This is a genomic window from Rhodococcus sp. I2R (assembly GCF_020889545.1).
Lineage (GTDB): Bacteria > Actinomycetota > Actinomycetes > Mycobacteriales > Mycobacteriaceae > Rhodococcoides.
Map to the genome: position 1 here is coordinate 1 of NZ_JAHUTG010000011.1, position 55,765 is coordinate 55,765.

Consider the following 55,765-nt stretch of genomic DNA (forward strand, 5'->3'; position numbering starts at 1 on the left):
GCCGGCGGAGGTAGATCTGCTGATCGGTGATGCCGCCAAGGCCCGCGACGTACTCGGATGGAAGCCCAAGGTCGAATTCCCGGAGCTGGTACAGATGATGGTCCGCAACGACGTCGACGAACAGTCCAAGCTAGCAGCGGGAAATGGAGCCGGTGACGTGGCCCATCGAGCCGGCGTATGACTGCGCGGGTGCTGATCACCGGCGTCGGCGGCCAAGACGGCACGTACCTCGCCCGTCGACTCGTCGACGATGGTTACCAGGTCACCGGAACAATACAACCGGGCTCACATCACAATGCGGCTATCGCGGCCATCGACGGGCTCGAGCTCCGCACCGTCGAATTGTCCGATGCATCTGCATGCAAAGACACCGTTCTTGCGCTCGAACCGGACTACGTGTACCACTTTGCGGGCATCTCCTCGGTGGGATACTCGTGGCAAGAGCCACTCGAAACTGCTGCCGTCAACGGCATTTCCGTGGTGGCGATCTTGGGCGCTCTGCACGAGCTGCAAGAAAAGACAGGAACGAAGCGGGTGTTGGTGAACGCATCCAGCGCCGAGATCTTCGCCGGGTCCGGCATGTCACCGCAGAACGAGCAGACCCCGGTGAGCCCACTGTCTCCATACGGAGCCACAAAGGCATTCAGTCACCATATGGTGCAGGTCTACCGCTCACGCGGTATGCACGCGAGCAACGCCATCTTCTACAACCACGAGTCTCCGCTCCGCCCGGAGCGATTCGTCACCCGAAAGATCACCGCCGGTGTCGCCGCCATCGCCACCGGACGTCAGCGAAGTCTGGAGCTTGGCAATATGGATGCCCGCCGCGATTGGGGCTGGGCACCTGATTACGTCGACGCCGCATATCGCATGGCTGAGCACCCTGTCGCTGACGACTACGTTGTCGCCACCGGGGAGGCGCACTCGGTCCGCGACTTCGTCGATGCGGCGTTCCGCGCGGCGGGCATCGAAGACTGGGACGAGCTCGTCACCAGTGCCGAATCCTTGCACCGTCCTGCGGATTCCGCGGAAATGATCGGCGACGCGTCCAAGGCGAACCGCGAGCTCGGATGGTCACCGACCAAACGCTTCCATGACGTCGTGGCCGCCATGGTCGAGCACGACGTCAAGCTGATGGAGAGGAAGATTCTTCGATGATCGACGGGTACACCACCAACCGCCGACTGCAGTTCGGCGAGCGACTGTTCAACTGGGCCATCACCCACGTTCCGTCACACTGGGTCCGCCAGCGATTCCTGCGCGCCTTCGGGGCTACCATCGGAACCGACAGCTCGATCATGATGGGCACCACGGTGCTGGGTCTGAATAGACTGGTCATCGGCAACAACTGTTCCATCGGCTTCGATTGTGTACTCGACAGCCGCGGCGGCCTGACCATCGACGACGACGTCGTACTCGCCAGCGATGTACAGATCATCTCCGGCCACCACCTTGTACACAGCGATGATTTCGCCATCAAGCTCGCCCCCATTCACATCGGTCACCATGCGTGGGTCGCGAGTCGGTCGACAGTGTTGCAGGGGTTGACCATCGGTGCCGGAGCCGTCGTCGGGGCGTGCTCCTTGGTGAGGGATTCAGTGGACGACATGGGCATCGTCGCCGGCATTCCTGCGAAAGTTGTGGGACAACGAGTTTCGACGCTCGACTATCACCCCATCTTCCGGCCGATGCTGTACTGAACGGTAGAAACCACCATGGATCTTTCCGGAACACATCTCATCTACATTGCGCCTGCAGCGGGCAGGAGCGGCGTGGGCGACTACGCCGACGACTTCGTGGCAGCAGTGTCGCCTCAGTTCGAATCAGTGACCGACTACCGCATTACCGCCGACGGGAACGAATCGGTGGCGGAGGTAGTCGCAGCCGTCCGTGAGATCCGCCGCGTCGTTCTCGAACTCGAAAAGAAGGGGCCGATTCTCGTCCACTTCGAGCAGAGCGCCGGCTCGCAAGCGACGTTCTGGGGATCATGGCTGCCCGCCCGAATCCCCGTGACCTCCACTATCCACGACGCTCCGTACCCGGTGTGGTGGCCGTTCAAGACCAAGCTTCTCTACCGGTACCGACTCCTGCACCACGCTGTGCACTATCCCACCCGGCCGTTGACGACGTGGTTGCAGCGCCGAGTCACCAAGGGTCGCACCCTCTTTGCCCTCACCACCGTCGGCGCCGACAACGTGCAGATCAAGATGAAAGACTCCACGGCCATCGCCTCGCGCATCTTCGTGCCGCCGAGGGACGAGTTGCCCGCGCTGATCGATCGTCCACGTGCGGTCGGCATGTTCGGTCACGTCTACAAGGGCAAGGGCTTCGACCTGATCGGTCGGCTGCGCGAGCAACTCGACGACGATATCGGCATCGTCGTCGCTGGGCGAGGCACCGAGTCACTCGACCCAATCGACGGCGTGACAGTTCTCGGCGAGGTCAACGACGAGGAGGAGGACGCCTTCTTCGGCTCCATTCGGTTCCTCGTAGTCCCTTACTCGAAAGACAACCCGTACGGCAAGGCGTTCGCGGCATCGAGTGCGGTCAGCCGATCCTTCGCCTACAACACACCGATCATCTGCATTCTCGACGGCTCGCTCGCGGAGATGGCGACCGAGGGCGGCGCCATCGGCGTCGACGGAGGTATCGACGCCATCGCCACCGAGGCCAACACCGTGCTACGAGACGAGTTCGCCCAGAACAAGATCGAGGACGAGGTCCGCGAGTTGCGCAGCGCACGGACCATCGACAAGTGTGTGCTGCCGTTCGTATCGGCATGGGCGAAGCTGTAGAGCCATGAAGTATCTGCCCGAGAACAACTTCGTGCGAGCCGGACTGGCATCCTTCTGGAGCTACGGCGGCCGCGTGTTCGGGCTCGTGTGGACCGCCGCGATGATTCACTCCCTCGGCATCGATCAGTACGGCATCTACGCAATGGGATTCGCCGGTGCTGCACTGCTCAACGCTCCGCTGGACAATGCGTTCTACATCCGGTCGATGCGCATTTCCGAGGAGGACTACCAGCGCGAGCGTTGCGCCCGAGTGCTGTTCGGGACACTCGTCGGCGCCGTCGGTGTAGTCGTCTACCTACACTGGTACATAGCCGGTTTCGCCCTGATCGTCGCGGCGGGCGAACTGCTGTTCAACACCTTCAAATCTCAGTACCTGCGTGCGAGCCGACCGGACATCACCATGCGTTTCGACGCCATCCGCCAGCTCGTCGCGATCGGGCTGGGCGGCTCCTACCTGTACATCGCCGAGTCTCCCAGCCTGTTCGTCTCGAGCAGCCTGTATCTGCTCCCGTACCTCGCCATCTGGGCTAGCACCCTGCGGTACGTTCCCGGACGCACTCCCCAGTTCCCCGGTCCGCGACGCGAATTCCTGCTGCTGTCCGCCGAGGCCTTCGCCGCAGCGGCCTATGCGTCGGGTGACGTCTTGATCATCGGCGCTGTCGCCGGAAACGATGTGGCCGGGTACTATTCGGTCGCCAGCGTCACCGCGCTCGCCATCGCCTCGATCGGCCAGAACTACGCCAATACCTTCGTCAACACGCTGCGCGTCGCGGACGGGCACCTCGATTCCGCACCTCCCGCCAAGCACATACTTCGGGTGGCATCGACGACGGCGGCGGTGATGGCACTGGTCGGCGTCGGCATCCTCGTGTGGGGCGGCGCCGACGACGTCGGCTACGTTGCTCTGATTCTCGCGTTGTTCGTCTTTGCCCGCTCGATCACGTACGTCTACACCGTCATTCTTTCGCTTCAACACCGCGACGCTCTGCGGGTAAAGGCCACCGCGGCAATCGCAGTGGTCAAAGTGATCTCGGTGATTCTACTGGCATACAAGTTCGGTGGGTACGGAGCCGCCATTGCCTGTGTCTATTGCGAATTCGCAATGGTTCTCTTCTACCGACACGCGATCTACGGCCCGGTCCGTCGCCCTCGCAAGTCCGCTCGAAAGGAGGCACTACAGTGAAGAAAGCAACGTTTCTCCTGGCGAAGGACCCAAGCCACGAATCTACCGGTGACCTGACCATGGCAAAGCTTGTGATGGACATGGCCCGCTCGTCGTTCGATGTTCGTGTCATCTGCCTGTCCGCCACACCGGAATCGACCAAGGACGGTCACCGACGCGTAGCCAAGCGCGAGGTCGACCTCGCCGGACTCGCACTCCGTAGTGTCAAGGCTCGCCGGTCCCTGGTGCACACCCGATTCGATCTCGACGGACTCGTCGACGCGATCAACGAATCCGAGTCCGATGTCTTCGTCGCAGATCACACGTACCTCGGCGAACCGTTCCTGCGCTCCGACAAGGCCGGTACGGTTCCACTCGCCGTCAACACCGTCGTGTCCGAGACACTGGTGTGGGGAGCCACCCGCGGAATCGTCGGCAAGCTCGATTCGAGGCGGATCCTGCGGGACGAACTGCGGGTGGCGCGTGGCGCATACACCGTCGGGACCTACGACGAGGAGGAGGCCGAGTTCTACCGCAACGCAGGAATTTCCCGCGCACACTGGCTCGACCTCACGCTCCCGCCGAAGAAGCAGGTGGACGTAGCTGGATCCTCGCGCCGACTGGTCTTCCTCGGAGATCGCCAATGGCCGCCCAATCAGGAGGCTTTCGAGATACTGCTCCAGTGGTGGCCCGATATCGCGCGCGGGATCGACGGTGCAGAGCTGTGCATAGTCGGGAGCCCGGATACATCCGCGAAACAACGCGACCTACCCGACGGCGTGCGCGATCTCGGGTTCGTCGACGACCTCGACGCCTTCCTCGACAGTTGCCGAGCCCTGGTGGCACCCATCATGACCGGCGGGGGCGTACGCGTGAAGATCCTCGACGCTGCCAGTCGCGGCCTGCCCGTCGTCGGTACACCTGCTGCGGTGGGTTCGCTCGAAGCAGTGCTGGGGGTATCCGGACTGCCCGAAAGGGCCGAAATCGTCTCGGCGTGCCGCGAACTACTGCTCGATCGAGACAAAGCCACGGCAATCGGAGACGCGCTGTTCCAAACGAATTCCTCGAGGTGGTTCGACCGCAAACCCCACACCTCGGTAGCCGAGTGGCTGGCTGCCTCATGACACGGATTCTGACGCCGGCGCTATTGGTGCTCGTACTGCCATTGATCATCGGCATTGCTCTCGGCAGCGGGAAGCCGCCGCTGATGTTCTTGGGTGTCCTGGTGATCGGTGGCCTGGGTGCGTTGGCAGTCGCCATCTGTTCGCCGCAATGGCCTTTTCTCGCGCTTGCTTTCGTGCTCGGCGCCGCCCCGTTCGCGGTGGTTCCGGGTCTACCTCTGCCGATCGTGCTGATCCTCGTTCTGATGATCTGGGTATCGACCCTGCTCCATCCCGTCGAGTTGGGTAGAACGGACCCCATCGAACTCGCCCTGTACGCACTCATAGGCACCTCGCTGCTGTCCGTAATCGCGACGGCCGTGGGGTTCTCGGACTACACAGAGTTCGTCAAGTGGCTGCTGGCAACCTCCGTGGTTTTCCCACTCATGCGACTTCCTCGCTCGGATCTACAGCGCTTCGGTCGGGTATTCGTCTACGGCGTCGGATTGGGCGCAGCATTCGCTCTCGCTATGTTCTTCCTCGACAAGTCCGGCGCATGGATGAACTACCTGTCTCCGATCGGGTACGGAACGGTGGGAACCATAGGGACTCATCTACGGTTCTACTCGGACGGTCTGACGCAGGTGGTTCGTTTGACCGGCACGTACGTCGACCCCAACGTCGCCGGCATCTTCACCTTCGTCGGCCTGGCGCTTGCCCTGGCGCTGCTGCGCGGCTGGCCGCGCCTGATGTTCTCCGCAGTACTCGGTGGCGCGCTCGTGGTGACCTTGAGCCGCAGTGCATTGTTCTCGGTCGTCGTCGCAGTTCTCGTGTACCTCGCGTTTCAGCGGCTTCGCACCGACGCCCGCTTCGGCATTCTCGCCGGTGGTATCGCGCTCGCCGCCGGCGCATTGACCGTCCCTGCCGTGGGAGATCGGATCTTGAACTCGTTCGGATCGGACGACAAGGGCACCACCGATCGCGCCGCCGCTCTCGCCGACTACCCAGCGGCAATGAGCGGACACTGGCTCTTCGGTAAAGGCTGGGGTATCGCGGAGTTCACCGACGAAGTGGCCGGGTACAACGCCAACTACGTCGCCAACTCGCCCCTCGTGTCGATCTACCGCGGCGGAATTCTGGTCGGCATCGCGTTCCTGCTCGTACTCGTCGCGGGTGCCGTTGTCGCACACCGCAATGCACGAAGGTCCCCGTGGGAATCGGGCGTCACGGGAGCGGCCTTTGTCGGATTCGCCATCGTCGCACTGCAGTTGGACTTCCCCGTCGTCACACATGCCCCGGTCACGATGGTATTCGTCGTGCTGTTGGTTTTCGTCGCAGCGGATCGAATAGTGCCCGAACGGGATGAAACGCTCGTGCGAACCGAACAGGTCGCTCATGGCTAGGCGCCGGCGTACCGAACCCACCGTTGCGGCGCCCCCTGCCAACGATGCGACACCACGGGACACGACACCGCCGGGCGCGAAACGTATGTGGCTGGCCGGACTCGAGGGACCACGCGGCCTCGCCTGCCTCTGCGTCATTCTCGTGCACGTGGCGGTGCACTACACACCGGGCATTCTCAACGCGACCCGCCTCGATTTTCTCGGACAAGCACTGACCTTCTTCTTCGTCTTGTCCGGATTCCTGCTGTACCTGCCGTTCATCAAGAGACTCGAATCCGGATCTTCGGCGCCCGACACGGCGAAATACTTCGTCAGCAGGGTGAGGCGAGTCTTCCCTGGCTACCTGTTCATCTTCGTAATCAGCAACTTCGTTCTGCAGGCGTCGTATCTCGTCAGCCCTGTCACCGTCGGATGGGCCGATGGCGACGAAGGAACCGGCATGATCACCAACCCGCTCAACCTGCTGGCCCAGTTCACTCTGACGCAGTCACTCTTTCCCTCGACGCTGCAAACAGGTTTGAACCCGGCGTGGTCACTCACCACAGAATGGGGCTTCTACCTCGTGCTCCCGGTCATCGGGTTCGCAACGTTTGCCCTACGTGGACGTATACAGTTGTCGGCTTACCGTCTGGCGCTGATCGGGCCTGCTGTCCTGCTCGTGATCGGTGTTGTCACCAACTACATTGTGAGCCTGCTTCAAGCTGCACACCCCGAATACTCACCGCTCGAGGCGTATTGGGGGCCCAACTGGATAGCGGTGCTCTCACGTAGCTTCCTCGCTCTGGCCGACAACTTCGCCATCGGGATGGTCGCCGCGGTAGTCTTCGTCGCCCTCGGTCGCGGCGCGGCAGCGACCTGGTCCACTGCCCGCATACAGTGGTTGCTCGCCGCGTCGATGTTCGGGTTCACGTTCGCAAGCCTCGCGGCTTTCGTCCTCAACCCGCGGTTTCTACCGACGATCTTCTCGGTCGCCGCGGCATCACTCATCCTGTTGATCATCGCCCCGCTGGCCCGAGGTGAACGCTCCTGGATCGCGGTCGCCACCGACTGGCGTCCACTGCGATACGTCGGCACCATCTCGCTGTCGATGTACCTCTGGCACTACCCGGTCATGATCTTGGCCGAGCGGTTTCATCTACCTGTTCAGAATTCCCCCATCGGACTCGTATGGGGCCTTGTAGCCGTCTCGCTCATCACACTCGTACTCGCGAGCGCAACGTTCCACTTCGTCGAGAAGCCCGCCATGAATTGGCGCGCATGACCGTGCGTGACGGCATCGGTGGTGAACGGCACTGAGTTCGCTACACACACGGCTGTCCCGTCGGGCATTCATCGGCGCTGCGGCGACGGGTCTCGTCGTCACAGCTTGCGCCACCCGAACTGGTGAGACCGACATGGAAGAGCCGGACGGCTTCGCGACGCCAACTCTTGTGGTGGGATTCTCGCTCGGCTCTTCCATCCTGTGGGCCGAGGATGCCGACGTCACCCGCGTATTCGATATCGCGGCGTCCGCCGGTGTCGATTCGGTACGCGTCGATGTCTCCTGGACGTTCACCGAACCGTTCGATGGCGATTTCGACTGGCGCCCAATGGATCGGATCGTGGAGCACGCCGCCGCACGCGGTCTGAGGATTCTCGCAACCATCACCAATACACCCCAGTGGGCGGGGGCCGTCGACAAGCACACGGCACACCCTCGGTCCGCGCAGCGGTACGGGACCTTCGCCGGCGTGGTCGCCGACCGCTACCGCGGCACCATCACCCAGTACGAGATCTGGAATGAACCCAACGGCAAACTTTTCTTCGAGCCGCTACCGGACCCGGCTCTGTACACGGCAATGCTGATTGCTGCGTACCGGGCGATCAAGGCGGCAGACCCAGAGGCCTTCGTCGTCGCCGGCGCTTTGGGCGCCACCGATACATCCGACATCAACATCGCACCGGTCGAGTTCCTCGAAGCGATGTACGACGCCGGTGCGCAGGGGCACTTCGATGCGCTCTCGTATCATCCGTACGACTACATCTCTCCGCTCGCGAATGGAACTCTGTTCGAGAATTCGCCCATGCGTCAGATGATCACGATGCACGCGTTGATGACGAGCAGGGGCGACGGCGCCGTGCCGATCTGGATCACCGAATACGGCTCCCCGACAAGTGCTGTCGATGAGCAGCGGGCCGCTGAACTCATCACCGAGTCGGTCCAACAGTGGCAGGAAGTCGCCTTTCACGGCCCCTTCTTCGTCTATACCGTTCGCGACGGCGATACCGGGTCGAGCGACCCGGAAGACAATTTCGGAGTAGTGCACAGCGATTTCAGCCCCAAACCGGCACTGCCTGCATTGACGGCGCTGATGTCCGCGAGGATTCCCTTGAGACCGGAAGCAGAGTACTTCCAGTTGAATGCCGATCCGAATCTGGGTTCCGCGGTAAGTCCGGTGTACCGGATAGGCGACGGTTTGGGGCAGGAATTCGAGCACGGCTCGCGATTCGTCAGCCAAAGCGAGTTCACGACCTCCCCGCCTGCGGTTGCGGCGGCAGCACGAGCTGTTCAACGCGTACCGTATGGATTGTTCGCAAACGGTATGCAAGAGCTGCGATCCGAAGGTGGCCTCCGCGTCTTCAGCCGACCCGACGTCGGAACGCACGTTGTCGCTGGGGCGATCCTCGAGGCATGGGATTCGACCGTCGGTTTCCCCGTTACAGGCGAGCACACGGACCCCGTGACCGGTCGGACGGTTGTCGACTTCGAATACGGTCGAATCGCGTGGTCCCCGGGCTTTCCGGCTGAAATTGTCCGCAGATAAAACCGACCACTGAGTGCGTCGATGCACTCAGCTGATCGGCGTAGCTTTCCATAGTAAACAACCGGCTCGCAGGTATCCATTGGCCATTCAATCAGCCAAGAATGCAAAGCAATCAACTGGAAACGCGCACCAAGAATTCTACGAATCTCTCCGCTTATCTTTCGATTTTGCAAAAGGTCGAATTGGTAGTTTGATAGCTTTTCTAGGGCTTTCACTGATCTAGAGAACAAGAGGAATTACCAATGCACGTTTCCTCCCGTCGCCAATTCATCGGAGCTGCCGCTGCCGTAGCCGGACTCGGCGCGCTCGCGGTCGCTGGTGCCAGCTTCGATCAGCGTGAGCGCCTCGCCGAGACCGAGGTCGAACTCGCTGCTGGATACACCTTCCCTGTGGGCTTCTCACTCGGATCGAACGTGCTCTTCGGCACCCAGGCCGACATCGATGCGACCCTCGACGCCATTCTCGCCTCCGGAGGGACTGTCGTTCGCATCGACATCATGTGGTATTTCGTGCAACCCACCCAATCGACCTACGACTGGGCGATGACGGACTATATCGTCGACGCGGCTCGAGCCCGAAACCTACAGATTCTCGCAATCCTTCTGTCATGCCCCCCGTGGGCCGCCTACGGGTCCAACCCACTGCCTACTGCTCGGCCAAGAACTGCCGACTTGTACGCAACGTTCGCGGCCAGCGCCGCGGCTCGCTACAGCGGTCGAATCTCGTCGTTCGAGATCTGGAACGAGCCGAACGGTCGTATGTTCTTCTCGCCCGATCCGGACGCTGCCTTCTATACCCAGATGGTGCGCGCAGCCTACATAGCGATCAAGGGAGCGAATCCCAACGCGATAGTCGTCGCCGGTGCGCTCGGGCCCACGTTCGATGGAGACGGAACAGTACATGCCATCAACTTTCTCGGCCAAATGTACGCCGCCGGACTGAAAGGGCATTTCGACGCTTTGTCCTTCCATCCGTACGAGTTCGAGCACCCGTTCTCTTTTGGGGCGCTGTACGACAACTCACCAATGCGCCAAATGCTGCAGATGCACGAAATGATGAAAGCAAATAACGAGGGCGACAAGAAGATCTGGATCACCGAATACGGAGCACCAACGTCGGTGTTGTCGGAACAAGCCCAGTCGGACCTGCTGATGGCCTCACTGAGGGAGTGGACGGAAGTCTCTTATGCTGGGCCGTTCTACATCTATACCGTGCGCGATGCGAACTCCGATAGCAACCACACCGAGGACACCTTCGGTGTTGTTCGCACCGACTACACTCCGAAAACAGCGATCTGGGGCGTCCAGGCACTGCAGAGCATGGGTATGCCTCAGCGGGAGGAGGGCTCGGTTTTCAGCGCCAACGCCGACCCTGCGCTCGGGCCTCCGGTACTGCCCGTGTACGCCCTCACCGCCGGCTTCGGCCAGGAACATGAGAACGGCACGCGATTCTTGACCAACAACGGGTGGTTCAATTCGCCACCAGAAGTTGGCAGACTTGCACGCTACTGGCAGTACGTTCCGGTGGGGCCCTTCGTCAACGGGCGCCAGGACTTCGATATTCCTGGAGGTTTCCGCATTTTCAGTCAGTCGTCGACAGGAACTCACGCTGTCTACGGAGCAATCCTTGCCGCGCATACGGAAAACCTCGGTTTCCCGACGACCGACGAATACGCTTACAACGGAACCGCTAGTCGCGCAATCGACTTCGAAAACGGCCGGATCATCTGGTCACCCACCACCGGCACGGAGGTGGTCGCGTACTAGTTCGCGTTGCGCAGTGCGTCCGCGGCCGGCTTCTCGGAAAAGTCACCTCTCAACACACCGAAATTCTGCTCGCGATCACCGAGGTTGGGACCGTTGTCTCGGATCGAATAGAGGAAGACCGGGCCAGTGAAGTCGAGCCCCTCCGACGCCGAGATTCCGTCGGCGAGAATGCGGGCTTGATGAACGTCGCTCACCGCATCAGGTGCGACCCCTGTCGGCGCACCGAACTCGGTGATCCACATCTTCTTTCCAGCATCACCATTGCGCACCATGACATCTCGCACAGCCGCGACATCGTCCCAGTTTCCGAGCTGGTCATCGTACGGGGTGTACGGGAATGTGTAGGGGTGCACTGCGATTGCGTCGGTGTAGCCAGCCGCCCCACGCTTGTACAGTTCTTCGACGAATGTCTCCGGCGCTACCGTGACGCCGGTGTTGTTTCCGATTGCAACCCCGCCACTGATCACGGTCGCTCCGGGAACCGCCGCATGGATCGCGCCGTACGACGCCTGCAAGATTGCGGCGTAGGCGTCGACGTCAGGCAAGGGTGAGAAGAACAAGGGGAGATTCGGCTCGTTCCACACTTCCCAGTGGGTGACCGTCGACGCGTAGCGAGCAGCCGCTCGACCTGCGAAGTTGCCGAATGCCTGCGGGTCCGCCGGGCGACCACCCGGCGTCAACGTCCACGGTCCGGGTACTTGAGCCCACGAGGGTGCGTAACTGACGAGTCCGAGTACCTGCAAACCGTGGCGGTTCGCGGAGTCGATCACGCGGTCGACGTTGGACCAATCGAAGACACCGAGCTGCGGTTCTACGTTTCGCCAACTGACCTCGACGCGTAGCCACTGGGCGCCAAGGCCTGCGGCTGCTTCGAGCTCGCGGTCCAACTCACCCTGCGGCAACGTGAGCAGTGTCCCGCCCGCGGCGAAGCCGTATCCGGATCCGGGCGCCGCAACGGCCGATGGGCCGACGATGAGGCCGGAGCCTGCCGCAAGGCAAGCGGCCGCAGCAACAGCCAGCGCGCGGGTTTTCCACCGACGAAGCGTTCGTGACATGCCCAGGACTTTAGCGTGCGTAGTGAGTGGTCGCCTCTCGAGCGAACCGTGGTTGGTGCTCGTCATCTTCGTCTGGCCGCAGTGAGCCGAACCCCCGACCAACGCGTCGATCCCTCATACCTCCGGCGGTTCGTACTGCCCGTACAGCCCGCGGCGCTCGCCACGCAGGAAGGCCTGATGTTCGGCGTCGGCGCGTGATCGGAGATCGGCTCGCCGCTGCTCTTCCAGATCGCGGCGGACCTGCCGCTGCACCCTGCTGTCGTGAATCAGCCACACCGCGATAGCGATGATCACGACCGCGAGAATCAGCACCCAGAATCGCACCAGCAAGCCCACGAGCAGCAGAATTCCCAACACCACGCCGATGGCCGTCATGCCGTCGCCCGCACGCCAACGTCGGCGGCCGCCACCTTGGTGCGAGCCGTCGTCGATGGTGCTGCTGCCCATGAATCCACGATACCGACATAAATCGGACATGGGCATCGAACGAGGTCGGAGTGGTAGTGCGCCGAGCCAACCTCCCAGTGGCGCGGACAGCCGCCCCCACCCGCGAGTCGGTCCGCTGGCAAGTAGATTCGGACATCGTGAACACGGCGAACATCGCGGTCCCCAAAGGTTGGTACACGCTGGTGTCGACGGGCGAGAGGGTGCGCGCCGTTCCGAGCCCGGTGTCGGTGGTGTCGGCGTCGCCCACAGGTGTGTCGGTGAGTGCGTCGAGCCCCGGACAGGTCGCCGTGACCATCGATATGGCCTACCGTCCGCCCACCGACCACGTGCCGAAGGGGTGGACCCTCGAAGCGTCGGGGACATTCGACGCAGTGGCACCGTTGCGGGTCGAGACACCCGACGGGGTGGTGCACGAGGAGTTCGTCGACCTCGCGCAGATCATCCTGCCCTCCAAGGTCACCTATCGAGTGTTTCGACGCTTCCGCGAAGACACCGGGCTGGAACAGCACCTCTTCGAGCTCACTCCTGCGATGATGCTGGACGAACAAGGGCGCCCCCGCCGCATAGTGGCACCGGAGGAAACGCCGACCGATACCGACGATGCCGTGCGATGGGAAGTCGCGTGCCCCACCTCGACACCGGGTCGGTCCGTTGCAATTATTGGGCGCGAGGCGACGCGCGCCGATGCATTGCGCGTGATCATCGATACGGGCCTCGACCTTCTGCATCGGGAGACCGCCGAAGCCGGGCCGCTGTCACCCATCTTCGTGGCATTGGGGTCCGAGTTTGCCTGGGTCAGGGGTTTCGGAGACCCGGCGGCATCGAAGGCAGACCTGACGCAGTTCGTTCTCGACGCGATCGAAGGTGAACGGCACGCCGCAGTAGAGCGTGCAGCGGCTACTGCCACCCGCGCAGCGCGCCCGCCTGTGCGCTACTCGACGCCGTCGTCCGATGTGAGGCAGCAGTGGGATCGAATTGCCGCGTGGTTTCGCAAGACGATTCCGAACTTCATCATCACTGGCGCCGATGACGAACGCATCGCCGAGGTCGCGCAGCAGACCGGCGTCGAGTGGCCCAGCGAGCTCGTCGAATTGTTCCGATGCGTCGACGGGCTTCCGCGTGAGCCGTGGATGGCGCTGTTCCCCCAGCACGAGCTGTTCGGTCTCGACGCGATGCTCGACGAGCGGGCACTGATGACCGACATATGGCAGAGCGGCGACGCGCAGAACGATCCGACGCGGGTGATCGAAGGCACCGCAGGCAAAGCTGCGTGGACTTTCCTCGACGAGTTCATTCCGATCGCAGGACTGGACGGAAACTTCCTGTTCGTCGACACCCGCCCGGGCGAGCTGTACGGCTGTGTGACCATTTTCGACAAAGTGGATTCCGATGGCGGAGGGCCACAGTGGATCTCCATCAGCGCGTTACTCGCGAACCTCGCCGAAAGCCTCGAGACGGGAGCGCCCTTCGCTGGTGGGTGGCGTCACGAGATCGTCGAGGGGCGCTTGCAGTGGGAGTACCGCAGCTGACCGATAGGCTCCTCTGGTGCGAACCAAGATGCGACGCGGTGGGGTGTGGATCGACGTCGCGGTCGTGGCGGCGGTCGTGGCCGTCGGAATGGTGGTTGCCGGTGTGACCAACCATCCGCAGCCCGACGTCGAGGCCATACCTGGTTGCGAGGTGGTCTTCCCCGCCGGGGAGGGGTTCTCCTTCACTATCGGCTCCTACATGGGTACATACGACAACCCGATTACCCCTGGCTGACGGCAGCGAAGGCGTCGGCGATGTCGGATGCGTTGATCGAATCATTGCCCACCGATGTGGAGTTGGAGTTCGCTGCCCCTTCGGAGTCCTTGGTGTTCCAGCCGATGGACATCTACCCGAAAGACGCCACGATCGGGAACGGAATCACGGTCGAGGACATCGGCGGCGACAGTACGGCCTCCGGCGTCGTCGGTCGCGGCGGTACCGATGCTTCGCTGAGGGTGTCGGCCGAGGCGTGGGACGGTGAGGTACCGCCGTGTACCGAAGGGCGGGTCGACGAACGAACGACGCTTCCCGACGGCACCGTCGTCGATACGCTGGATGCGGTCTCCGAATACGACGGGGTGTCGACACATCACCGGACAGCGATCGCGTACTTCGCGGACACTCTCGTCAGTGCGAGAACGACCAGCGAAGGAGAAGATTCGGCGCTTCCGCTGGAGGTCGACGAACTCCGCGATATCGTCTCGAACCCCGAATTGCGTGTGAGTGCACAAGTCCCCGATGGAACGCCACCGCCGCGTCACGACTGCCGGTCGTCGCGGGAGAACCCAGTGCCTCCGCTTTCGAAGGATGTGGTCGAACGCCTCGGCGCAGCACTGGCGGACCAGTGGGCCATCTCCTTCCCTGCTGCGCGCACCGACCGGCCCATAGGAGACCTGGTCCCAGGGTCGTACGGCAGTGGAAGTGCCTGCAACAGAGTGAACGTGGAAACACCCGCCGGTACAACCGAGTTGACCGTCGAAATCTCGGTCGAGGAGAACACCGAGTGGCGCGACGCCGAGGTGTCGGACAGTCCTGGCGTGAGCGGAACAACCCCGCCCGACGGCACCGTCGTCACCGGTTGGACCGACGAGTTCGCGAGTGGCGATCAACCATCCGAGCGGTTGAGGGTGCTCCGGCCGTCGAACACGGTCGTGCAGTTCGGCTTCGGTGACGGAATCGACGTCGACTCACTCGTCGACCTCGCGTCGGCGCCAGGGTTGGATCTGTAGATCTGCGGCGTGAGTCGGCAAGTGAATGGTCGATGAAAGCCGAAGGAGACATGTCGATCCGACTGCGGGTGCTTCCACGTTCGGGGAGCCACACGTTGTCACCGCCGCTGAACGCGCCGAGGCAGACAACGGGCTTCTTCCGGGCCCAACCGCGATCTGGGTAGGCGCCGGCGTCGCCGCCGCGGTGGCTGCCGGTGTGGCGGGGTGGGCCATCCGTCGGCGCCGATAGTCGCCCCCGCCCGCGGATTTAACCGCCTATTGTGCGTCTACGGACCGCTCAGGCGCACAATAGGAGGTTAAATCTGCACGCTCCAACCCGCTCAGCCGCAGATCCGCCCACCCACCCGGCCGCGCACGACAGGAGTCGACCTCCCCCGAGCACCTCCTGCGATACGGTGACGTGTCCGTTCGCACCGCAGAAGGGCTTCACATGATCGCCGCCGGTCTGATTTTCGCCGCACTCGCTAGCGCGCTGCACGTGTACATCTTCGTGCTCGAATCGTTCCTCTGGACCGCACCGCGCACCCGCACGGCATTCGGTACCAGCGTCAAACAAGCTGAAGCCACCAAAGAGATGGCCTTCAACCAGGGTTTCTACAACCTCTTCTTGGCGGTCGTCACGGCAGTGGGCATCGTCGCCGTGCTCATCGACGCGACCGCAGCCGGAGCCGCGCTCATTTTCGCGGGTACGGGTTCGATGCTGCTGGCAGCGATCGTGCTCTTGGTGACCTCGCCCGACAAGAAACGCGCAGCCATCGTGCAGGGCACAACTCCCCTGCTGGCTCTCGTGCTCCTCACGATCGGGTTCATTCTCTGACGCCACTGAGGGGCACGGTGACCGCGGTCAGGTCCACGTTGTCGTCGGCCAACAACGCTCGGTCGACCGGGCGCTGGTCCGCGACCAGTGCTCGCACAGCTCTGATGTCCTTGGGCCGGCCGATGCCGACAGCTCCAACCAGCTTGTCGCCGCGCAACGCGAACGCGGTGAAACGCCGGTCGGCGATCGAACCGCGAACCACGTAGTCGTCGTCTGCTCCGGTCCAACCGGCGAACTGCAGGTTCACTCCGTACTGGTTGGACCATCCCCACGGAACGTCGAGGCCGTCGACAACATCCAGACCGTCAGTGCCGATGCCGAGCATCGAACGCGCCGCAGCCGCGCCCTGATCGATCGCGCCGTTCCAATGTTCACTGCGATAGGTCCCACCGAGAATCGTGTTGGGAACCTCGGCGACGTCGCCGGCCGCGTAGATGTTCGACGACGACGTCCTCATCTGCGCGTCGACGACGATGCCCGCGCGGGTCTCGATGCCCGAGGCTACGGCGAGTTCGGCATTGGCTACCGACCCCACGGCCACCAGCACCGTGCCCGCCTCCCAGCTGCGGCCGTCCTCGGCGATTGCGCGGACGGTGCCGTCGGGCAGCTTTTCCACCGCGGCCACGGTGACGCCGGTGTGGATGGCGACGCCCTTCTCTGCGTGCAGGTTCAGGTAGAGCTCCGAAATAGCCGGTGGCACAATTCGACTCAACGGCATGTCCGCGGACAGAATCGTTGCCTCGGCGCCGAGTTCGCGGGCGACCGCTGCCGCCTCGCACCCGATCAGTCCGCTGCCGATGACCAGGAGCGAACCGGTCCGGCGGATCTCGGCGCGCAGCGGTTCGATGTCGGACGCGGTGCGCAGGGTGAAGACGGGCGCGCCGTCGAGATGATCGAGTTGCCGGGCACGGGAACCGGTGGCGAGCAGTAGGGCATCGAAGGGGACGCGATCTCCGCTGTCGAGGACCACCTCGCCCGCCGAGATCGACACCGCCGTATCGCCGTGACGGAAGGCGATCTCGTCCGCGAGCGCGCCGAGCAGAACCTGCTCGATGGTCTTGGTGCCGGCGAGGAGTTCCTTGGACACAGCCGGCCGTCGGTACGGCTGCGCATGCTCGTCACCGATCAGGGTGACAATTCCAGTGAACCCCTTCTCGCGCAGCGTCTTGGCTGCGGTGAAACCTGTTGCGCCGGCACCGATGATCGCGATCGATTCAGGCATCGACTCGTTCATACCTGTGCTCCGTACTTCCGCAGAATTTTCGCGCGCTTGGACGGCTGGATGTTCACGCGGGTGATGTCGCCGTCGTAGTGATCGAGGACGCGGTGATCCATCACCTTGCGCCAGATCGGTGGGAAGTAGGCGAGCGAGATCATGCTCGCGTAGCCACTGGGCAGGTTGGGTGCGCCTTCCATACTGCGCAGGACCTGGTACCGCCGAGTGGGATTGGCGTGGTGATCACTGTGACGCTGCAGGTGGTAAAGGAAGATGTTGGTCACGATGTGATCGGAGTTCCAGCTGTGTTCCGGCGCGCAGCGCTCGTACCGGCCGTTGTCCTTCTTCTGCCGCAGCAGGCCGTAGTGCTCGAGGTAGTTCACCGTCTCCAGCAGCGAGAATCCGTAGATCGCCTGAATGATGAGGAACGGCAACACGACCGGACCGAAGACCGCGATCAGGACCGCATAGAGAACCACGGACATCAACCAGGCGTTGAGTACGTCGTTGTGGATGCTCCACGTGCTCTTGCCGACTCGCTGCATGCGTTGCTGCTCGAGTTCCCACGAGGACTTCAGGCTGCCCCACACGCTGCGCGGCAGGAAGGTCCAGAAGCTCTCACCGAACTTTGCGCTGGCGGGGTCCTCCGGCGTCGCGACGCGGACGTGGTGGCCGCGGTTGTGCTCGATGTAGAAGTGTCCGTAGAACGTTTGGGCCAGAGTGACCTTCGAGAGCCACCGCTCCAGACTGTCCTTCTTGTGGCCCATCTCGTGCGCGGTGTTGATGCCGACGCCGCCCATGACGCCGACGCTGATGGCGAGCCCGATCTTCGAGATCAGGCCGAGTCCACCGTCGATGCCGAGCCAGCTCAGGTTGTCCGCCGTCCACAGGTAGCACGCGAGCACGAGGGAGGTGAGTTGGAACGGGATGTAGGCGTAGGTGCAGTAGCGGTAGTACTTGTCGTTCTCGAGCTGCTCCATCACCTCGTCGGGCGGGTTCTGCCCGTCGGGTCCGAAGAAGCGGTCGAGAACGGGAAGGAGTCCGTAGACGAGCAGCGCGCCGATCCACCACCAAACGGGGGACACAGCTGTCCAGCCGAGCTGGTTGAACGCCCACACCAAACCGGTGGCGACGAACACCGCGGTCGGTGGGATCAAGCCCATCAGCCACAGATAGCGCTTGCGGTCGCGCCAGGCGTCGGTCGGCGCCTCCGCCTGATGTTCGACATTCGATGTCGTCATCGGTTCCTCCTTGGTGAGTGCGATCACTTCTGACTAGACAATACAGCCATTTTGTAATTTTGATAGACAAATCTAGAAATTTGTAAACCTACGAGTGACCGCCGACGCGCAGCTGCTGATACCGTTTCGAATCGTGATCGAGTTTTCGACTACCACGTCCGGTTCGAAGAAGCAGGCGGCGCGGACCTCGACTCAGAGCCGTTCGACCGGCGTCCAACGCCGAGGGGCAGAACGCGTGAAGGCGCTGCTCGCCGCCGCAGAAGAGCTGCTCGCCGAGCAGGGCTACGAGGGCGCCACCCTCAAGGCCATCGGAGAGCGCGCAGGCATTCCCACCGCCTCCGTCTACCACTACTTCGCCGACCGGTTCCAGATCGAGGCGGAGCTCATGGCACGGCACACCCGCGCACTCGACGGGCGAATCATCGGCGCCCTCGATGCCCTACCGCCGTGCACGCTCGGCGAGGCCGTCGACGCGGTGGTCGACGCGGTGGTCGCCTACTTCCGGTCGTACCCGAGCATCGTTCAACTCTGGTTCTCGGGCCGCGGTTCGAACCTCGAGGTACCCACAGACGCGTCCGACGAGGCCCGCAGCGCGCGCATCCTGCGCCTCCTCATCGACCGAGAACTCGTCCGTCCGGACACCCCACTGCTTGCCGTGCACCTTTCCTACGAGGCCGGTGACCGCATCTTCGAGGTAGCCTTCCGCGTGCCCGAGGGTGACGAGGCGACCATCGACGAGGCGCGACGGATGGTTACCGCGTACCTCGCGTCGTATTCGCCGTGAGCGCCGCCGCCACCTCGCGCGCTACCCGGGACCCGGATTCGATGGCACCCTCGTAGTACCCAGCATGGTCGTCGGCCGTCTCGGTACCCGCCCAGTGAATGTGGCCGATCGGTTCGGACCACATCGGCAGACGCAACTCGCTCATCCCCGGATCGGGCACCGCCGAGTATCCGCCACCGACGAATTCGTCCAAGTGCCAAGACTTCTCGTGCCAACCCGCCGGCTGGAGAATCCTGGATCCGAGGTGCCGCGCCAGTGGCGCGAGAACGGCCTCGCGACGAGCCTGCGCGTCGAGCTGGGACATCTCCCGCGCTGATGGTCCGCCCGCGAGAAAGCACAGGTGACCCGGCCCGCCGACGGGGCTGGTGTCGAAGACTCCCCCGCCCGGTCGGTCCAGAATGATGAACTCCCCGCCCTTGCCTTCGCGCCAGAAGGGCTCGTCGTACACCGCGATCGCCTTGTACACCGACCCCATGGACGTGTTCTCCTCCAGCGCTACCCGCCCCGGCGGGAGAGCAGGTTGGTGCTCGATCTTTCGCGCCATCGGCGGCGCAGCCGTGACGATGACCTTCGCAGCTCGCACCTCACCGGAGGAGGTTCGGAGCGTCACCCCGCTGTCGTCGCGAACGATCGCGGTGACGCGGCTCCCCGTGCGCACACGCGGTCCGAGCTCCGCGGCCATGCCGTCGATGAGCGCTCCGATCCCCTCGACGAGCAAAGACTCCTGCGCGCCGCCGGACGTCGACAGCATGTCTTTGATGCCACCCTCTCGCCGAATCATCTTCGCCAACGAATCGACGGAATACCGGTCCAGGTCGACGGTCCAGGAGATCTGCGCGATCACCTCCAGCAGACGACGAACACTGGCCCCCGGAACGTGGTCCAGCCACGACTGCACGGTGCTATCGCCCCAGCGTTCGGTCCCTCCGAACTCGGAGAGCGCAGCAACGATCGTCAAGCACGCGGTGGCTTCGAGCCCCTCAGGAGACAGCATCGACAGGGTGCGGTCTCCGTCGATCGCCTGCGGCAGCGTTCGTGTGTGCATGGCGTACTTGGTGGCGCCGAGCTCGGCGGCGAGCGCAGTCACGCGATGGTGATCGTGGCCGATCCACTGGCCGCCGAGGTCCACTCGAGATCCGAGCACGGTCGTCTCGGTCAACGCGCGACCCCCGAGCCGATCCGCTGCTTCGAGAACCAGCACGTCGATTCCCTGACGATGCAGCTCACGGGCGGCGAACAACCCCGACATCCCCGCGCCCACGATGGCTACCGTCGCGTCCCGTTGCGCCATGTGTCCCGCTCCCCACTCGCAGTCGAGACGCCCGGTAGTCAATCTCGATTCGAAATCGACTTTAGGGAGGATGCTCTAGCTCGTCAAGGACGGTTGTCTGTGACAGCGTGTTGCACTAATGTGAATGAGACATCCTGTCCAATGTAGATGTTTGGGCGATAGTCTCGCTCGGAAGGACCTCGTCACCATGACTGCGAGCACAACGCGAATCGCGTACGAGCAGACCCTGCAGACGCTCTCCACCGCCTCGGTGCACAAACATTTCGACGCCTTCGTCGACATCGACTGGGATGACCCCGATTACGCGGTGATTGCCGACGATCCACGCTGGGTCCTGCCGTCGTTCGACCCCCTTGGCGCCACCACGTGGTACCGGTCGCTGCCACTACAGCGGCAGATCGAGATCGGCATGTACATGCAGGCCAACACCATGAAGGTCGGTCTGCAGTTCGAGCAAATCCTCATCAGCGGCCTCATGCACTACGCGCTCTCGCTGCCGAACAACTCACCGGAATTTCGCTACTCCACACACGAAGCGACCGAGGAGTGCCACCACACTCAGATGTTCCAGGAATTGGTCAACCGCATGGGCATCGACGTTGCCGGCGGGCCGCGATGGTTCCGAAAACTAGCACCGATCATGCCCCTGGCTGCCGGCCCACTCCCGTTCGGATTCTTCGTCGGCGTCCTGGCGGGCGAGGAGCCGATCGACCATGTGCAGAAGACCATGCTGCGCAGCGGCCATGAGCGTCACCCACTGGTCACTCGGATCATGCAGATCCACGTGGCAGAGGAAGCGCGGCACATCGGTTTCGCGCACCAATACCTGCAATACAAGGCACCCAAGCTGAGCTCGCGGCAACGGGCCGTGATGGGCGTCGCGACCCCGATCGTCATGCGCGTACTGTGCGACGCCATCCTCAAACCCACCCGAAAGATGCGGCGCGACCTAGACATTCCAAAAGAGGTCGTCGACGAGGTGTGGTGGGACAGCGAGCACTCGAGCAAGGTTCTGCGCGACATGTTCGGTGACGTGCGCATGCTCTGCGGCGAGCTGGGACTGATGAATCGCTTCTCGCGTCGAGTGTGGAAGGCCATGCGTATCGACGGTCGGCCATCGCGCTATCGCAGCGAACCCGCCACCAGGGCTGCCTGACCTGATGCGCTACGAGTAGATGACCGGATCGCTCGGTCGAATCTCGATCCCCTCGCGTTTGGCCACCCCGTCCACTACTTGCCAGATGGACAGTTTCAAGAACTCGGCCAGCTGCTGCTCGTCGATGGCCCGCTCGGGGTTGGCGAGCCACCTGTTGACGCTGTGATCGATGAGTCCGATCAGCCCGAACGCCAAAGTTTCGGCCAGTGCCGGATCGGCGTTGCGTGCGCGCAGGTTCATGTCGAACACGGCCGTCACCTTCACCGCCACAGCGGTTTTCGCGCCCGTCACCGTCCGCGACCCCTCGGTCCGGCGACTGGCCGAGCCGATACCAAGGAACAGGTGCAGCTGCGGAAACTCGACCACCCAGCTCAAGTAGCTGTCCACTCCGTCGGCGACAGCTTCCCCGATGGTTCCCATGGGGTCCACGGCCAGGCGATCGAGCAGAATACCCAGAATCCGCACGCGCAGTTGCTCATCGAGGTCGGAACGATCCTTGAACACTCGATACACCACGGACCGTGGGACGCCGGCCCGTCGCGCAATCGTCTCGACCCCGACGTCAGGCCCCTTCTCGCCGATGACAGCGACGCCGGCGTCAAGAATGCGCGTCCGACGCTCCGCTTTGTGATCGGCCCACCGCACGGTTCGTCCATCTACCGCGGACTCGGGCTGATCACGTTCTTTGGCCATGGCGAACACAATAGCCAGCGACTCGGGTGTGTATGGATATCGATCCGGGTACGGCCCTCCGCGGCGCTGAGCATGGCCGGTCTCGGTATCGACAAGGGCGTGCTCGGGACCACCCCAGTGTCGAGCGCCCTCGCACGTCAGCAAGGATTCCGGTTCGGCTACTGCCACGGAATCGTATACGGCTCTTCGTCGTCGGGAGGCGGCTCTTGTGATGGCGGAAACCAGACGAGCAGCGGCTCGCGCTTCAGTTCGAGTACCTCGGGAGGCAAGGGAACGCATGCGGTGTCGATGTCCTGCCACCTGCACTCTCCCAGGCTCACGCGTTCGGCGTATGCCCGCAATTCGGGTGACGCTTCGGGACGAGAAGCGAGAAAGTACATCAGCGAACTGTCCGCGACCCGCGGCTCGGTGAACGAGGGCATCGGGGTTCGTTCGACTTCGGCGCGCGCGTCGGACAGGCGGTCCAACGCATCGGCCATCGTCCTCATCGCCTCCCGAAGCAGCGGATCCGTGGGTTCGGTCATGCGTCCGCCCAAGGTTCATCGCCTACGCCGATCGAATACGGGCCTTCGGGGAGGTCGTATACCGGGCGGGCGTCAGCGGTGACCTTGACATCCCACAGAAGCTTCGCGTCCTCGATCTTTTCGGTAACCGGTGCCAACTTCCGTTCGAACTGATCGTTCAGATACCCGCTGGGGCTTGCAACCAGGGACAGGAACTCCTTGAACGCGTCAGTAACCACACGGACTTGTTCGACGAGTTTGTCGCACAAGTCCATTCCCTTGCGGATGATCTCGTACACCGTGAAGATCTGATAGGCCCAGCCCACGTACGGAACCTTCTTCGACAAAAACTTCAGAACATTGAGACCACTCGTCAAATCGATTTCCTCCTCGAGGAACCGACGGATGGTGGAGACCAGGGTGTGTACCGAGCGCCGGATCTCGTCCGCAGCGCGCTCGGCAACAGCCTCGATGACCCGACCGCACGAGCCCTCCCAGCGCATCGCATCAACTTGCTTCGCTGCGTAATCCTCGTAGGCGACAGCGGCCATCCCGTCCCAGAACTCGTCGACACGGGCAGTTCCCCGTTCCAGAGCCGTACCTCCGCTTTCCATCGCCTCGCCGGCAATCCGGTAGGCCGCTCCGAGGCGCCGCAGGTCGTTCCAGTTTCCTCCCAGCGGTTCGATCAACTCTCGGAGCGGGCTGCGTCCGACGATCTCTTCGATTGCGTCATCCACATCGCCCAGCCAGCCGGCCGCATCGGCGATAACCTCGGCCACATCGTCCGGGAAGGTGGCGGGCGAGGGGTAATCGATTCCATCGGGGTGCCCGTAATCCTCGGGGTCGGAATAGAGCACGACGACGCCTACCGCAGCGTGAGAGGAACTCCCTCGATCTGCACCGGGCAACTCCTTCGGCAGAAGCTGTGTGTGTGCGTTGAGTACGTCGTAGTTCTTGTTCTCCTGGTCCACGTACAGCCAGGCCGCAGTGTTGAGCCGGTCTCCGATTTCGATGCAGTTCGACGACAGGCCAACATGCCGACCGCGCCACATGTCGCGCAGAGCGTCGAAGGGCTCCAGCAGAGAATGGAACACCTCACCTTGCCAATCACCGAGCGGTGTCGCATGCTCGTTGAAGTATCTGTGTGCCGCGAGCGTCTCCGAACCAATCTCGGATGCCAACCGGCCGAGGCCTGAGATGTGGTTTGGTTCAGCGTAAAATGTCTCCGCGCTCACTGTCAGCCCCTATTGTTCCCGGCGCAGAGTCGAAATTATCTGCTCGACTTCGGTCTCGCTCAGTGCGCCCTCTACTCGTCGATCAGTTTGCACCATGAACACTGCAACGGTCGCGTTGGAGAAACCCTCTGTCGCAACAACATCGAAAGTGGCTTCGACGGGATCACAGTCGAACTTCTGCGTCATGTTCGATATCTGTGCCGAGTACCGAACCGCAGGTGCGCCGTCGATCTCGAAATCCACGGGCTCCGAGTACTCGATCACGACATCATCACCAGGCTTGCTACGAAAAATAATCTCGGCGTCACGGCTTGCCTCGAATGCAGCCGTCGGGATATCGACCCCATTTCTGCCGGTCATTCCAGTAAGCGCCTTCGTGGCACCGTCTCGATGCTCTGGGCAATAGTCGTAGTCGTACATCGCGACGCCGCCGTACACCACGCTGCCGAAGTCGGTGTTCCATCCGGTGACTCCCCGCGACGAGTTTCGCCAATCTCCCGGGACCGTGTAGCTCACGCCGAACTTGGTGTTGATCGGAATCGGATCACCCTCCGCTACCTCCACCTCCGGCGGCGGAAACAGCATCGACGGGAAACCCGGCGGCAACCCCGGAGCAGACGTCGACGATGGGAGATGCTGTGACGGCACCGGCAGTGACGTCGTAGCCGGAGACGCCACCCCCTCATACGTCCCTGGATCCCCGGGACCCAGATTCGGCAACATAAAACCCGCAAACGCCAACACCCCGAACAACCCCACTATGCGGACCAAACGCATTTTCAAGCTCACCGCAGCCCCTCCCCCGAAGATGCCAGGACGCTAGCACGCTCAACCTACTGCTCGGTCTGTGCCATGCACACCGAACCGGTTGCGTTGAAGACTCTCTACGCAAGTGGCGTACAACCGACCCGCCCCTCAGGCGTAGTCGTAATCGTCGAGCGGGAAACTGCTTGCCTGACGGTAGGTGCTGAGCGTGGAGCTCGGCCGGAGCAGTGTCGCCTCGCCGTGCTGGTTGAAGTAGTAGCTGTTGGCCGTAGCGCATTGGCCGAGAGCAAAAACCGAGTTGCCGACCTTCGCCGTCATCCGTTCCAGGAAGTCGTCGTTGGCATGATGGGTGACCTCGAAGACCGTCGCCTCACGGTCCTGCATCGCGGTGAACAGTCGGTCGATGTGCCTCATCTGGGACTCGATCGTCGTGAAATACGATAGCCCCGAATAGGAGTACGGACTGTTGAGGGAGACGAAGTTGGGGAATTCCGGAACCGCGATCCCCTCGTAGGCCTGAAATCTGTTCTCGCGCCACCAGGTACCAAGGTTGCGGCCGCCGCGACCGATGATCTCGATCGCCGGAAAGTTGACGTCCCAAAGGTTGAATCCGGTGGCCAGCACCAGCACGTCGATGTCGCGTCTGGTGCCGTCGGCGGTGCGGATACCCTCGGCGTCCACGCTCTCGATCGATGAGGTCTGCAGGCTCACATGGTCTTTCGTGAACGTGCGGTAGTAGTCATTGGAAAAGGTCGGGCGCTTGCATCCGAAGGAGTAGTCCGGGGTCAACTTTCGGCGGAGCTCTCGGTCCCGCACCTGCCGCGAGAGATGGGCTCGACACCACAGTTCGCCCAGCTTGTTCACCAGCGGCAACTGCTTGTAGTGCAGTACGCCGGAGACCATCATCATCTCCAGAATGGACGTACCGATGAGGCGCACGATTCGCTGCGTCAACGGAAGTGCTGCAAAGGTCTTCTGCACGAGGGCAGGGATGGTGGCGTCGGGCTTCGGACTCACCCAGATCGGCGTGCGCTGGTAGACGGTGAGTTCGGCGGCTTTCTCGGCGACCTCGGGGATGAGTTGGACGGCGGTCGCCCCGGTGCCGATGATGGCGGCGCGCTTGCCGGTCAGGTCGTAAGTGTCGTCCCAGTCGGTGGTGTGGATGATCTTGCCGGCAAAGGTATCGATGCCGTCGATGTCGGGCACCTTCGGCTGGGACAGAAACCCGGTTGCGGTAACCAGGTACTTCGCGGTCAGCTGCGCACCGCCGCGGCACCTCACGGTCCAGTGGGCATTGTCTTCGTCCCACGAGGCGCCGTCGACGACGGTGTCGAAGCGCATGAGCCGTCGCAGACCGTATTTCTCGGCGACATGATCGGCATAGTTCTTCAGCTCCGAACCCGGCGCGAAGAGCCGCGACCAGTACGGGTTGGGCTCGAACGAATAGGAGTACGTGGACGAGGGGATGTCGACGGCCAGTCCCGGGTACCGGTTGACGTGCCAAGTTCCGCCGAGATCCGACTCGCGCTCGAGGATGAGCAGGTTGTGGTGACCGAGCCTGTTGAGCTGGATGGCGGCGCCCATGCCGCCGAATCCGGCGCCGATGATGATGGCGTCATAGTCCGTGGCCATGAAGATCTCCTAGGGATCGAGGTGAGCGTGCCGGTCAGTCGGCGTGAGACCGCGCGAGCCAGTATCTGACGTCACTTTCGGAACGGTATGTCAGTTTTGCGTCCAGTGCAATAGGCTGGGGCCATGACAGTGGGTTCACCTCGGACTCGGGCCGAGCGGAAGAAGCAGGAGTTACGACGGGAAATCGTCGAAGCTGCATTCGAGTGCTTCACCGAGCGCGGCTATCACGCCACCGGGATCGCAGACATCGCCGCACGTCTCGGCATCGGCCACGGCACGTTCTACCGGTACTACGAGAACAAGCGCGACATCGTCGACCACGTCATCACCGATCTCATCGAGCGAGTGGTCGCGTCACTGACGGCCGAAAACGCCCCTGAGGCAGCGAGCAGCCTGGCCGACTACCGTCGCCAAACCGCACGAATCGGCGACGCCCTCACCTCGGTCTTCGGCTCGGATCCCAGAGTCGCACGCTTCCTCGTACTCGAAGCCGCCGGAATCGACGCCGACATGCGCGAACGCGTGCTGGACTTCCACGAATTCGCTGTAGGACTGACTGCCGGCTACCTCGAACACGGCGTCGACATCGGCTACCTACGCACCGATCTCGACATCGCGTCCACTGCCCGGGCCATCAACGGCATGATTCTCTCGGGGGTTCTTGCCGCATTGAGGGAACCCGACCCGGCCGCACAGGAGCGCCTGGGCACCGCCATCAGACGGGTCATGTACGACGGGATCTCCGCGCCCCCGAAGGGTGGCAACGTCACGGGATGATTTTTCTCTTTCGCAGGTCGTCGAAGATGTCTACGAACATTGCCTCGGTGTCGACGAACCGATGAAAGCCGAGGCGACGTGCTTTGGAACCGTCGGCCATGACGTCGTAGTCCCAGGCGAACACGAAATCGCCGAATGCCCAGGAAGACACATCGGAATACGGGGTCTCGGCCAGACCGTTTTCTGCAACGATTGCATCCCACACCGGCTCCTTGTCAGCCATGACGACGTCCAGCGACATCGGTAGCGCAGGCGCAGTCGCGAGCTCGAAGTAGGACGCGATACGCGGCCACATATCGTTCCAGCGGAAGAGATCGCCGTTGTTGATATTGAATGCTTGGTTTGCACACTCGGGTGTCGTTGCTGCCCACACCGTGGCTTCGGCCAGCAACCCGGCGTCCGTCATCTCGATGAGGGACGTGTAGGCACCGGGCGCACCTGGAAAGCGAAAAGGAACGCCGAGCTTCTTGCAGAGGGTGGCGTAGACGGCGATCACCAACGCCAGGTTCATCGGATTACCGAGGGCGAAACCGCACACCACCGAGGGGCGGATGGCTGACCACGTCCACGCTTTGCCACGTTGGCGAGTTTCCAGGAATTGTTGCTGGTCGACGTTGAACTCAGGAGGCATGTGCGGCGGATCGCTCTCCCGGGCAGGCGTTTTGAACGGTCCAAGGTGGGCTCCGTACACCTTGTAACCCTGCATCAGGCTTACATGCTCGAGACCGGGCGACACCGCTTCGATGGCTGAAACAGCATTGACGAGCATCGCCACATTCGGAGGAACCAGCTCGGTCCACGTTGGCCGGTCCTGGAATGCGGCGTAAAAAATGTGGGTGACGTCGGTCAGCGGCGACAACTTCCGGCGAGTGCCCTCGGCATCGAGTAGGTCGACGGAAATATGCCGTAGCCTCGGTCCATCATCGCCTCCGCGTCGGGAAACGCCGACTACATCCCAGTCCCCGCTGCTCTGGAGGTGCCGCACGAGATTGCTGCCGATCACACCTCTGGCGCCGACCACGACGGCAACCCGCTTCGTTTGGTTCATCGAGAATCCTCCATCTGTAAATCGCGATATTGCGATTTGCCTATCTAACCACAAATCGCGATATTGCGATGGCCGGTATAGTCGAGCGGGTGACCACACCACTCGATGAGCGTGAGCTGTCGGCCGTGTTCGCTGCGCTCGGCAATCCGGCACGGCTGGCCATCATGCACTGGCTCAAGGACCCAAGCGATTTCCCGCCTCAGTCGGCACCCGCGGAAGAAGTGGGAGTGTGCCTCAAACACATCCAGTCGCGAGCAGGCGTGTCCCAATCGACAGCGTCTCAGTACATGGCCGTCCTACACCGGGCCAACTTGGTGACACCGACAAAGATCGGCCCGTGGGTCCATTACAAGAGGAACGACGAATGCATCGCCCGGCTCGCCGAGACCATTCAGATCCATCTGTAGCGAAACGCAGGGCTCCGACCAGACCGAGAAAGGTGTTGACCTCGAGCTATGTTCAGGTTCTACCGTCATGCCCATGACAACAAAACCGATGCAACCGCCCGAACGTCAACCGATCGGATTCTGGACCGCACGAGCCGGCGAAGCCATTCGCGAGCGTACCCAGGGGGCGCTGCGCGAGATAGGTCTCATGCAGCCCGAATGGTGGCTGCTACAACAGCTTTCCCTTGATCCCGACGGTATCGACCGCGACGAAACCATCGAGAAGATCGGTCACAACGACACCCCCGAGGCCATCGTCGAAGCAATTTCCTCCGCTACCGCGAAAGGCTGGCTCGTCGAAACCGGTTCGCGCTTGAAGCCCACCGACGCGGGCCTCGAACAATTCCAGCGCGCCTTCGATCTTCAGCAACAGCTACACGAGGAACGGATGCAGGGAATCAGCGAGGCCGAGTTCGTGACGGCGATTCGCGTCATGCAGCGCACGATCGAGAACGTCGGAGGCAATGCGTGGCACTGGTAGATGTGGTCAGCTCGCCCCGATGCGGGCTCGCGCGGTCTCGCTGCGTTTGCCCACCTTGACCGATCGCCCGGCCGCAGCCAGGCCCATGACAGGCATGTTCGCGTAGATCGACTCGTGTCGACCGACCCCGACACGGTAGGTCTCGTGATAGATCCCCACGTCACCGTTGACACCCACTCGCCTGTTGAATGCCCGCCACGCCGGCAGATGCGGGTCGTTCAGATTCTTCGCGAACGCTTCGAGCTGGTCGAAACTACGCCAGTACTGCACCACTGTGATCGTTCGGCCACCCAACGATGTTCGCGCTGCGAGCAGTCCCTTCTCGGGGTGCTGCTGCAGCTCACGAAGCATGCGCGGCATGGCGACGAAGGCGTGGATCCACTTGTGGATCTTCCACAGCTTGTTCAGTCGCATCCCGATCAGGAACACAACGAATTCGCCATCCATCTCGGCTGTATAGCGTCCTGGTTGAACTCCGTTACCGGCCATCGCTCGTCCCTTCGGTGTGGCTATCCCCTTACTGGATAGTTCTACTATCCAGTGCCGAAGTCAAGGCCACCGAACCGGCTACAGCCCTGCAGCCGACACAACACCCCACAGCAAGAAGGTGATGAGGAATCCGGCGAGGCCCAGCACAGTGGTCAGCACCGTCCACGTACGCAAGCCATCACCGACCGACAGGCCCAAGAACCGCGTGACCACCCAGAAGCCCGAGTCGTTGACATGCGAGAACCCGAGGGCGCCGAAGCCAGTAGCGAGCACCAACAACGTCACTTGAACGACTGTGTAGTCACCGGAAGTGACTGCGGCGCCGAGCAATCCGAGGGTCGTGACGATCGCCACCGTAGCCGAACCCTGCGAGGCGCGCAGGGCTGCTGCGACCACGAACAGCGACACGATCAATGGCAACCCAGCCGCGGAGAGCGATCCGGCCAGCGCGTCGCCGATCCCGGTTTCGGTGAGCACGCGGCCGAACACACCACCCGCACCGGTGACGAGAATGATGATCGCCGCCGGGGCCAACCCGGCGTCGAGTGCCTGCCCGATCTGCTGCGAGGTCAACCCGCGGCGCACACCGAGAACGATGTAGGCAAGGGCGGTGGTGACCAGCAACGCGACCGCTGGGGCACCGACGAACCCGAGGACGCCCGCCGCGGCAGAATCCTCGTCGACGAGCAGTCCGCCAACAGTGCCGAACATGATCATCACGATCGGCAGCACGATCAGACCCGCCACCGGAAGCCACCCGGCAGGCCGTTCGCGACCGGCAATCGTGATCGGATCCTCACCGTCGTCACCTGCGCTGGGACTCTTCGAACCTACGGCGCTGAAGCCGGAATCGGCAGCGCCGCCCGAGGCTACGCCCGCCTTGGCATTCGCGGAGAAGGTAGCGAAGGTTCGTGCGGTTTCACGCAGCATGGGAATGTCGCGACGATTGAGGATTCGGGCCACGTAGTAGCTGAGTACGCCGAGAGGGAGACAGATCAGCAGCGAAAGAATGGTGAGCCAACCGAGATCTGCATCGACCAGAGCAGCGCCGCCGACCACACCGGGATGCGGCGGAACCGTGACGTGGATGGCGAGCATGATTCCGGCTACGGGCAAGCCCACCTTGACCGGGTCGACGCCGAGCACGACGGCGAATCCGTAGATGATCGGGACGAGCACGATGAAACCGACATCGAAGAACACCGGGATCGCCAGCAGAAAGGCAACTGCAACGAGCGCGGCGATCAATCGCTTCGGCCCGAAGACCTCTCCGGCCTTTTCTGCGAGTGATCTCGCTCCACCGGAAATCTCGATCAGCTTGCCGAGCATCGTGCCGAGCCCGACGAGCAGCGCGACATTGCCGAGAGTGCCGCCCATACCTGCGACGACGATGTCCATGATCTCACCGAGCGGGATGCCCGCGACGACGGCGGTGAGGATGCTCACTGCCAGCAGTGCCAGAAATGCAGGCACTTTCAGTCTGATGACGGCTACGAGAAGCAAAGCGACACTCGCCACAGCGACGAGTAGTAGTCCAGTGGTGCCCACGACGTTCTCCTTTGAACCGGTGCGGCTGGGTGGGGTCCGGTGCACTGTCCGTGCCGCGGACTTCGAAAGTGCTACCTGGCAGGTCTGTTCGGCGCGACGGCACGGATCACGGCGGAGTCGTCCTCGCCGCCGAGCCCGTGCGCTTGCCCGGTCAGGTACAGCTGTTCCGCCGCGCTCGCGACCGGCGTGGCCAGGCCGAGACCGCGCGCGGCGGTAGTGACGATGCCCATGTCCTTGACGAAGATGTCCAGGCGGCTCAACACCTCGGCACCGCCCTCCTCGTAGGCTTCGAGGATGCGCGGTCCGCGGTTACCGAGCATGAATGATGCTGCAGCGCCGCTCTGTAACGCATCGAGAGTGCGGGCCGGATCGAGCCCGAGCGAGTCGGCGAGAGCCAGCGCCTCGGCCGCGGCCGCGATGTGAACGCCGCACAGCAGCTGGTTCACCGTCTTCATGGCCTGACCGTCGCCGGGGTTGTCGCCGACCACGACGAGCGTCGATGACAGCGCATCGAGCACCGTCTGGCAGCGGCGCCTGGCCTCGGGAGTTCCGCCGACCACGACGAGCAGATCACCCGACCCCGCGCGAACGGGACCACCGGACAGGGGTGCGTCGACGAGGTCGACGCCGAGGTCAGCGAGCTGCGCTGCGGCAGCCTTGACGGGTTCGATACCAACGGTGCTCGTCATCAAGACGACGGCTCCAGTTCGCAGTGACGATGCAATACCTGCTGTGCCGAACAGAACGTCATCGAGCTGGGCGCCGTTGCGGACTGCCAGTAGCACTACATCGGCATCCGTGGCCGCAGCTGCGCCGTTGGTGTGAGTGGTGATCCCGCACTCGTCGGCGAGGCTCGAACGTTCACCGTTCGGGTCGAAGCCGTGCACCTGCGCCACTGTCGCGAGGTGGCGTGCCATCGGTAAACCCATGGCTCCGAGTCCGAGGACGGCAACGCGGGTCTGGGCTCGGCTCTGACTGTCGTTCATGAGTGACCTTTCCTCGATAGAGTGCGCACAACGTCGGTCAGCGATGTTGTGCCGCCGACATTGCCGGCAAAGACGATGTAGGGAATACCCTCCCCTGGGCCATCTTTCGGCTCCCACAGGGAGACGATCCCCGGGAGCATGGGCCCTTTTGCGATCGCTCGGCTCATGCCGAGTCCGTGCGCGGCGAGATCGGAGGACGTTATTCCTCCTTTCGCAATGACGAACCGTGGCGCGCGTACTCCGAGGACGGTGCGAACGACATGTACGAGCGCAGCCGAAACCTGACGGGAGATATCGAGACTCTCGGCGCCATCGCCGGTCTTGACCAGCTTTCGGGATGTACTGAGTACCACCGTCCGGTCGGCCAACGCACTGCCGACGGCCTCCACCACTTCCGCCAGATGCGCCTCGCGCCGCTGTGGGTCGATCACCGTGGGGACGTCGAGAACCACCGAGGTTTGCTCGATATTGCTGGCAGCGAGGTCGTCGAGCTGGCGGGTGGTGAGCCCGACATGTGATCCGACCACCACGAGTCCTTCTGAGTCAGTATCACTTCCATCCGGAAAGACCTCGGTCGCAGTGAGCGGTTGCCGTGGTTCTTGGCCGATCAGGCCTCGGACGAAAGGCGGGCCGGCTCGGTAGACGAAGCGCTGGCCGCGGCTCTGAGCCAAGTGAATCCCGAGCGCTACCTCGCGCAGGTCCTCCTCGACCACCATGTCGACGATCACTGGGGCAGCGGCGCGTGCTGCTCCGAGCAGTGCGGCGACGCCCGCCGCGCCTTTGCCTCGAATCGTGTGCAGGTCGAGGTGAATAACATCGACCGCGCAGTTTCGTCCTGCCGTCTTCTCTTCCACCCATGCAGCAAGACCCGAGGAGGCATATCCGAATGTCGCGTCACGAGCGAATTCGGTCTCCGCGGCAGGCACCGCGCGACCGCCGAGATGGGGATCGAGGAAGTAGTGGACGCCGTCGACCGTGACGCGTCCCGCGTCGGGAAAAGCGGGAGCGATGATGACGCCGTCGATGTCGGGGCCACCGAACGCCTCGACCTCCTCGACGAGGGTGTCGGTCTCGAGAGGGAAGTGCCCCCTCAGGGTGGAATCACTTCGCGAGACAAAGGAGATCTCGACGCCGAGCCGCTTCGCAACCGACTGTGCAGCGCGGGCGACTTCACGGTTGCGCTGCTCGGCTGCGTCGGGGTCGAGACTGCGCGTGTTGGTGAGGACATAGAGCGCGGGTACGCGCTGCGACAAGGCCCACTCCAGATCGTCCTCGTCCCAGCGCGTGAGGACAGGAAGGTCATGAATCGACTGGGTGCCGGTCGGGTCGTCGTCGAGAACCACCAGCACTGGCGCAGCGCTGGCCGCGTCACGGACCGTCGCCGCACTCACATCCCGCGCGGGTGCGTGGTGCGCGATCAGTTCATCGAGTGTGGGCATGCCGCCTCCGCATTGTTAGACATCAGATGTCAGACATCTTGCAATGTGATGCGCATCATGTCAAGAATCAAGTCAGGCGACCGTCACACCTTGCGGTCGGAAATCACAAAGGCACGCAGGTCGTCGAGGGTCTGTTGCATGTGATCGGCCATCGCCGACCGTGTCTGCTCGGGATCGGAGTTCGACATCGCCTCCACGATCCTCTCGTGCATGACGATGGCGTTGCTCTGAATCTCCGGCACTGCCGAGGTCTCGCGTCGGGTCTGTGCCAAGAGTCGGCGCACCGGGTCGTATACGGCAGGAACCAAGAGGTTTCCCGACGCCGCCAGGATGACGTCGTGAAATGCGAGATCGGCTTCGACGAATCCGTCGAGGTCCCCCGCATCGTGAGTCGTCCGCATCCGTTCGAGGTGCCCGCGCAAGGCGTCGACGTCGTCGTCGGTGCAGCGTGATCCGGCAAGCTCAGCGGCCCCGACCTCGATGATGCGCCTCATCTCCAGCATCTGAATCGACACCTCGTGCGCATGTCCATTGGCCGCGGCCGCCCGAACCACGGCGTCGATCGAAGTCCACTCGCTCACTTCGTTCACGTAGGTCCCTTTGCCCCGCACAGCAGTCAGGACGTTGATCGCCGCCAACTGCTTCAACGCTTCTCGCACCGTCAACCGAGAAACATCGAACTGGTTCCCGATCTCGGTTTCCGAGGGGAGCATCGTGCCCGGAGGGAGATCGCCGGAGACGATGCGCTCCAGAACGTCGTTGGAGACCACCGACACCAACGAATCACGCGCCATGAAGCTGGCCCCCTCGGTCGAAGGTGGTGCGCGCGGAATGTGTCATATGGCGACTATAGGACCCGTCGACGCGTCGAACCGCACTCACAGCTGGTTGCGAATACCGGCTTCCCGTTCGAGCTGCGCGGTCTCGTGGTCGAGGTCCCCGCCGGGCGCGCCGTCGCCACGGAAGACGGGGATCACTGGTCGGTGGTGAGCGTCCTCGAGCGCGAAGGCGAGGGCCGCGTAGAAGCTGAGGGCAGCGAGAGCGATGCCGGTCCAGCCTGCGATTGCCATCCACTGTGAGATGCCGCTGGTTTCGGCGATCCCTGTGACGATGTAGCGCGTGCCGCTCAGAATCATCACTGCCGCTGCGAGCTTCTTGGCCATTCCGGCGGCCGCGGGGATGAAGATGACCAGCCCCGACAGGATCAGAAGAATGCCGAGCCCCGAACTGGTTGCACCAGGTTCACCGAGAAGTGTTGATACCCCGATCATTCCCCAGGTTCCGGTCAGTATGCCCATGCCGGTGCCGGCGATGGGATCGCGGGCAAGGAAGCCGAACACGCAGGCAACGAGCTGAACGGGGACGGCGAACGCCAACACCGCAGCAGTGATGATCTTGCCTTGATCGGCCGCGACCCAGTCGAGTTGGAGCACACTGAAAGCTGCAGTTCCGAAGAAGAGGCCAATGAAGCCCAGCGGGAGTGGAGTACCCATCGGCCGCAGTACCACGCGAATGCGGTCTGCTGAATTCCCCTGCGAGGCGGGCGCTTCCTGGTTGGTACTCAATTCGATATGCCCTTCAGTCGAGAAGCGGCCGCGAAGTAGGTCAGTGCTCGCGGAGTGTGCCGATCAGCTCGTCCTTCTTCATCTTCGAGTACCCCTCGATGCCCAACTCCTTGGCGCGATCGGTCAGTTCGTCGACGGTCCACTCCTCGTACGACGGCGACTCGCCGCCCTTCTTGCCGATCTCGCTGCGGCCTTGGTTGGCGGCGGCGTTCGAGATGCGGGCTGCCTTCTCTTTGGAGTTGCCCTCGTCGCGCAACTTTTCGTAGAGGTCTTGGTCTTTCAACTGCGGTTGATCATCGGAACCAGATGAACTGCTCTGCGTCGGCATGGTTCGATCCTTCCGTTATCGCGTCCAGGTGCATGTCAGCGTTACCCGGCACAACGATCGGCAAACGACCGAACCGCGACCTGCCGAAGTCACACGGCAAGCGGAATGACAGTTCCCGACATACAGCGAATGGGTTCCTGGTCTTCATCGCCAGTCCCTGGGCTATGGGTTGGCTCATGATTACTCCCCTACCAAGGGTGCGGTGGGCCCGCATCGCTGTGCAGCATTTCCCACACGAGGGCGAACCAGCGCCCGCTTATCGCGGCCTGGTTCGCCCTGCCCTCCCGCTGGGGATCACGCGCTGAAGTCCGCGTAGGTCAGCGAAGCTTCTTCGCGGCGCGGGCGACCTTACGTACGGCGCGCTTCGACGGTGTGCGCGTCTGAGCGGCCTTGCGGCGACGATTGCGGCATGCGTAGAACAGCACCAGGGCGGCGGCTGCGGTCGCGACGGCGATCAGCGGGGTGCGGTTGTCTTTCGTAACTTCGACGAGGGATTCTGTGTCGACTTCACGAGCCTTCGTCGCTGCGGTGTCAGCGATGTCTGCTGCCGAGTCGACGGCGTTGGATGCGGTCCTGGTGGCGGCATCGGCTACCTTCTCCGCGGCCTTCTCGGCTTGCTCGGAGACGTCCTGCGCGACCTCGGAGGCCTGCTCGCCGAGCTTTTCAGCACCATCGGAAACGGCGTCCGCGGCCTGATGGGCATTGGCTTCGACCTGGTCGGTGGCACCGTCACTGCGCAGGTCATCGTTGCCAGTGGCTTCGCCGACCTTCTCCTTCGCGGTGCCCGCGGTTTCTGCTGCCATGTGCTTTGCCTTCTCGACGTAATCTGCCATCGGACTTCCTTCTTTCTCTCGTGGGCACTGAGGTGGAGCAGTAGTTCGTGCAGCTGTGTATAGGTCCTACAGAATCGGTTCAAACGTACGTTTCGAAACCGTGATGTGGCTTACTGAGCACCACCAGCCGGGGCAACTTCTCGATCAGCGGTCGAAGACCACATGGACCGCGCCGGTGTCGGGAGTGGACTGACAGGCGAGCCGGACGCCCTGGTCGATCTCGTAATCGTCCAATGTCTCGTTGGCAGCCATGGTCACTGCGCCCTCGGTGACCGTGCACGCGCATCCGCCGCAGGTACCTTCCCGGCAGACGTAGGGCGGATCGAGGCCGAGTTCGAGGAGTCGGTCGAGGAGTTTGGTGTCCTTCGGCCAGTCGAAATCGGTGGTGACGCCGTCCAGTTCGACTGTTCCCGAGGTGACCTCGCCGGATGTGGCGGTGCTTGCGGGTACCGGCCCGGGGTCGTCGAAGGGATTTGCCGAGAACGAGGCGAACACCTCTCGATGCAGATGCGTCACGCGGTCACCGAAACCGCGAAGCCAGTCCTCGGCGACGTTCATGAACGGCTCCGGGCCACACAGCAGCCCCTCGCTGGCGGAGTCGATCCGCAGTGGCAACGACGCCAAACCGGCGCGGCTGGGTAGGCCCGCCTCCGATTCGATCCAGTGGTGCACATCGAAGCGGTCCGGGTACTGCTCGCCAAGCTCGGCGAGTCGGTCGGCGAAGATGATCGACTCTCGCGACTTGTTCGCGTAGACGAGCGTGAGGTGTTGATGGTGCTGAGCAAGAGCGGTTTTGATGATCGACATCATCGGTGTGATGCCGCTTCCCGCTGCCACGAGAACCAGGTCGGTGTGCCAACTCCTCGGGCCGAAAACGCCGGCGGGCCGCAGGGCGTTGATGCGCATTCCGGGTACCGCGTTGTCATGCAGCCACTGTGAACCACGTCCTCCCGCAATGCGTTTGACGGTCACCGTGGGCATTGGGTCACAACCGGGCGAGCTGGAGAACGAGTAGCAGCGTGCCACGGATTCGTCAGGGGAACATGGGATCTGCAGCGTCAAGAACTGTCCGGGCGCGTAGGCGAAGTCGGATGCGACCTCGAAACTCAGTGACAGTGAGTCGGTGGTCTCACGCCTGACATGCTTGATTTCGAGTGCGAGGCGCTGGGACCCTCCGGTTGCACCGAGTGGCGTCGTGTCCGCCGATGCGGAGTCCGATCGCGAGGTACGGCGGAATGGCTTCATGCGACCCCTTTCTGATCCGATGAGGCGTCCATCACCCTTGCATACTTAACCACTGATGAATAGACCATTGACAAATGGCACATAGATACGTAACTGTCATTTTGTGATACCGACTACTTCCAGCACTGCAATCCCGCAGGTCCCGCGGTGTTCATCAGCCCGCGCACGGGTTGCAGCGGGCCTGACTCGGGTCGCGCTACGCCCAGTCACCGACGTGCTTCCCGTCAATCGCGCGGGCCTCTGGTTCTCCCGACGCCTCGTCGCCACCTCGATGGGCCTGCTCGGTCCCGTCGTCGAGGGGACAACGACCACCCGGGTCGACAAGGGCCCGGTTCGCGGCGAGTGGGTGTGTGCACCCGGGGTCGAACGCAGCGGACGAGTGATTCTCTACCTTCACGGGAGCGCGTACGTCATCTGCTCGGCGCGCACACACCGCGGTCTCGCATCATCACTGTCGAAGGCCACGGGACTCGCAGTGTTCACCGTCGACTACCGGCTCGCCCCTGAATACGCGTTTCCCGCCGCTGCCGACGACATCGAATCGGCCTACCGCTGGCTCCTCGCCGCAGGTCACGCAGCCGAGGACATCGTCGTGGCCGGCGATTCCGCGGGCGGCCATCTCGCCGTCGACCTGCTCATCGAGAACGATCGATCTCGAATGCCACAACCGGGAGCGATGGTTCTGTTCTCACCCCTCATCGATCTCCGCTTCGAGCTGGCATCCGCGCAGGAGCGCGGCAGAAAGGATCCGATGATCTCCGCGGCGGCGGCGCGGAAGATGGTCGAGATGTACACCGGCGACCACCCGGCAGATTTACCGCGACTGCGGCTGCAACTTCCTCGCATCGACAGGCTGCCACCAACGCTGATACAGGTCGGAGGCGCCGAAATGCTCGTCGCAGACGCTCGATACCTGCACAACATGATTCGGCAGTCCGGCGGTAGCAGCACGTTGGAGATCTGGCCGGATCAGATGCACGTCTTCCAAGCCCTCCCCCGACTCGTTCCTGAAGCCACACAGGCGCTGAGGCGGGCAGCGACATTCGCCGCACAACAACCCGAGCACCGCGATGAAGCAGTTCGAGAGCGTCGGAAAACGTAGTCCCGGGACGCGTTCGTCGACCCGATCACGTCTATCCTGTGATGGGTGACGCGCGGAAGAGACGAGGGGACCGTTGGAGTACCGGATAGACGACTTGGCGCGTGAGGCCTCGACCACGTCGCGCAACGTTCGCGCATACCAGGAGCGCGGGTTGCTACCACCACCGACGCTGCGAGGCCGGGTAGGCATTTACGGCGACGAACATCTGACGCGCCTGAAGGTCATCGATTCGCTTCTGCAGCGCGGGTTCACCTCCACTCATATCGCCGATTTCCTCGCTGGCTGGGAACAGGGCAAGGACATGGGCGAAATACTCGGTCTTCAAGAAATCGTGACCCGCAAGTGGTCGTCCAACGACGTCAAATCGATCCCCCTCGACACGGTCGAAGAATTCCTGGGCATCCGCAGCACCGAAATCGTCGATCGACTGGTCGCGTCCGGACTCGTCCGAATCGAGGGCGACCAGTGCGAGATTCTCGACCCCGTACTTCTCGAGTCGTTCATCGACATGAACGAGTACGGTTTCACCCTCGAGCAACTGCTCGATCTTCACGAAACCACGGCTACGTCGATGAACACGATCGCCGAATCGATGATCGAGGCCGTGGCCCAACACCTCATCGCGCAGCATGGACCGGGTTGGATGCCACAGAACGACGAAATCGCCGACACGATCCAGATGTTCGAGAAGATGCGACGGCTCGCACTGGAGTCCTCGCAGGCCGAACTGGCGCGGGCATTGGACCGAGTGCAAGAGCGGGCACTGAACGAGCATCTGTACCAAACTCTGTCGCGAACGTCGGAATGAAATCCAGCGCCCCCCTCGCCCGCCGGCTCGGGCTGGGTGACGCTGTCGTCATCGGGGTCGGATCGATGGTCGGGGCCGGTGTCTTCGCTGTCTTCGCTCCCGCATCCGCCGCGGCCGGTGCGGGTTTGCTCATCGGACTGGCCATCGCCGCAATCGTCGCGTTCTGCAACGCAACCTCGAGCGCCCAACTCGCCGCCCGGTACCCGACCTCGGGCGGGACCTACATCTACGGACGTGAACAGCTCGGGCAGTGGCCAGGCTTTCTCGCCGGGTGGAGCTTCGTGATCGGCAAGACCGCGAGCTGCGCGGCCATGGCATTGACCTTCGCGACCTACACGGCACCCGACGGCTACACCAAGCCCGTTGCAGTGGCAGCGATCATCGCGTTGACCGCCGTGAACTACTTCGGCGTCACTCGCACCGCCGGGCTCACAAGAATCCTTGTCACCATCGTGCTGGTGATTCTGGCCGGCACAGTCGTCCTCGCCCTCACCGGCCCGCGAGCCTCCGGCGGCATCGATCCAGCGATGCTCACCGACGCAGGTTGGTACGCCATCTTGCAGTCCGCAGGCCTGCTGTTCTTCGCCTTCGCCGGTTACGCGCGCATCGCGACCATGGGCGAGGAAGTCATCCACCCCGAGCGGACCATCCCGCGCGCCATCGTCACCGCGCTGGGCATCGCACTGGGCGTCTACGTCGTCGTGGCCGTGACGGTTCTGCTCGTTCTCGGGCCCGACCGACTCGCCACGTCCACAGCCCCGCTCGTCGACGTCGTCACCGCAGCCGGCCAGGCCTGGGCCACGCCCGTGGTGCGCGTCGGCGCCGGAGTGGCCGCGCTGGGAGCCTTGCTGGCGCTGATCGCCGGCGTCGGGCGCACGTCGTTGGCGATGGCCCGGCACGGGGATCTGCCGTCGTACCTGACCGCTGTGCACCCGAAATACTCGGTGCCACACCACGCCGAGATCACGCTCGCTGTCGTCGTCAGCATCTTGATCGTCACCATCGATCTCCGCGACGCCATCGGGTTCTCGTCCTTCGGTGTGCTGCTGTATTACCTGATCGCCAACGTCAGCGCGTACACCCAGGCGTCCGATCAACGCCGCTACCCGAGAGCATTTCAGCTGCTCGGGGCACTTGGCTGCCTGACGCTGGCTGCGACATTGCCTGTCACCTCGATCGCTGTCGGAATCGCAGTGCTGATCGTCGGTGTCGGCTTCCGTGCTCTTCGAATCCGACGACACCCCGCGTAGTCATGTGAAAGCCTGACTCGTGTGCCGACCGGTGGCATCGAAGGAGCACATATGGAGAAGCATTCTCTGCAGGCCCTCGCCCGAGAACAATTGGAGCGCGCGGGCCGAGCATCCAGTGGTCGATCTGCGGCCACGGTTTACGGCGGCCACGAGCACATTCTGCGGCAAACGCTGATTGCTCTTCTTGCGGGACACTCGTTGAGCGAGCACGAAAACCCAGGTGAGGCTACGGTGCAAGTACTCCACGGACGGGTACGTCTGACCGCGGCAGACAACGCATGGGAGGGCCGGGACGGCGCTCTCATTGTGGTGCCGCAGTCAACGCATGCGCTCGAGGCCATCGAGGATTCCGTCGTGTTGTTGACGGTTGCGAAGCATAAATAGTTCGGCAACGACGCCCAGCACCCACACGCCACCCTTTCCTGGCGTAACCGGAAGGACTCACCCAATGGCTCGCGACTCCGAACTCACCGAACGTGTGCGCCGCGCCCTCACCGGCCACGATGTCCGCGAGACCAAGATGTTCGGTGGCCTCGCGTTCATGGTCAACGATCAGATGGTGGCGTCAGTCAAGATCGGCGGCGGGGCGCTGCTTGTCCGCGTATCGCGCGACCGCGACGCCGAATACCTCGAACGACCCGGGACCAACCGTGCGGAAATGGGCAAGGGGCGGGCTATGGGCGAAGGCTGGATCACAGTCGACGACGAGACCCTCGCCGACGACGAGCAGTTCCAGTTCTGGATCGACGCCGTCCTCGAATACAACGCAGAGCGAACCGCATAGAACGACCCGCGTTCTTGTCGGTGGTGGGTTGTACCTTCCCCGGCATGGAAGAAGTTGGGGGCTTCACCACAGCACACACGCTGTCCGACCAGGACATCGTGACCGCACTCGCGCGCATCCACACCACCGAAACCAGCTTGGCCGCATCCCGACTCGCCCTGCTCGCCGAAGCCGAACGCCGAGGACTCGCCCACAAACTCGGACACTCCTCCATCAAACGCTGGTACAGCAACGCCGTCCGCATCCCCGAAGGCAACGCCGCCCACCAAATCGCCCTCGGCTACTGGCTCGGCGCCCACCCATCCGTGGCAGAAGCACTCTCCGACGTCGCGGGTGCCGTCGGGGGGTGTTGTTGTCGCCGTTCTCATTCGGAACACCAGACCATGGCCTCAACACTGGCGTAAGCTCACGCGCACACGAGGCGGACCGCGTCCGCCACAGCGGGAAGGGTCACTGGTGAGGACTGCACACGTTCGGCCGAAGCATTGATCGTTCGATGAGCTACGGCACCGATAATCCCGCCCCGGATTCCGTCGAGGTGGGCAAGTTCCTACCTCAACCCCCGGGCGTCGTGTGGCATGCGATCACGGATCCGCCGATGCTGGAGCGATGGTTGATGAAGCCAGTCGGGTTCGACGCCGCAGTCGGAACCGGGTTCGTCTTCGCCGTCCCCACTGCGCCCACCGGGGAGATCGCCTGCGAAGTACTGAAATCGGGTCGCAACCAACGCCTCACCTACAGCTGGGTCGACCTGCGTGCGAAGCACCCGGCACGGTGGATACTCGATTGGGCTCTCTATCCCCAGGGCTGCGGTACCCGAATCATCCTGAAGCACAGCGGTTTCGATACGAACGATCGCAAACAGATGATGGCCCGGAACGCTCTCGAACGCGGATGGAGAACAGCCTTGACGCGCCTCGACGAGACGCTGGATCAAACAGCCTCACGCGGGTGAGTCTCACGTCCGGTGCATGACGCGCCTGACAACGCGATTGCCGTAGTAGAGCACTACAACCACAGGAATGAGTACCGAAAGCGCATACGGCACAACGATTGTAGCTGCAAAGACCAGAAACGCCGCCAGCGCTGGCCGACGGGAGATTCCGAAGCTCGATTCACCCATTGTTCGACACTTCACCATCGCGTCCATCCGCCGAAAGCAGCAGGCGGAGTGTCTTCTCGAGGATTTTCTCGCCGGTGGTGATCTCCGCGAATTGCAGTCCTGCCAACAGGGCGACCAACTCGCGTCCTGAGTAACCGTGGACGGCGCCCGATGCGTCGGCAACATCCGCAAACCGGCCCCGCTGCTCGTGCAGCGCCTCTGCGATTGCCGGGGAGCGCACGGACTCGATCATCAACTCGAAGCGAGTCAGTGTCTGCGAAAGACCGTCCGACGACCACTTGCCGAAAGCATCTTCTGCGTGCTCAGCCAGATCGGCCAGTTCGATGTCGGCCATTCGTTCGACCACACCCGCCACCAATTGGTCGCGGGTACGGAACCGATTCGACGTCGATCCCGGCGGCAGTCCCGCCTCGTCGTCGACCGCCCTGTAGGTAAGTCCTCGCAGCCCGGATTCCGCGATTACTCGGATCGCCGCATCCGCCAGGACGTGCACTCGCTCGCTCATAACTACAAACGTAGTCGAAAGCCGACTACATGTGTAGTCTTACGTCCCACAGAAGGTCTGGAACCCCTCGCTGAAGACGCGGGGTGCGGGCTGGGCGTACTCGGCCCACTCGTCCCGGCGGTCGAACGGGTGAGTGACAACCTCCAGCAGTTCTCGGAATGGCTCGAGATCACCATCGGTGGCGGACCGCAGCGCGGCGTCGACCCGATGGTTGCGCGGGATGTACAGCGGGTTGACGCGGTCCATCTCGTCGGCGATCTGCCGAACATCACCCTCGAGCGATCCGCGCCAGCGCTGCAACCACGGATCGATTCGGCCGGCAGGAATAATCACGCCGAGGTCCGCTGACTCGCCACGCAGCACCTCGGCGAGCGCTCGGAAGGTACCGGTCCAGTCGGCACCCTCCTCCTTCATGATCGTGAGCAGTTCGTCGACAAGTGTTCGGTCGAGCGGTCTGCCTGGCGACCCGAGCTTGGCGGCTATCCCGGCGGCGAAATAGGCGTCGTACCGCTCGACGAACGTGTCGAGGACGGCGGAGACCGCACCGATCGCGTCGTCAGGTTTCTCGGCGACGAGTGTCAGGAGCGTTTCAGCGAACCGCGCCAGGTTCCATTTCAGAACCGCAGGCTGATTGCCGTACGCGTAGCGGCCCCGGTGGTCGATCGAGCTGAACACCGCCCCGGGGTCGAATGCATCGAGGAACGCGCACGGGCCGTAGTCGATGGTCTCGCCGGAGATGGTGGTGTTGTCGGTGTTCATCACCCCGTGCACAAACCCTGCCAGCATCCACTTCGCCACCAACGATGCCTGCGCGTCGACCACGGCCTCGAAGAACGCCAGGTAGTCGCCGGCAGCGTCGGGGTAGTGACGGGCGATCGCGTAATCGGCCAGCGGTTTCAGCGCCTCGCCCTGCCGGACCGCGTACTCGAACGTGCCCACCCGGAGGTGACTCGACGCGACGCGAGCCAGGACGGCACCAGGCTCGGGACCTTCGCGTCGTACATCCCGACCTGTCGCGACCACCGATAGCGCGCGCGTGGTGGGGATTCCCAGGGCGTACATCGCCTCGCTCACCAGATACTCCCGCAGCATCGGCCCGACCACCGCAAGACCGTCCCCGCCCCGCGAGAACGGGGTACGGCCGGAACCCTTGAGATGCAAGTCGACGCGTTGACCATCCCGATTGTGCATCTCGCCGAGCAGCAGCGCGCGTCCGTCGCCCAGCATCGGCACATATCCGCCGAACTGGTGACCGGAATACGCCATCGCGACCGGGCTCGCCCCGACCGGCGGCGTCGACCCGGACAGGACGCCGACCCCATCGTCGGCGCGCAGTTCATCGATATCGAGTTGCAGCTCCGCCGCGAGTGACTCGTTCAGCACGAGCAGTGTCGGGTCGGGTGCATGTGCGCCCTGCCACGGCACCGTCAGTCCAGCTACCTCGTCGGCGAAAGTGTTCTCGAGGTTGCCGATAGCGGTGACGGGAAGTTTCGGTGTTGCGGCCATGACTCGAGCGTAGCTACACCTGCTGATCGGGGGCCGTGCTCACCGTCGCGCCGAGGCGTCGAATTCCTCGACCCGGGCATCGAGGATCGCGGCCTGCTGATCGGAGTCGGGTCCGGACCCGCGGAACGACTGCAGCGCATCCTCGGAGCTCCAGCGTTCGTAGACGTTGATCCGCGCCGGGTCGAGCAGGTCGGCTCCGATTGCGAAGTCGAGGCATCCGACGGACACCCTCGCGAGCCGAATCACGTCCTCGCACCCGCTCAGGTAGCTTTCCCGATCGGTCGGATTCACTTTCAGATATCCGGAAACAATGATCATGGAAGTACTGACCACCGTCGGTCCCAGAACTCATCGGGCCGACAACCCGGACTCTCAGCTCTGCAGCGGCGGCGGGGGCGGGGGCGGGGGCCCGCAACAGCGATACCTGCGCTTCGCTGACCTATCCTGCACCGGTGCGTTCACTTGTGCTTGTATTGATGGCCGTTGGACTGGCGGTGGGTCTGATGCCGCTGGCGTGGTACCTCATCGAACAGGTCTTCTTCGCTCCCGAGGTCGAGTACAACGGCGTCTACGAGCCGCTGCCAGGAGTGGACATGATTACCTCGAGGCAGGACTCCCTCGACTCGCCATTCGAGTTCAGGCTCGGGCTGCTGCCGTTCCTCGGTGCAGGGTTGGGCGCCGCGGTCGGCTTCGCGCTGGGCCGGCAGGGACTTCGGCTGGTCCGATCAGCCGAGCCTGGACCGATCACACCTCCACGGTGAAGCCGAGGTCGACGTCGCACGCGGCCTGCCCGCCGCGGATGCCCCAGTTGTCAGTGGTGTGACCGCGGACAACGATGGTGACATGGTCGGCCGGAATGCCGAGTTCGCCGAGCCGCCGGACGATCTCGGTATAGAGACGACGCTTGGCATCCACGGATCGCCCGGCGTAGCAGTCGATGGTCACAAGGGTGTACAGCTGCGGAAACGCGAGCGTCGGTGGCACCGCGAATCTGGCCGGATCGTGCACGAGAAGCCGAATATGCTTGTCGGTCTCCGGGATTGCGAAGGCTGTCACGAGCGCCTCGTGCACGGCGTCGATGATGGCCGTTTCGGTGGCCCGGTCGTGTGTGCAGCGAACTTCGATCAGCGAACTCGGCATGCGGGCAATGTTGCACGCATACCGATCTCGGCGCCACCGTATTTCGGAGGAATACTGCTCAGGTGATGCTGAACCCACCGTCGACGACGACGGTCTGCCCGGTGACGTATCCCGCCGCCGGTGATGCGAGCCAGATGGCGGTCGCGGCGAGCTCCTCGGGATCACCGGTGCGGCCGAGGACGAGGCGCGGCGACATGGACTCCAGGTAGCCGTCGGGGTAGGACTCCGTCATTTCCGTCTCGAAGAAGCCTGGGGCAATAGCGTTGACGCGGATGCCTTTTCGGCTTCCCCATTGCTGCGCGAGGTCGCGGGTGAGGCCGGCGATCGCAGCCTTGCTGGCCGAATACGCTGCCTGCGGCAGTCCTGCGGTGGTGATGCCGAGGATGCTGGAAATGTTGATGATGGAGCTGCCCGGTGCCATCACTCGACCACAGGCCTGCGCCGCCCAGTACGAGCCGTTCAGATTGATATCGATCACCGACCGGAACTGCTCCGGCGTCTCGCGGGTCGCCGGGACTGCGGTGCCGACGCCGGCGTTGTTGATCAGCACGTCGACCTGACCGAACTCGGCCATGGCGGCGTCGACGAGTGCACCGACCTGGTCGGGGTCGGATATGTCGGTCACCACAGGAAGAGCGGTGCCGCCGACGGATTCGACGAGCTTGGCCGTCCGGTCGAGTTTGTCGGCTCGACGCGCCGCGAGTACTACTCGTGCACCGGCTTCGGCGAATCCTGTCGCGAATGCGACGCCGAGCCCGGACGATGCGCCGGTCACGATCACTACTTTGCCGTCGATCTGGAAACGGTCGAGCACGCTCATCGAAACTCCCTGTGTGTCAATGGTGATACGGCCACCCTACGCAAGATGAGAAGTCATGCCGCTCGTCGTTCCGAGAATGATCTCGTGGAGCAGGTAGATCGGCTGCGGCGCGATTCGTCGTCGCCAGAAATCCTTCCACGGGAGTGCGAGGCGGTGTCACCGCTCATGTCGACCGCGGAGTTGTCGAAGATTTCACTTGGATCACCGCTGTCGATTCGCAACCTTCCCTCCGGTAAGAGTAGGTTTCTTTCGCGTAGCGGACGAGGTGCCGTTCACAGCCCGTGTAGTTCTGAAATGGAGTTCGCCATGTCCACATCCGCGCAGGCGCCGGTCACCGCTGTCGAAGACACGTCGGTTCTGGGTGCGTTGCGGTCGCCGCGACGCCTGAAGACCGAGATCCTGGCCGGTATCGTCGTCGCGCTGGCGTTGATCCCCGAGGCGATTTCCTTCTCCATCATCGCCGGGGTCGACCCGCGAGTGGGCCTGTTCGCGTCGTTCACGATGGCGGTGACCATTTCCATCGTCGGTGGACGCCCGGCGATGATCTCCGCCGCGACGGGTGCGATCGCCCTGGTTGTGGCTCCGCTGTCGATGGAATACGGCCTCGATTACCTGATCGCAGCGGTCATCCTCGGCGGCGTCCTGCAGATCGTCCTGTCGGTGTTGGGTGTCGCGAAGCTGATGCGGTTCATTCCGCGCAGCGTGATGGTCGGGTTCGTCAACGCGTTGGCGATCCTGATCTTCACCTCGCAGTTGCCGTACCTGATCGGCGTCCCTTGGCTGGTCTACCCGATGGTCGCGGCGGGCCTGGTCATCATGTTCTTCCTGCCGAAGCTGACGACGATCGTTCCCGCCCCGCTTGTCGCGATCGTGCTGCTCACCGTCATCACCGTCGTGTTCGCGCTTGCCGTTCCCGATGTCGGCGACGAGGGCGATCTGCCGTCCTCGCTGCCGTCGTTCCTCATCCCCGACGTACCGTTCACGCTCGACACACTGTCGATCATCGCGCCGTTCTCGCTGGCCATCGCGCTCGTCGGGCTGCTGGAGTCGCTGATGACGGCGAAACTCGTCGACGACATCACCGACACCCACTCGAACAAGACCCGCGAGGGCTGGGGCCAGGGCGTGGCCAACCTGGTCACCGGTTTCACCGGCGGCATGGGCGGTTGCGCGATGATCGGCCAGACGATGATCAACGTCAAGGTCTCGGGCGCCCGCACGCGCATCTCGACGTTCCTGGCAGGTGTTTTTCTGCTGGTGCTGGTGGTCGGACTGGGCGATATCGTGGCGCTGATCCCGATGGCCGCACTCGTCGCGGTGATGATCATGGTGTCCGTCGGCACACTGGATTGGCACAGTATCCACCCGAAGACGCTCAAGCGGATGCCGAGGAGCGAGACCCTCGTCATGGTGGCAACGGTGGTGGTGACGGTTACCACGCACAACCTGGCGTACGGCGTCGTCGTCGGCGTCATCACCGCGATGGTGCTGTTCGCTCGCCGGGTCGCGCACTTCACCGAGGTGGTGGACATCGCGCATCCCGACGAGGACACACGCGTCTACGGGGTCCGCGGTGAGCTGTTCTTCGCCTCCAGCAACGACCTCGTCTACCAGTTCGACTACATCGGTGATCCGAAGAACATCGTCATCGACATGTCCGACTCGCACATCTGGGACGCATCCACGGTGGCGACGCTCGACGCAATCACCACGAAGTACGCCGCCAAGGGCAAAACCGTCGACATCGTGGGTCTGAACAAGCCGTCGATCGAGCGGCACGACCGGTTGAGCGGCAATCTCGGAAACGAGCACTGACTCCAGGGGTCACGCGCTGGCTCCGGCCATCGACACCTTCTCCCGCGCGGGAACCTGCGGCTGCGTGCGGGTGCGTGCCTGCAGGACGGCGGCGACGAGGAGGGCGACTCCGACGAGGGCCTGCCCGTTGCCGACGAGCTGGCGCCAGGTGACCTCGAACCAGCCGGAGTCGGCGTCGATGCCGTCGAGCACGTAGTGCGGTCCAGCAATGAAAACGGCGATCGCCGGGACCAGCATCGGCCGCCAGCTGCGGTACTGCGGGGCGATCGCGAGCGGGACGAGCAGCACGCTGTAGACCCAGTGGTGTGAGACGGCGAACGGTGCCGCGAGCAGCGAGGCGAGCGCGACGATAGCGAAGGCGACCATCGATTCGCCGGATCGGACGAACCGGCGCGCGGACCACGCCGCGGCGCACACGATGACGATGGCCGCAGCCAGCCACAGCACGTCCTTGAGCAGATCGTCGGCACCGAGGCGGGCCAGGATGCCGGTGAGGGCCTGATTGCGAACGAAGCTGTGCCCGCCGCCGCGTTCGGTGGCGAAGAACTCGGTGAGCCAGAAGTACAGCGATGCGCCCGGTAGCAGCCAGAATCCGATGGCCGCGATGATCCCGACGGCCGCTACGGCACGCGCGATCGACGCGAAATCACGGCGCACCAGGAAGAACAGTCCGAATGCGGCCGGGGTGATCTTGATCGAGGCGGCTACTGCCATGCCGACGCCCCGCAGCCTCCGCGGGATCGCGCCCGTGCAGTCTGCGACGACGAGGGCCATCAGGACGATGTTGATCTGTCCGAACGCAAAGTTCGAGCGGACGGGTTCGAGCAGCAGGGCCACCCCGAGCGCAGCTAGCGCGACCATGGCCGGACGAGTCACTTGCAGCTTCCGAAGAACCGACGCGAGCACCCACCAGACGAGCACGATGTTGATCGCAGACCACACGATCTGCAGGCTGACCATCCCGAGCAAGGTCATCGGCGCAAACAGCACCGCGGCGATGGGAGCGTAGATGAATCGCAATCCCGAGCGGGTGGGGAAGTCGGCGGAGTACAGCGGCATGCGGTCGAGGTATGCGGCGCCAGCGTCCTGGAACACGGCGAGATCGATCTGATGAACTGTGACCGCTCGCACCATCAGAAAGATCGTGACGGACAGGCTGAGAACGAGCCCGGCGACGATTGCAGCCGACTGAGGCTTGCCGATAGTCCATGCAGGTCTCTTCAGAGCAGTCTTTCGCACGCAGTTGTCTCCTCGGATGGCTGGCGGGATGTGTGCACGGCGGCGCTCGGCCACACCGTACGGATGATCTCTAACGTAACAGGAGAGTTACGCTGACGCACATCGCCTCATTTCGCGATGACTAGAGTGGTGCTGCAGGAAGCACGCGTTTCGGGTGCACCAGGCGAGGGGAAGGCGGCACATGTCGGCGGACGACGGAATGCACATGCAGATCGGTCAGGTTGCTCAGCGGACCGAGCTGTCTATACGTACCGTCCGTCACTACGACGACATCGGCCTGGTCACGCCCTCCGCCCGCAGTACCGGCGGATTTCGGCTCTACACAGAGTCCGACGTGGAACGTTTGCTTGTCATCCGCCGCATGAAGCCGCTCGATTTCACGCTCGCGGAGATGAAACAATTACTTGCTTCCCTGGATGTGCTCGACGACGACGCTGCGGCCGCCGAGGATCGCGGCACGGCCGCAGCATTTATTCGTCAGTGCCACACCAAGGCCGAGGAGAGCTGCCGCACGTTGCGACGACAGCTCGCCTACGCCGAGGAACTTACCGACCTTCTGTCGAAGAACGGTGCCACTGCCCAGATTTGAAGATCTAGCCGTCGACGACGACCGGGACGACCAGCGGTTGACGACTCAGATTCTGCTTCGCCCAGCGGGTGGTCTCGTGCACCAGGCGCGTTTCGATCTGCTCCCTGGAGGCGACCCTCTTGTCGCTTTCGCGTTCGAGGGCACCGTTGAGGGCACGGCCCAGTTTCTTGAAGTCATCGGCGGTGTGCGCGAATCCGCGCCCGATGAAGTCGACGTCGTCCACCAGCAGACCGGTGTCGGGGTCGACGATGGCGATGACGGTGAGCACACCCTCGCTACCGAGTAGGCGACGTTCTGCGAGGGAATCCTCGGTGACGCCGCCGACGGTGCTGGCGTCGACGTAGATGAGCTCGATCGGGACACGTCCGGTGATGCTCGCGACGCCGTCACGTAGGTCGATGACGCTGCCGTTCTCGGCGATCAAGACGCGATCGCGTGGGACTCCGGTGCGGATCGCGAGGTCTGCGTTGGCCCGCAGGTGTCGCGATTCCCCGTGCACGGGAAGAACATTGGCCGGTTCGAGGATGTTGTAGCAGTACACCAGCTCGCCCGCGCTCGCGTGACCCGAGACGTGCACCTTGGCGTTGCCCTTGTGAACGACGTGTGCACCCTTGTCGACCAGACCGTTGATGACGCGGTAGATCGCGTTCTCGTTGCCGGGAATGAGGCTGCTCGCCAGCAGAACCGTGTCACCTTCGCCGACGCTGATCTGGTGCTCACCGGATGCCATGCGCGACAACGCCGCCAGCGGCTCGCCTTGCGATCCGGTGCAGACCAGCGTGATCTTGTTCGCGGGAAGGCGATTGAGTTTCGGTAGGTCCACCACGAGCCCGTCGGGCACGTTCAGGTAACCGAGATCGGTCGCGATCTTCATGTTGCGCACCATCGATCGCCCGACGAACGCAACTTTGCGACCCTGCGCGTGCGCAGCGTCGAGGACCTGTTGGATGCGGTGGACGTGACTGGCGAAGCTCGAGACGATCACTCGTCCGGACGTCTCGCGGAACACCTTCTCGATGGCCGGGACCAGATCGCGTTCCGACACCATGAATCCCGGAACCTCGGCGTTCGTCGAGTCGACGAGGAGCAGGTCGAGGCCCTCCTCGCCGAGACGCGCGAATCCTCGGAGGTCGGTGATCCGGCCGTCCAGCGGGAATTGGTCCATCTTGAAGTCGCCCGTGTGCAGGACCAGGCCGGCGTCGGTGCGGATGGCGATGGCGAGGCCATCGGGAATGGAATGGTTGACGGCGAGGAATTCGAGCCCGAAAGGCCCTTCCTGACGCGTTTCGCCGGCGACGACCTCGATCAGTCTCGTCGAGACCTTGAACTCCTCGAACTTTGCTGCGAGGAAGTTCAGGGTGAGGCGTGAGCCGATGACCGGGATGTCGCCGCGCTCGCGCAGGAGGTACGGGACGCCACCGATGTGGTCCTCATGGCCGTGGGTCAGCACGATGGCGATCACGTCGTCGAGACGGTCGCGAATGAAGCCCCAGTCCGGCAGGATGACGTCGACGCCTGGCTGATGCTCTTCTGGGAACAGCACGCCGCAGTCGACGATGAGCAGTTTGCCGTCGAACTCGAAGACGGTCATGTTTCGGCCGATTTCCCCGAGACCACCGGCGGCGACAACGCGGAGATCTCCCGATCTGAGCCCGGAGGCGGGGGACTTCTTCGCCGCCGTGGTCGTGTTTTTTCTGGCGCGCGGGGTTCGTGACATGAACCTTACGCTACTGGAGGTTCTACACCCGGCGTTACTCCCGGGTCATCTCGACACACCGGCGAGGCGAATGACGTTCGGGGAGTGAGCCTGTCATACACAGGTCCCGGTGTCACCGAAATCGAGGCTGCAACGCCTCCACGCACAGGTACGTGGAGTGCATCACAATCCACCCCGCACGATTTGCCGTTACTCTACCCTTGCGTAAGTGTAGGGATCAGTTCCTACCGATTCATACCGCGCGTGTACGCGGGCCGTGCGATGCCCATCGGGCTCGACCAGAAACAAGCCTTCGGGCGCAGCGATGCGTCCACTTTCCACGTGCAGACAGTTCTGCCTGGACGTACAAGACCGATGATGAATGGAGAAAAGTGAGTCAGCCAACCGAGCACGGGTCACCGCCGGTCACCGCCGCCGAAGAACGAATCCCCACCGTGATGAGCGCCCTGAAGTCCCCCAGGATTCTCGAGACCGAGGTTCTGGCCGGTCTCGTCGTCGCACTGGCATTGATTCCTGAGGCCATCGCGTTCTCCATCATCGCCGGAGTCGATCCCCGCATCGGACTGTTCGCCTCCTTCACGATGGCCGTGTCGCCGTCGGACTGCTGATCATGTTTCTGCTGCCCAAGCTCACCACCATCGTGCCGGCGCCCTTGGTCGCGATCGTGTTGCTGACGGTCGCGACCGTCGTGTTCGCGCTCAATGTGCCGAAGGTCGGCGACGAGGGCGAGCTCCCCCGCAGCCTGCCCACGCTGTTCTTCCCCGACGTTCCCCTGAACCTCGAAACCTTGCGAATCATTGCCCCGTACGCGTTCGCCATGGCCATCGTGGGCCTGCTGGAGTCGCTGCTCACCGCAAAGCTCGTCGACGATGTCACCGATACCCACTCGAACAAGACCCGCGAGAGCTGGGGCCAGGGCTGCGCCAATGTCATCACCGGCTTCTTCGGCGGCATGGGCGGCTGCGCGATGGTCGGCCAGACGATGATCAACGTCAAGGCCTCCGGCGCACGCACGCGGATTTCGACCTTCCTCGCCGGCGTTTTTCTGCTCATCCTCGTCGTCGGATTGGGCGACGTCGTTGCACTCATTCCGATGGCCGCACTGGCCGCGGTGATGATCATGGTGTCCATCGGAACGATGGACTGGCACAGCATCAGACCGAAGACGCTGCGACGCATGCCCAAGAGCGAAACCACGGTCATGCTTGCGACAGTCGTCGTCACCGTGGCCACGCACAACCTCGCGTACGGAGTCGTCGTCGGCGTCGTCACGGCGATGGTCCTCTTCGCCCGGCGTGTCGCCCACCTGACAGACGTGACGAAGGTGTCCGAGGCCGACAACGACGGCCTCGTCGACACCCGCGTGTACCTGGTGACAGGCGAGTTGTTCTTCGCCTCGAGCAACGACCTGGTCTACCAGTTCGACTACATCGACGACCCGAAGAACGTCATCATCGATCTCAGCGGCGCCCACATCTGGGATGCGTCCACCGTCGCGACGCTCGATGCCATCACCACGAAGTACGCGTCGAAGGGCAAGCACGCCGAGATCATCGGTCTCGACGCCGCCTCGGCCGAACGGCACGTCCGGTTGAGCGGCAAACTCGGGGACGGGCACTGACGCGATAGATGTTCGAACGCAAGACTGAATCCCATGCAACCGAGCCAGCAGTAGTCGCACAGAATCTGCGCCGGTGAGAGACCGAGAGCACCACGATCCCCGGCACGCCGAGGGATCGTGGTGCTGTTCGACTGTCAGCCGAGGAGTTGCTCCATCCGGGCAATCTCGTCTCGCTGAGTAGTGACGATGTTGCGCGCCATCTCTATTACATCAGGGTTCGATCCGTCCGAGATTTCGGATTCGGCCATCTCGATCGCCCCTTCGTGGTGCTCGATCATCATCGTGAGCCACTCACGATCGAACTCGGCGCCCGACAACGTCGTCAGCGAGGCCATGTCCTCATCGGACATCATTCCGCTGCCGGAGCCGTGATTCATACCGCCCATGTCAGGCATGCCGCCCATGCTCGGCGCCGGCCCCGGCTGGCCCCAGTCTTCGAGCCAGGTGACCATCTGGTCCATTTCGGGCTGCTGCGCGGCTTCGATCTCCGCGGCCAGAGCGATCAGCTCCGGGTTGTCGGTCCGCCCGTCGACCATCTCAGCCATCTCGATCGCCTGTGCGTGGTGCGGGTACATCATCCGAGCGAACATGACGTCGGCCATGTTGAAGTCCGCGTCGACCTCCGCGGTGTCCATCGACGGCATTGTCGACATCGACGATGGGTCCATCGGTTCCGGCGAGTCGCTGCTGCATCCTGCGACGAGGCCGACACCGAGCGTGGCGGCGGCGATCGAGGCGAAAAGTTGTGTACGCATGTGAATCTCCTTGCGAGTTGAAGTTATGACAGGGATGGGCGCTTCCTGTCACACTCGCAAGGTCACTGATTCGTCCAATCCCTGCAGACTCCACGGGGGCGCGCGGCCGAGATACGAACCGACGTCGCCGGCGGCACCGTCCGAGGCAATCGGTCGCACATCGATGCCGACGGCCGGGGCAGGCATCGGCACCGCAGGCCACCACGTCACGGTGCCCGCGCACGGATGGATCATTTGATGCCCCGATGGGCAGTCATGTTCACCGTGTGCGACCGGGTCCGTCTGGTGGTTCAGGTCTTCCTGCGCGCATATGCCGGAATGCCCGTCTGCCGAAGCCGTAGGCGCCACCGAATGCATGGTCAGCACACCGAACACGACGAGCACGATCATCGGCAAGTACGCCGCGACGCTTCTCCGGCTCAGTGATCGCACGCCTTCGACGATACCAACTGATACCCCTAGGGGGTAATCACACGACAAGAGTGGAAGCCGATTCGCCGTCAACTTCACTGCGCGAGCGAGTACGGACTCGCATCCGGGGACCGGCAGTGGCCGTCGCAGTTCCGATGGTGGCGCCCGCCGCCCTGGCGTCACCGACCCCACGATCCGCGAAGTAAAGTTAGGATAACCACACTCGATTGTCAGTCGCTAAGCCCAGGAGACCGAATGAACCCCGTTGTCACCCGCAGATCCATGCTGTCCCTGACATTCGCGACGGTAGCCGGACTGGCCGTCGCCGCATGCTCCCGCGACGAGGGCGCATCTGGCGGCTCGGCATCGCCGTCCATCGGCGCCGAGCCTGGCGCTTTTCCGGTGACGATCGACCACAAATTCGGGTCCACCACCATCGACACCGCACCGGTCCGGATCGCCGCGGTCGGCATCGGTGATGCGGACGTACTGCTCGCATTGGGCCTGACACCCGTGCTCGTCCCGGTCTGGAACGGCTCCACCGACGATGGAATCGGTGTGTGGGCTGAGCCCGCCATCGACGGTGAAGACCCGGCCGCGCTCGCGAACGCCACCACCGACTTCGATATCGAGACCATTGCGGCTGCGTCGCCGGACCTGATCATTGCCGTCAACAATGCGATCGACGAGGACACGTACGCCCAGCTCAGCGCGATTGCACCGACGATCTTGCACGCAGCCGACCAGACGGATTGGGTGCTGCCGTGGCAG

The 55,765-nt window shown here is 63.1% G+C and carries 59 protein-coding genes and 1 pseudogene (1 of these 60 cut by a window edge); 31 read left to right on the top strand and 29 right to left on the bottom strand.

The features are described from left to right. From KVY23_RS13075 to KVY23_RS13120, 10 genes are all read left to right on the top strand, one after another. Positions 1-181 (top strand): GDP-mannose 4,6-dehydratase (locus KVY23_RS13075; RefSeq protein ID WP_230556816.1); only part of this gene is annotated, 181 nt, incomplete at its 5' end. After that, the gene (locus tag KVY23_RS13080) at positions 178-1,158 is read left to right on the top strand and encodes a GDP-mannose 4,6-dehydratase (protein ID WP_230556818.1); all 981 of its coding nucleotides are present in this window, start codon (positions 178-180) and stop codon (positions 1,156-1,158) included. The genes KVY23_RS13075 and KVY23_RS13080, both read left to right, overlap by 4 nt. Beyond that, a complete protein-coding gene (locus KVY23_RS13085; protein WP_230556820.1) occupies positions 1,155-1,700 on the top strand; it encodes an acyltransferase in 546 nt (181 codons plus the stop codon). The genes KVY23_RS13080 and KVY23_RS13085 overlap by 4 nt, the downstream gene beginning before the upstream one ends. Before the next feature lie 15 nt (positions 1,701-1,715). After that, on the top strand, positions 1,716-2,795 hold the full coding sequence (locus KVY23_RS13090) for a glycosyltransferase family 1 protein (protein ID WP_206511924.1): 1,080 nt from the start codon (positions 1,716-1,718) through the stop codon (positions 2,793-2,795). Between the two features lie 4 nt (positions 2,796-2,799). Continuing rightward, positions 2,800-3,978: a lipopolysaccharide biosynthesis protein gene (locus tag KVY23_RS13095; RefSeq protein ID WP_206511923.1), complete on the top strand. Its 1,179-nt coding sequence runs from the start codon at positions 2,800-2,802 to the stop codon at positions 3,976-3,978. Next, positions 3,975-5,081, top strand: coding sequence for a glycosyltransferase (locus tag KVY23_RS13100; protein WP_206511922.1), 1,107 nt, complete (start codon positions 3,975-3,977; stop codon positions 5,079-5,081). The genes KVY23_RS13095 and KVY23_RS13100 overlap by 4 nt, the downstream gene beginning before the upstream one ends. Then, positions 5,078-6,460, top strand: coding sequence for an O-antigen ligase domain-containing protein (locus tag KVY23_RS13105; RefSeq protein ID WP_206511921.1), 1,383 nt, complete (start codon positions 5,078-5,080; stop codon positions 6,458-6,460). Before KVY23_RS13100 ends, KVY23_RS13105 begins: the two co-directional genes overlap by 4 nt. Beyond that, the gene (locus tag KVY23_RS13110; RefSeq protein WP_206511920.1) at positions 6,453-7,721 is read left to right on the top strand and encodes an acyltransferase; all 1,269 of its coding nucleotides are present in this window, start codon (positions 6,453-6,455) and stop codon (positions 7,719-7,721) included. The genes KVY23_RS13105 and KVY23_RS13110 overlap by 8 nt, the downstream gene beginning before the upstream one ends. Positions 7,722-7,854: 133 nt before the next feature. Next, positions 7,855-9,264, top strand: a complete 1,410-nt coding sequence (locus tag KVY23_RS13115; RefSeq protein WP_230556821.1) for a cellulase family glycosylhydrolase — start codon at positions 7,855-7,857, stop codon at positions 9,262-9,264. 242 nt (positions 9,265-9,506) lie between these two features. Further along, complete coding sequence (locus KVY23_RS13120) at positions 9,507-11,030, top strand: cellulase family glycosylhydrolase (RefSeq protein WP_230556822.1); 1,524 nt, start codon at positions 9,507-9,509, stop codon at positions 11,028-11,030. Here KVY23_RS13120 and KVY23_RS13125 read toward each other — a convergent pair. Together KVY23_RS13125 and KVY23_RS13130 are read right to left on the bottom strand one after the other, a co-directional pair. After that, on the bottom strand, positions 11,027-12,085 hold the full coding sequence (locus KVY23_RS13125) for a beta-galactosidase (RefSeq protein WP_206511917.1): 1,059 nt from the start codon (positions 12,083-12,085) through the stop codon (positions 11,027-11,029). The genes KVY23_RS13120 and KVY23_RS13125 overlap by 4 nt on opposite strands. 114 nt (positions 12,086-12,199) lie before the next feature. After that, complete coding sequence (locus tag KVY23_RS13130) at positions 12,200-12,532, bottom strand: hypothetical protein (protein ID WP_206511916.1); 333 nt, start codon at positions 12,530-12,532, stop codon at positions 12,200-12,202. 137 nt (positions 12,533-12,669) lie between these two features. On the opposite strand from KVY23_RS13130, the gene KVY23_RS13135 reads away from it, so the two are divergent. The 4 genes from KVY23_RS13135 (at position 12,670) to KVY23_RS13150 (ending at position 16,108) form a co-directional block, all read left to right on the top strand. Further along, positions 12,670-14,061 (top strand): SMI1/KNR4 family protein, encoded by a 1,392-nt coding sequence (locus KVY23_RS13135; RefSeq protein ID WP_230556823.1) that lies wholly within the window; start codon positions 12,670-12,672, stop codon positions 14,059-14,061. A 16-nt stretch (positions 14,062-14,077) separates the two neighbouring features. After that, complete coding sequence (locus tag KVY23_RS13140) at positions 14,078-14,296, top strand: hypothetical protein (RefSeq protein WP_230556825.1); 219 nt, start codon at positions 14,078-14,080, stop codon at positions 14,294-14,296. A gap of 20 nt (positions 14,297-14,316) precedes the next feature. Continuing rightward, a complete protein-coding gene (locus KVY23_RS13145; protein ID WP_230556826.1) occupies positions 14,317-15,291 on the top strand; it encodes a hypothetical protein in 975 nt (324 codons plus the stop codon). A gap of 430 nt (positions 15,292-15,721) precedes the next feature. Further along, complete coding sequence (locus KVY23_RS13150; protein ID WP_230557098.1) at positions 15,722-16,108, top strand: DUF1304 domain-containing protein; 387 nt, start codon at positions 15,722-15,724, stop codon at positions 16,106-16,108. Here KVY23_RS13150 and KVY23_RS13155 read toward each other — a convergent pair. Further along, on the bottom strand, positions 16,098-17,342 hold the full coding sequence (locus KVY23_RS13155) for an NAD(P)/FAD-dependent oxidoreductase (RefSeq protein ID WP_230556828.1): 1,245 nt from the start codon (positions 17,340-17,342) through the stop codon (positions 16,098-16,100). The genes KVY23_RS13150 and KVY23_RS13155 overlap by 11 nt on opposite strands. Beyond that, entirely contained in the window at positions 17,339-18,565 is a 1,227-nt protein-coding gene (locus tag KVY23_RS13160; protein ID WP_230556829.1) for an alkane 1-monooxygenase, read from the bottom strand. The genes KVY23_RS13155 and KVY23_RS13160 overlap by 4 nt, the downstream gene beginning before the upstream one ends. A gap of 133 nt (positions 18,566-18,698) precedes the next feature. On the opposite strand from KVY23_RS13160, the gene KVY23_RS13165 reads away from it, so the two are divergent. Beyond that, entirely contained in the window at positions 18,699-19,349 is a 651-nt protein-coding gene (locus KVY23_RS13165) for a TetR/AcrR family transcriptional regulator (protein WP_230556831.1), read from the top strand. Here KVY23_RS13165 and KVY23_RS13170 read toward each other — a convergent pair. Continuing rightward, positions 19,318-20,640, bottom strand: a complete 1,323-nt coding sequence (locus KVY23_RS13170; protein ID WP_075838151.1) for an FAD-dependent oxidoreductase — start codon at positions 20,638-20,640, stop codon at positions 19,318-19,320. The two genes, KVY23_RS13165 and KVY23_RS13170, sit on opposite strands and share 32 nt — an antisense overlap. A gap of 187 nt (positions 20,641-20,827) precedes the next feature. Here KVY23_RS13170 and KVY23_RS13175 point away from each other — a divergent pair, with 187 nt between their 5' ends. Then, complete coding sequence (locus KVY23_RS13175; protein WP_230556834.1) at positions 20,828-21,796, top strand: diiron oxygenase; 969 nt, start codon at positions 20,828-20,830, stop codon at positions 21,794-21,796. 9 nt (positions 21,797-21,805) lie between these two features. Here KVY23_RS13175 and KVY23_RS13180 read toward each other — a convergent pair whose 3' ends face one another. The 5 genes from KVY23_RS13180 to KVY23_RS13200 form a co-directional block, all read right to left on the bottom strand. Further along, the gene (locus KVY23_RS13180; protein ID WP_230556836.1) at positions 21,806-22,657 is read right to left on the bottom strand and encodes a TetR/AcrR family transcriptional regulator; all 852 of its coding nucleotides are present in this window, start codon (positions 22,655-22,657) and stop codon (positions 21,806-21,808) included. Beyond that, on the bottom strand, positions 22,648-23,013 hold the full coding sequence (locus tag KVY23_RS13185; protein WP_230556838.1) for a hypothetical protein: 366 nt from the start codon (positions 23,011-23,013) through the stop codon (positions 22,648-22,650). Before KVY23_RS13185 ends, KVY23_RS13180 begins: the two co-directional genes overlap by 10 nt. After that, complete coding sequence (locus tag KVY23_RS13190) at positions 23,010-24,173, bottom strand: hypothetical protein (protein ID WP_230556839.1); 1,164 nt, start codon at positions 24,171-24,173, stop codon at positions 23,010-23,012. Before KVY23_RS13190 ends, KVY23_RS13185 begins: the two co-directional genes overlap by 4 nt. Positions 24,174-24,236: 63 nt before the next feature. After that, positions 24,237-24,905: a hypothetical protein gene (locus tag KVY23_RS13195; protein WP_230556841.1), complete on the bottom strand. Its 669-nt coding sequence runs from the start codon at positions 24,903-24,905 to the stop codon at positions 24,237-24,239. 237 nt (positions 24,906-25,142) lie between these two features. After that, positions 25,143-26,624, bottom strand: coding sequence for an NAD(P)/FAD-dependent oxidoreductase (locus tag KVY23_RS13200; RefSeq protein ID WP_230556843.1), 1,482 nt, complete (start codon positions 26,622-26,624; stop codon positions 25,143-25,145). Between the two features lie 123 nt (positions 26,625-26,747). Between KVY23_RS13200 and KVY23_RS13205 the strand changes: the two genes are divergently transcribed. Beyond that, entirely contained in the window at positions 26,748-27,401 is a 654-nt protein-coding gene (locus tag KVY23_RS13205) for a TetR/AcrR family transcriptional regulator (protein WP_230556845.1), read from the top strand. On the opposite strand, the gene KVY23_RS13210 is transcribed toward KVY23_RS13205, so the two are convergent. After that, positions 27,391-28,449, bottom strand: coding sequence for an SDR family oxidoreductase (locus KVY23_RS13210; RefSeq protein WP_230556847.1), 1,059 nt, complete (start codon positions 28,447-28,449; stop codon positions 27,391-27,393). The two genes, KVY23_RS13205 and KVY23_RS13210, sit on opposite strands and share 11 nt — an antisense overlap. 68 nt (positions 28,450-28,517) lie before the next feature. On the opposite strand from KVY23_RS13210, the gene KVY23_RS13215 reads away from it, so the two are divergent. Both KVY23_RS13215 and KVY23_RS13220 read left to right on the top strand, forming a co-directional pair. Continuing rightward, positions 28,518-28,856 carry a helix-turn-helix transcriptional regulator gene (locus KVY23_RS13215; protein ID WP_075838145.1) on the top strand — a complete coding sequence of 113 codons (339 nt, stop codon included), beginning with the start codon at positions 28,518-28,520 and terminating at the stop codon, positions 28,854-28,856. Positions 28,857-28,929: 73 nt separating this feature from the next. Further along, positions 28,930-29,376, top strand: coding sequence for a MarR family winged helix-turn-helix transcriptional regulator (locus KVY23_RS13220; protein ID WP_230556849.1), 447 nt, complete (start codon positions 28,930-28,932; stop codon positions 29,374-29,376). A gap of 6 nt (positions 29,377-29,382) precedes the next feature. Here the strand turns inward: KVY23_RS13220 and KVY23_RS13225 are convergent, their stop codons facing one another. The 9 genes from KVY23_RS13225 to KVY23_RS13265 form a co-directional block, all read right to left on the bottom strand. After that, positions 29,383-29,823 carry a DUF4188 domain-containing protein gene (locus KVY23_RS13225; protein ID WP_230556851.1) on the bottom strand — a complete coding sequence of 147 codons (441 nt, stop codon included), beginning with the start codon at positions 29,821-29,823 and terminating at the stop codon, positions 29,383-29,385. Positions 29,824-29,943: 120 nt separating this feature from the next. After that, positions 29,944-31,413: a GntP family transporter gene (locus KVY23_RS13230; protein ID WP_230556853.1), complete on the bottom strand. Its 1,470-nt coding sequence runs from the start codon at positions 31,411-31,413 to the stop codon at positions 29,944-29,946. Between the two features lie 71 nt (positions 31,414-31,484). Continuing rightward, a complete protein-coding gene (locus KVY23_RS13235; protein ID WP_230556854.1) occupies positions 31,485-32,399 on the bottom strand; it encodes an NAD(P)-dependent oxidoreductase in 915 nt (304 codons plus the stop codon). Continuing rightward, entirely contained in the window at positions 32,396-33,838 is a 1,443-nt protein-coding gene (locus KVY23_RS13240; protein WP_230556855.1) for a four-carbon acid sugar kinase family protein, read from the bottom strand. The genes KVY23_RS13235 and KVY23_RS13240 overlap by 4 nt, the downstream gene beginning before the upstream one ends. Before the next feature lie 83 nt (positions 33,839-33,921). Beyond that, positions 33,922-34,632 (bottom strand): FadR/GntR family transcriptional regulator, encoded by a 711-nt coding sequence (locus KVY23_RS13245; protein ID WP_230556856.1) that lies wholly within the window; start codon positions 34,630-34,632, stop codon positions 33,922-33,924. Positions 34,633-34,716: 84 nt separating this feature from the next. After that, a complete protein-coding gene (locus tag KVY23_RS13250) occupies positions 34,717-35,331 on the bottom strand; it encodes a hypothetical protein (protein ID WP_230556857.1) in 615 nt (204 codons plus the stop codon). Positions 35,332-35,443: 112 nt separating this feature from the next. Beyond that, positions 35,444-35,731: a Rho termination factor N-terminal domain-containing protein gene (locus KVY23_RS13255; protein WP_075838140.1), complete on the bottom strand. Its 288-nt coding sequence runs from the start codon at positions 35,729-35,731 to the stop codon at positions 35,444-35,446. A gap of 317 nt (positions 35,732-36,048) precedes the next feature. Next, positions 36,049-36,564: a CsbD family protein gene (locus KVY23_RS13260; protein WP_230556858.1), complete on the bottom strand. Its 516-nt coding sequence runs from the start codon at positions 36,562-36,564 to the stop codon at positions 36,049-36,051. Between the two features lie 144 nt (positions 36,565-36,708). Continuing rightward, positions 36,709-37,809, bottom strand: coding sequence for a ferredoxin--NADP reductase (locus tag KVY23_RS13265; protein WP_230556859.1), 1,101 nt, complete (start codon positions 37,807-37,809; stop codon positions 36,709-36,711). A gap of 214 nt (positions 37,810-38,023) precedes the next feature. Here KVY23_RS13265 and KVY23_RS13270 point away from each other — a divergent pair, with 214 nt between their 5' ends. From KVY23_RS13270 to KVY23_RS13300, 7 genes are all read left to right on the top strand, one after another. Further along, positions 38,024-38,911, top strand: coding sequence for an alpha/beta hydrolase (locus KVY23_RS13270; RefSeq protein ID WP_230556861.1), 888 nt, complete (start codon positions 38,024-38,026; stop codon positions 38,909-38,911). A gap of 73 nt (positions 38,912-38,984) precedes the next feature. After that, positions 38,985-39,719, top strand: coding sequence for a MerR family transcriptional regulator (locus KVY23_RS13275; RefSeq protein WP_230556863.1), 735 nt, complete (start codon positions 38,985-38,987; stop codon positions 39,717-39,719). After that, entirely contained in the window at positions 39,716-40,969 is a 1,254-nt protein-coding gene (locus KVY23_RS13280) for an APC family permease (protein ID WP_230556864.1), read from the top strand. The genes KVY23_RS13275 and KVY23_RS13280 overlap by 4 nt, the downstream gene beginning before the upstream one ends. A gap of 51 nt (positions 40,970-41,020) precedes the next feature. Next, on the top strand, positions 41,021-41,353 hold the full coding sequence (locus KVY23_RS13285; RefSeq protein ID WP_230556865.1) for a cupin domain-containing protein: 333 nt from the start codon (positions 41,021-41,023) through the stop codon (positions 41,351-41,353). Positions 41,354-41,417: 64 nt separating this feature from the next. Beyond that, complete coding sequence (locus tag KVY23_RS13290; RefSeq protein WP_230556867.1) at positions 41,418-41,753, top strand: TfoX/Sxy family protein; 336 nt, start codon at positions 41,418-41,420, stop codon at positions 41,751-41,753. 44 nt (positions 41,754-41,797) lie between these two features. Continuing rightward, complete coding sequence (locus tag KVY23_RS13295) at positions 41,798-42,157, top strand: hypothetical protein (protein ID WP_230556869.1); 360 nt, start codon at positions 41,798-41,800, stop codon at positions 42,155-42,157. Between the two features lie 92 nt (positions 42,158-42,249). After that, the gene (locus tag KVY23_RS13300) at positions 42,250-42,708 is read left to right on the top strand and encodes an SRPBCC domain-containing protein (protein ID WP_230556871.1); all 459 of its coding nucleotides are present in this window, start codon (positions 42,250-42,252) and stop codon (positions 42,706-42,708) included. 160 nt (positions 42,709-42,868) lie between these two features. On the opposite strand, the gene KVY23_RS13305 is transcribed toward KVY23_RS13300, so the two are convergent. From KVY23_RS13305 to KVY23_RS13315, 3 genes are read right to left on the bottom strand one after another with little or no spacing between them, the layout of a single operon-like run. Continuing rightward, the gene (locus KVY23_RS13305; protein ID WP_230556873.1) at positions 42,869-43,381 is read right to left on the bottom strand and encodes a TetR/AcrR family transcriptional regulator; all 513 of its coding nucleotides are present in this window, start codon (positions 43,379-43,381) and stop codon (positions 42,869-42,871) included. Between the two features lie 39 nt (positions 43,382-43,420). Beyond that, on the bottom strand, positions 43,421-44,887 hold the full coding sequence (locus KVY23_RS13310; RefSeq protein ID WP_230556875.1) for a YdiU family protein: 1,467 nt from the start codon (positions 44,885-44,887) through the stop codon (positions 43,421-43,423). A gap of 39 nt (positions 44,888-44,926) precedes the next feature. After that, on the bottom strand, positions 44,927-45,205 hold the full coding sequence (locus KVY23_RS13315) for a putative quinol monooxygenase (RefSeq protein ID WP_230556877.1): 279 nt from the start codon (positions 45,203-45,205) through the stop codon (positions 44,927-44,929). Between the two features lie 134 nt (positions 45,206-45,339). Between KVY23_RS13315 and KVY23_RS13320 the strand changes: the two genes are divergently transcribed. Then, entirely contained in the window at positions 45,340-45,648 is a 309-nt protein-coding gene (locus KVY23_RS13320; protein WP_230556879.1) for a hypothetical protein, read from the top strand. On the opposite strand, the gene KVY23_RS13325 is transcribed toward KVY23_RS13320, so the two are convergent. After that, entirely contained in the window at positions 45,632-46,027 is a 396-nt protein-coding gene (locus tag KVY23_RS13325; RefSeq protein WP_230556880.1) for a tautomerase family protein, read from the bottom strand. The genes KVY23_RS13320 and KVY23_RS13325 overlap by 17 nt on opposite strands. 58 nt (positions 46,028-46,085) lie before the next feature. Beyond that, a complete protein-coding gene (locus KVY23_RS13330) occupies positions 46,086-46,847 on the bottom strand; it encodes an SDR family NAD(P)-dependent oxidoreductase (protein WP_206511614.1) in 762 nt (253 codons plus the stop codon). A gap of 306 nt (positions 46,848-47,153) precedes the next feature. On the opposite strand from KVY23_RS13330, the gene KVY23_RS13335 reads away from it, so the two are divergent. Next, positions 47,154-48,662: a SulP family inorganic anion transporter gene (locus KVY23_RS13335; RefSeq protein WP_230556882.1), complete on the top strand. Its 1,509-nt coding sequence runs from the start codon at positions 47,154-47,156 to the stop codon at positions 48,660-48,662. A gap of 9 nt (positions 48,663-48,671) precedes the next feature. Here the strand turns inward: KVY23_RS13335 and KVY23_RS13340 are convergent, their stop codons facing one another. Continuing rightward, entirely contained in the window at positions 48,672-49,901 is a 1,230-nt protein-coding gene (locus KVY23_RS13340) for a glycosyltransferase family 87 protein (protein ID WP_230556884.1), read from the bottom strand. Positions 49,902-50,082: 181 nt separating this feature from the next. Between KVY23_RS13340 and KVY23_RS13345 the strand changes: the two genes are divergently transcribed. Further along, positions 50,083-50,490: a MerR family transcriptional regulator gene (locus KVY23_RS13345; RefSeq protein ID WP_075838126.1), complete on the top strand. Its 408-nt coding sequence runs from the start codon at positions 50,083-50,085 to the stop codon at positions 50,488-50,490. Between the two features lie 4 nt (positions 50,491-50,494). On the opposite strand, the gene KVY23_RS13350 is transcribed toward KVY23_RS13345, so the two are convergent. Then, on the bottom strand, positions 50,495-52,207 hold the full coding sequence (locus tag KVY23_RS13350) for a ribonuclease J (protein ID WP_075838125.1): 1,713 nt from the start codon (positions 52,205-52,207) through the stop codon (positions 50,495-50,497). 437 nt (positions 52,208-52,644) lie between these two features. Between KVY23_RS13350 and KVY23_RS13355 the strand changes: the two are divergent. Further along, positions 52,645-53,828, top strand: a pseudogene (locus KVY23_RS13355) (SulP family inorganic anion transporter). Positions 53,829-53,962: 134 nt separating this feature from the next. Here KVY23_RS13355 and KVY23_RS13360 read toward each other — a convergent pair. After that, positions 53,963-54,583, bottom strand: coding sequence for a DUF305 domain-containing protein (locus KVY23_RS13360; protein WP_230556885.1), 621 nt, complete (start codon positions 54,581-54,583; stop codon positions 53,963-53,965). A gap of 48 nt (positions 54,584-54,631) precedes the next feature. After that, on the bottom strand, positions 54,632-55,015 hold the full coding sequence (locus KVY23_RS13365; RefSeq protein WP_230556887.1) for a DUF6153 family protein: 384 nt from the start codon (positions 55,013-55,015) through the stop codon (positions 54,632-54,634). Positions 55,016-55,249: 234 nt separating this feature from the next. Between KVY23_RS13365 and KVY23_RS13370 the strand changes: the two genes are divergently transcribed. Then, positions 55,250-55,765, top strand: the 5' portion of a protein-coding gene (locus KVY23_RS13370; RefSeq protein WP_230556889.1) for an ABC transporter substrate-binding protein. The gene runs 513 nt beyond the window's last position; the window shows 516 of its 1,029 coding nt (coding positions 1-516); it begins with the start codon at positions 55,250-55,252; its stop codon lies beyond the right edge, outside the window.

Excerpts from the sequence above, each read along its gene's own strand:
- KVY23_RS13080 (WP_230556818.1), top strand. The coding sequence starts at position 178 with ATGACTGCGCGGGTGCTGATCACCGGCGTCGGCGGCCAAGACGGCACG.
- KVY23_RS13085 (WP_230556820.1), top strand. The coding sequence starts at position 1,155 with ATGATCGACGGGTACACCACCAACCGCCGACTGCAGTTCGGCGAGCGA.
- KVY23_RS13090 (WP_206511924.1), top strand. The coding sequence starts at position 1,716 with ATGGATCTTTCCGGAACACATCTCATCTACATTGCGCCTGCAGCGGGC.
- KVY23_RS13095 (WP_206511923.1), top strand. The coding sequence starts at position 2,800 with ATGAAGTATCTGCCCGAGAACAACTTCGTGCGAGCCGGACTGGCATCC.
- KVY23_RS13105 (WP_206511921.1), top strand. The coding sequence starts at position 5,078 with ATGACACGGATTCTGACGCCGGCGCTATTGGTGCTCGTACTGCCATTG.
- KVY23_RS13110 (WP_206511920.1), top strand. The coding sequence starts at position 6,453 with ATGGCTAGGCGCCGGCGTACCGAACCCACCGTTGCGGCGCCCCCTGCC.
- KVY23_RS13115 (WP_230556821.1), top strand. The coding sequence starts at position 7,855 with ATGGAAGAGCCGGACGGCTTCGCGACGCCAACTCTTGTGGTGGGATTC.
- KVY23_RS13120 (WP_230556822.1), top strand. The coding sequence starts at position 9,507 with ATGCACGTTTCCTCCCGTCGCCAATTCATCGGAGCTGCCGCTGCCGTA.
- KVY23_RS13125 (WP_206511917.1), bottom strand. The coding sequence starts at position 12,085 with ATGTCACGAACGCTTCGTCGGTGGAAAACCCGCGCGCTGGCTGTTGCT.
- KVY23_RS13130 (WP_206511916.1), bottom strand. The coding sequence starts at position 12,532 with ATGGGCAGCAGCACCATCGACGACGGCTCGCACCAAGGTGGCGGCCGC.
- KVY23_RS13145 (WP_230556826.1), top strand. The coding sequence starts at position 14,317 with ATGTCGGATGCGTTGATCGAATCATTGCCCACCGATGTGGAGTTGGAG.
- KVY23_RS13150 (WP_230557098.1), top strand. The coding sequence starts at position 15,722 with ATGATCGCCGCCGGTCTGATTTTCGCCGCACTCGCTAGCGCGCTGCAC.
- KVY23_RS13155 (WP_230556828.1), bottom strand. The coding sequence starts at position 17,342 with ATGAACGAGTCGATGCCTGAATCGATCGCGATCATCGGTGCCGGCGCA.
- KVY23_RS13160 (WP_230556829.1), bottom strand. The coding sequence starts at position 18,565 with ATGACGACATCGAATGTCGAACATCAGGCGGAGGCGCCGACCGACGCC.
- KVY23_RS13170 (WP_075838151.1), bottom strand. The coding sequence starts at position 20,640 with ATGGCGCAACGGGACGCGACGGTAGCCATCGTGGGCGCGGGGATGTCG.
- KVY23_RS13175 (WP_230556834.1), top strand. The coding sequence starts at position 20,828 with ATGACTGCGAGCACAACGCGAATCGCGTACGAGCAGACCCTGCAGACG.
- KVY23_RS13185 (WP_230556838.1), bottom strand. The coding sequence starts at position 23,013 with ATGACCGAACCCACGGATCCGCTGCTTCGGGAGGCGATGAGGACGATG.
- KVY23_RS13200 (WP_230556843.1), bottom strand. The coding sequence starts at position 26,624 with ATGGCCACGGACTATGACGCCATCATCATCGGCGCCGGATTCGGCGGC.
- KVY23_RS13205 (WP_230556845.1), top strand. The coding sequence starts at position 26,748 with ATGACAGTGGGTTCACCTCGGACTCGGGCCGAGCGGAAGAAGCAGGAG.
- KVY23_RS13210 (WP_230556847.1), bottom strand. The coding sequence starts at position 28,449 with ATGAACCAAACGAAGCGGGTTGCCGTCGTGGTCGGCGCCAGAGGTGTG.
- KVY23_RS13215 (WP_075838145.1), top strand. The coding sequence starts at position 28,518 with ATGGCCGGTATAGTCGAGCGGGTGACCACACCACTCGATGAGCGTGAG.
- KVY23_RS13220 (WP_230556849.1), top strand. The coding sequence starts at position 28,930 with ATGACAACAAAACCGATGCAACCGCCCGAACGTCAACCGATCGGATTC.
- KVY23_RS13225 (WP_230556851.1), bottom strand. The coding sequence starts at position 29,823 with ATGGATGGCGAATTCGTTGTGTTCCTGATCGGGATGCGACTGAACAAG.
- KVY23_RS13235 (WP_230556854.1), bottom strand. The coding sequence starts at position 32,399 with ATGAACGACAGTCAGAGCCGAGCCCAGACCCGCGTTGCCGTCCTCGGA.
- KVY23_RS13240 (WP_230556855.1), bottom strand. The coding sequence starts at position 33,838 with ATGCCCACACTCGATGAACTGATCGCGCACCACGCACCCGCGCGGGAT.
- KVY23_RS13245 (WP_230556856.1), bottom strand. The coding sequence starts at position 34,632 with ATGGCGCGTGATTCGTTGGTGTCGGTGGTCTCCAACGACGTTCTGGAG.
- KVY23_RS13250 (WP_230556857.1), bottom strand. The coding sequence starts at position 35,331 with ATGGGTACTCCACTCCCGCTGGGCTTCATTGGCCTCTTCTTCGGAACT.
- KVY23_RS13255 (WP_075838140.1), bottom strand. The coding sequence starts at position 35,731 with ATGCCGACGCAGAGCAGTTCATCTGGTTCCGATGATCAACCGCAGTTG.
- KVY23_RS13260 (WP_230556858.1), bottom strand. The coding sequence starts at position 36,564 with ATGGCAGATTACGTCGAGAAGGCAAAGCACATGGCAGCAGAAACCGCG.
- KVY23_RS13265 (WP_230556859.1), bottom strand. The coding sequence starts at position 37,809 with ATGAAGCCATTCCGCCGTACCTCGCGATCGGACTCCGCATCGGCGGAC.
- KVY23_RS13280 (WP_230556864.1), top strand. The coding sequence starts at position 39,716 with ATGAAATCCAGCGCCCCCCTCGCCCGCCGGCTCGGGCTGGGTGACGCT.
- KVY23_RS13285 (WP_230556865.1), top strand. The coding sequence starts at position 41,021 with ATGGAGAAGCATTCTCTGCAGGCCCTCGCCCGAGAACAATTGGAGCGC.
- KVY23_RS13290 (WP_230556867.1), top strand. The coding sequence starts at position 41,418 with ATGGCTCGCGACTCCGAACTCACCGAACGTGTGCGCCGCGCCCTCACC.
- KVY23_RS13295 (WP_230556869.1), top strand. The coding sequence starts at position 41,798 with ATGGAAGAAGTTGGGGGCTTCACCACAGCACACACGCTGTCCGACCAG.
- KVY23_RS13300 (WP_230556871.1), top strand. The coding sequence starts at position 42,250 with ATGAGCTACGGCACCGATAATCCCGCCCCGGATTCCGTCGAGGTGGGC.
- KVY23_RS13305 (WP_230556873.1), bottom strand. The coding sequence starts at position 43,381 with ATGAGCGAGCGAGTGCACGTCCTGGCGGATGCGGCGATCCGAGTAATC.
- KVY23_RS13310 (WP_230556875.1), bottom strand. The coding sequence starts at position 44,887 with ATGGCCGCAACACCGAAACTTCCCGTCACCGCTATCGGCAACCTCGAG.
- KVY23_RS13315 (WP_230556877.1), bottom strand. The coding sequence starts at position 45,205 with ATGATCATTGTTTCCGGATATCTGAAAGTGAATCCGACCGATCGGGAA.
- KVY23_RS13325 (WP_230556880.1), bottom strand. The coding sequence starts at position 46,027 with ATGCCGAGTTCGCTGATCGAAGTTCGCTGCACACACGACCGGGCCACC.
- KVY23_RS13330 (WP_206511614.1), bottom strand. The coding sequence starts at position 46,847 with ATGAGCGTGCTCGACCGTTTCCAGATCGACGGCAAAGTAGTGATCGTG.
- KVY23_RS13335 (WP_230556882.1), top strand. The coding sequence starts at position 47,154 with ATGTCCACATCCGCGCAGGCGCCGGTCACCGCTGTCGAAGACACGTCG.
- KVY23_RS13345 (WP_075838126.1), top strand. The coding sequence starts at position 50,083 with ATGTCGGCGGACGACGGAATGCACATGCAGATCGGTCAGGTTGCTCAG.
- KVY23_RS13350 (WP_075838125.1), bottom strand. The coding sequence starts at position 52,207 with ATGTCACGAACCCCGCGCGCCAGAAAAAACACGACCACGGCGGCGAAG.
- KVY23_RS13360 (WP_230556885.1), bottom strand. The coding sequence starts at position 54,583 with ATGCGTACACAACTTTTCGCCTCGATCGCCGCCGCCACGCTCGGTGTC.